At 50.9% G+C, this 57,671-nt stretch carries 51 protein-coding genes and 1 riboswitch (1 of these 52 only partly in view); of the genes, 30 read left to right on the top strand and 21 right to left on the bottom strand.

The features are described from left to right. The first annotated feature begins 81 nt into the window (after positions 1-81). From H8K29_RS07970 to H8K29_RS07960, 3 genes are all read left to right on the top strand, one after another. Positions 82-1,965 (top strand): ABC transporter ATP-binding protein/permease, encoded by a 1,884-nt coding sequence (locus tag H8K29_RS07970; RefSeq protein WP_186897120.1) that lies wholly within the window; start codon positions 82-84, stop codon positions 1,963-1,965. Next, positions 1,966-2,919: a LysR family transcriptional regulator gene (locus H8K29_RS07965; RefSeq protein WP_186897119.1), complete on the top strand. Its 954-nt coding sequence runs from the start codon at positions 1,966-1,968 to the stop codon at positions 2,917-2,919. It abuts the gene before it with no gap. A 204-nt stretch (positions 2,920-3,123) separates the two neighbouring features. Beyond that, positions 3,124-4,410 carry a Glu/Leu/Phe/Val dehydrogenase gene (locus H8K29_RS07960; protein ID WP_186882752.1) on the top strand — a complete coding sequence of 429 codons (1,287 nt, stop codon included), beginning with the start codon at positions 3,124-3,126 and terminating at the stop codon, positions 4,408-4,410. Here H8K29_RS07960 and H8K29_RS07955 read toward each other — a convergent pair. Continuing rightward, the gene (locus H8K29_RS07955; protein WP_186897118.1) at positions 4,355-4,642 is read right to left on the bottom strand and encodes a hypothetical protein; all 288 of its coding nucleotides are present in this window, start codon (positions 4,640-4,642) and stop codon (positions 4,355-4,357) included. The genes H8K29_RS07960 and H8K29_RS07955 overlap by 56 nt on opposite strands. Before the next feature lie 32 nt (positions 4,643-4,674). Between H8K29_RS07955 and H8K29_RS07950 the strand changes: the two genes are divergently transcribed. The 7 genes from H8K29_RS07950 to H8K29_RS07920 all read left to right on the top strand — a co-directional run bounded on the left by H8K29_RS07950 (position 4,675) and on the right by H8K29_RS07920 (position 11,293). Continuing rightward, positions 4,675-5,571 (top strand): amino acid ABC transporter substrate-binding protein, encoded by an 897-nt coding sequence (locus H8K29_RS07950; protein ID WP_186897117.1) that lies wholly within the window; start codon positions 4,675-4,677, stop codon positions 5,569-5,571. A 171-nt stretch (positions 5,572-5,742) separates the two neighbouring features. Next, positions 5,743-6,690 carry a transporter substrate-binding domain-containing protein gene (locus H8K29_RS07945; RefSeq protein WP_186897116.1) on the top strand — a complete coding sequence of 316 codons (948 nt, stop codon included), beginning with the start codon at positions 5,743-5,745 and terminating at the stop codon, positions 6,688-6,690. Between the two features lie 201 nt (positions 6,691-6,891). Beyond that, complete coding sequence (locus tag H8K29_RS07940; RefSeq protein WP_186882756.1) at positions 6,892-7,644, top strand: amino acid ABC transporter permease; 753 nt, start codon at positions 6,892-6,894, stop codon at positions 7,642-7,644. 2 nt (positions 7,645-7,646) lie between these two features. Beyond that, complete coding sequence (locus H8K29_RS07935; RefSeq protein ID WP_186897115.1) at positions 7,647-8,339, top strand: amino acid ABC transporter permease; 693 nt, start codon at positions 7,647-7,649, stop codon at positions 8,337-8,339. A 98-nt stretch (positions 8,340-8,437) separates the two neighbouring features. After that, on the top strand, positions 8,438-9,166 hold the full coding sequence (locus H8K29_RS07930; protein ID WP_186882758.1) for an amino acid ABC transporter ATP-binding protein: 729 nt from the start codon (positions 8,438-8,440) through the stop codon (positions 9,164-9,166). Positions 9,167-9,404: 238 nt separating this feature from the next. Beyond that, positions 9,405-10,469, top strand: a complete 1,065-nt coding sequence (gene pyrC / locus H8K29_RS07925; protein ID WP_186897114.1) for a dihydroorotase — start codon at positions 9,405-9,407, stop codon at positions 10,467-10,469. A gap of 5 nt (positions 10,470-10,474) precedes the next feature. After that, entirely contained in the window at positions 10,475-11,293 is an 819-nt protein-coding gene (locus tag H8K29_RS07920) for a DUF3025 domain-containing protein (protein WP_186897113.1), read from the top strand. 111 nt (positions 11,294-11,404) lie between these two features. Here the strand turns inward: H8K29_RS07920 and H8K29_RS07915 are convergent, their stop codons facing one another. The 5 genes from H8K29_RS07915 to H8K29_RS07895 form a co-directional block, all read right to left on the bottom strand. After that, positions 11,405-13,078 (bottom strand): methyl-accepting chemotaxis protein, encoded by a 1,674-nt coding sequence (locus tag H8K29_RS07915; protein ID WP_186897112.1) that lies wholly within the window; start codon positions 13,076-13,078, stop codon positions 11,405-11,407. A gap of 296 nt (positions 13,079-13,374) precedes the next feature. Further along, on the bottom strand, positions 13,375-13,617 hold the full coding sequence (locus H8K29_RS07910; protein WP_186897111.1) for a YdcH family protein: 243 nt from the start codon (positions 13,615-13,617) through the stop codon (positions 13,375-13,377). 125 nt (positions 13,618-13,742) lie between these two features. Then, positions 13,743-15,347, bottom strand: coding sequence for a methyl-accepting chemotaxis protein (locus H8K29_RS18125; RefSeq protein ID WP_186897110.1), 1,605 nt, complete (start codon positions 15,345-15,347; stop codon positions 13,743-13,745). Positions 15,348-15,691: 344 nt separating this feature from the next. Next, positions 15,692-16,135 (bottom strand): DUF2147 domain-containing protein, encoded by a 444-nt coding sequence (locus tag H8K29_RS07900; protein WP_186897109.1) that lies wholly within the window; start codon positions 16,133-16,135, stop codon positions 15,692-15,694. 169 nt (positions 16,136-16,304) lie between these two features. Then, positions 16,305-19,130, bottom strand: coding sequence for a valine--tRNA ligase (locus tag H8K29_RS07895; RefSeq protein ID WP_186897108.1), 2,826 nt, complete (start codon positions 19,128-19,130; stop codon positions 16,305-16,307). Between the two features lie 287 nt (positions 19,131-19,417). Between H8K29_RS07895 and H8K29_RS07890 the strand changes: the two genes are divergently transcribed. From H8K29_RS07890 to H8K29_RS07855, 8 genes are all read left to right on the top strand, one after another. Beyond that, positions 19,418-21,460 (top strand): GGDEF domain-containing protein, encoded by a 2,043-nt coding sequence (locus H8K29_RS07890; RefSeq protein ID WP_186897107.1) that lies wholly within the window; start codon positions 19,418-19,420, stop codon positions 21,458-21,460. Positions 21,461-21,586: 126 nt separating this feature from the next. Then, a riboswitch (TPP riboswitch) is annotated at positions 21,587-21,690 on the top strand. 85 nt (positions 21,691-21,775) lie between these two features. After that, on the top strand, positions 21,776-23,701 hold the full coding sequence (gene thiC, locus H8K29_RS07885; RefSeq protein WP_186897106.1) for a phosphomethylpyrimidine synthase ThiC: 1,926 nt from the start codon (positions 21,776-21,778) through the stop codon (positions 23,699-23,701). Between the two features lie 12 nt (positions 23,702-23,713). Next, positions 23,714-23,914, top strand: a complete 201-nt coding sequence (thiS, locus tag H8K29_RS07880; protein WP_186897105.1) for a sulfur carrier protein ThiS — start codon at positions 23,714-23,716, stop codon at positions 23,912-23,914. A gap of 62 nt (positions 23,915-23,976) precedes the next feature. Next, the gene (locus H8K29_RS07875) at positions 23,977-24,786 is read left to right on the top strand and encodes a thiazole synthase (RefSeq protein ID WP_186897104.1); all 810 of its coding nucleotides are present in this window, start codon (positions 23,977-23,979) and stop codon (positions 24,784-24,786) included. Further along, on the top strand, positions 24,786-25,574 hold the full coding sequence (locus H8K29_RS07870) for a hydroxymethylpyrimidine/phosphomethylpyrimidine kinase (protein WP_186897103.1): 789 nt from the start codon (positions 24,786-24,788) through the stop codon (positions 25,572-25,574). Before H8K29_RS07875 ends, H8K29_RS07870 begins: the two co-directional genes overlap by 1 nt. Positions 25,575-25,580: 6 nt before the next feature. Further along, complete coding sequence (thiE, locus tag H8K29_RS07865; RefSeq protein ID WP_186897102.1) at positions 25,581-26,204, top strand: thiamine phosphate synthase; 624 nt, start codon at positions 25,581-25,583, stop codon at positions 26,202-26,204. 267 nt (positions 26,205-26,471) lie between these two features. Beyond that, entirely contained in the window at positions 26,472-28,757 is a 2,286-nt protein-coding gene (locus H8K29_RS07860; RefSeq protein WP_186897101.1) for a UvrD-helicase domain-containing protein, read from the top strand. 137 nt (positions 28,758-28,894) lie between these two features. Beyond that, entirely contained in the window at positions 28,895-30,157 is a 1,263-nt protein-coding gene (locus tag H8K29_RS07855) for a putative Na+/H+ antiporter (RefSeq protein ID WP_186897100.1), read from the top strand. A 101-nt stretch (positions 30,158-30,258) separates the two neighbouring features. On the opposite strand, the gene coq7 is transcribed toward H8K29_RS07855, so the two are convergent. Next, entirely contained in the window at positions 30,259-30,888 is a 630-nt protein-coding gene (gene coq7, locus H8K29_RS07850) for a 2-polyprenyl-3-methyl-6-methoxy-1,4-benzoquinone monooxygenase (protein ID WP_186897173.1), read from the bottom strand. A gap of 349 nt (positions 30,889-31,237) precedes the next feature. Between coq7 and H8K29_RS07845 the strand changes: the two genes are divergently transcribed. Further along, positions 31,238-32,395 (top strand): porin, encoded by a 1,158-nt coding sequence (locus tag H8K29_RS07845; RefSeq protein ID WP_186897099.1) that lies wholly within the window; start codon positions 31,238-31,240, stop codon positions 32,393-32,395. A gap of 375 nt (positions 32,396-32,770) precedes the next feature. Continuing rightward, positions 32,771-33,871 carry a porin gene (locus H8K29_RS07840; protein ID WP_186882774.1) on the top strand — a complete coding sequence of 367 codons (1,101 nt, stop codon included), beginning with the start codon at positions 32,771-32,773 and terminating at the stop codon, positions 33,869-33,871. Positions 33,872-34,088: 217 nt separating this feature from the next. On the opposite strand, the gene ruvB is transcribed toward H8K29_RS07840, so the two are convergent. The 9 genes from ruvB to tyrS form a co-directional block, all read right to left on the bottom strand. Beyond that, positions 34,089-35,132, bottom strand: coding sequence for a Holliday junction branch migration DNA helicase RuvB (gene ruvB / locus H8K29_RS07835; RefSeq protein ID WP_186897098.1), 1,044 nt, complete (start codon positions 35,130-35,132; stop codon positions 34,089-34,091). 11 nt (positions 35,133-35,143) lie between these two features. Further along, positions 35,144-35,725 (bottom strand): Holliday junction branch migration protein RuvA, encoded by a 582-nt coding sequence (ruvA, locus tag H8K29_RS07830; protein WP_186897097.1) that lies wholly within the window; start codon positions 35,723-35,725, stop codon positions 35,144-35,146. A gap of 255 nt (positions 35,726-35,980) precedes the next feature. Then, the gene (gene ruvC, locus H8K29_RS07825; protein WP_186897096.1) at positions 35,981-36,523 is read right to left on the bottom strand and encodes a crossover junction endodeoxyribonuclease RuvC; all 543 of its coding nucleotides are present in this window, start codon (positions 36,521-36,523) and stop codon (positions 35,981-35,983) included. 35 nt (positions 36,524-36,558) lie between these two features. Next, positions 36,559-38,124, bottom strand: a complete 1,566-nt coding sequence (gene purH / locus H8K29_RS07820) for a bifunctional phosphoribosylaminoimidazolecarboxamide formyltransferase/IMP cyclohydrolase (protein ID WP_186882778.1) — start codon at positions 38,122-38,124, stop codon at positions 36,559-36,561. 51 nt (positions 38,125-38,175) lie between these two features. Then, the gene (locus tag H8K29_RS07815) at positions 38,176-38,409 is read right to left on the bottom strand and encodes a helix-turn-helix domain-containing protein (RefSeq protein WP_186882779.1); all 234 of its coding nucleotides are present in this window, start codon (positions 38,407-38,409) and stop codon (positions 38,176-38,178) included. A gap of 97 nt (positions 38,410-38,506) precedes the next feature. Then, complete coding sequence (gene dusB / locus H8K29_RS07810) at positions 38,507-39,517, bottom strand: tRNA dihydrouridine synthase DusB (protein ID WP_186897095.1); 1,011 nt, start codon at positions 39,515-39,517, stop codon at positions 38,507-38,509. A gap of 285 nt (positions 39,518-39,802) precedes the next feature. Continuing rightward, complete coding sequence (locus H8K29_RS07805) at positions 39,803-40,462, bottom strand: histidine phosphatase family protein (RefSeq protein WP_186897094.1); 660 nt, start codon at positions 40,460-40,462, stop codon at positions 39,803-39,805. A gap of 49 nt (positions 40,463-40,511) precedes the next feature. Continuing rightward, positions 40,512-40,961, bottom strand: a complete 450-nt coding sequence (dtd, locus tag H8K29_RS07800) for a D-aminoacyl-tRNA deacylase (protein WP_186897093.1) — start codon at positions 40,959-40,961, stop codon at positions 40,512-40,514. Further along, the gene (gene tyrS / locus H8K29_RS07795; protein ID WP_186897092.1) at positions 40,958-42,226 is read right to left on the bottom strand and encodes a tyrosine--tRNA ligase; all 1,269 of its coding nucleotides are present in this window, start codon (positions 42,224-42,226) and stop codon (positions 40,958-40,960) included. The genes dtd and tyrS overlap by 4 nt, the downstream gene beginning before the upstream one ends. 238 nt (positions 42,227-42,464) lie before the next feature. Here tyrS and H8K29_RS07790 point away from each other — a divergent pair, with 238 nt between their 5' ends. The 4 genes from H8K29_RS07790 (at position 42,465) to H8K29_RS07775 (ending at position 46,646) form a co-directional block, all read left to right on the top strand. Further along, on the top strand, positions 42,465-43,835 hold the full coding sequence (locus H8K29_RS07790) for a peptidoglycan DD-metalloendopeptidase family protein (protein ID WP_186882784.1): 1,371 nt from the start codon (positions 42,465-42,467) through the stop codon (positions 43,833-43,835). Between the two features lie 63 nt (positions 43,836-43,898). After that, a complete protein-coding gene (locus H8K29_RS07785) occupies positions 43,899-45,020 on the top strand; it encodes an anhydro-N-acetylmuramic acid kinase (RefSeq protein ID WP_186897091.1) in 1,122 nt (373 codons plus the stop codon). 58 nt (positions 45,021-45,078) lie between these two features. Then, a complete protein-coding gene (locus tag H8K29_RS07780; RefSeq protein ID WP_186897090.1) occupies positions 45,079-45,729 on the top strand; it encodes a DsbA family protein in 651 nt (216 codons plus the stop codon). After that, on the top strand, positions 45,726-46,646 hold the full coding sequence (locus H8K29_RS07775) for an aldo/keto reductase family oxidoreductase (protein WP_186897089.1): 921 nt from the start codon (positions 45,726-45,728) through the stop codon (positions 46,644-46,646). The genes H8K29_RS07780 and H8K29_RS07775 overlap by 4 nt, the downstream gene beginning before the upstream one ends. 109 nt (positions 46,647-46,755) lie before the next feature. On the opposite strand, the gene H8K29_RS07770 is transcribed toward H8K29_RS07775, so the two are convergent. Continuing rightward, on the bottom strand, positions 46,756-47,640 hold the full coding sequence (locus tag H8K29_RS07770; RefSeq protein WP_186897088.1) for a LysR substrate-binding domain-containing protein: 885 nt from the start codon (positions 47,638-47,640) through the stop codon (positions 46,756-46,758). 303 nt (positions 47,641-47,943) lie between these two features. Here H8K29_RS07770 and H8K29_RS07765 point away from each other — a divergent pair, with 303 nt between their 5' ends. Further along, positions 47,944-48,495, top strand: a complete 552-nt coding sequence (locus H8K29_RS07765; RefSeq protein ID WP_186897087.1) for a cob(I)yrinic acid a,c-diamide adenosyltransferase — start codon at positions 47,944-47,946, stop codon at positions 48,493-48,495. A gap of 26 nt (positions 48,496-48,521) precedes the next feature. Here the strand turns inward: H8K29_RS07765 and H8K29_RS07760 are convergent, their stop codons facing one another. Further along, on the bottom strand, positions 48,522-49,037 hold the full coding sequence (locus H8K29_RS07760) for a DciA family protein (protein ID WP_186897086.1): 516 nt from the start codon (positions 49,035-49,037) through the stop codon (positions 48,522-48,524). A 70-nt stretch (positions 49,038-49,107) separates the two neighbouring features. On the opposite strand from H8K29_RS07760, the gene H8K29_RS07755 reads away from it, so the two are divergent. From H8K29_RS07755 to H8K29_RS07745, 4 genes are all read left to right on the top strand, one after another. Next, positions 49,108-50,064, top strand: coding sequence for a M23 family metallopeptidase (locus H8K29_RS07755; RefSeq protein WP_186897085.1), 957 nt, complete (start codon positions 49,108-49,110; stop codon positions 50,062-50,064). A gap of 171 nt (positions 50,065-50,235) precedes the next feature. Then, entirely contained in the window at positions 50,236-52,998 is a 2,763-nt protein-coding gene (secA, locus tag H8K29_RS07750; protein WP_186897084.1) for a preprotein translocase subunit SecA, read from the top strand. Between the two features lie 37 nt (positions 52,999-53,035). Next, a complete protein-coding gene (locus H8K29_RS17925) occupies positions 53,036-53,158 on the top strand; it encodes a hypothetical protein (RefSeq protein WP_255423297.1) in 123 nt (40 codons plus the stop codon). Between the two features lie 560 nt (positions 53,159-53,718). Beyond that, a complete protein-coding gene (locus tag H8K29_RS07745) occupies positions 53,719-54,681 on the top strand; it encodes a DNA methyltransferase (protein ID WP_255423296.1) in 963 nt (320 codons plus the stop codon). Here the strand turns inward: H8K29_RS07745 and H8K29_RS07740 are convergent. From H8K29_RS07740 to H8K29_RS07730, 3 genes are all read right to left on the bottom strand, one after another. Next, positions 54,674-55,612 carry a hypothetical protein gene (locus H8K29_RS07740; RefSeq protein WP_186897082.1) on the bottom strand — a complete coding sequence of 313 codons (939 nt, stop codon included), beginning with the start codon at positions 55,610-55,612 and terminating at the stop codon, positions 54,674-54,676. The genes H8K29_RS07745 and H8K29_RS07740 overlap by 8 nt on opposite strands. Further along, the gene (locus tag H8K29_RS07735; protein WP_222611422.1) at positions 55,599-55,850 is read right to left on the bottom strand and encodes a helix-turn-helix domain-containing protein; all 252 of its coding nucleotides are present in this window, start codon (positions 55,848-55,850) and stop codon (positions 55,599-55,601) included. Before H8K29_RS07735 ends, H8K29_RS07740 begins: the two co-directional genes overlap by 14 nt. A 316-nt stretch (positions 55,851-56,166) precedes the next feature. Then, positions 56,167-56,694, bottom strand: coding sequence for a recombinase family protein (locus tag H8K29_RS07730; RefSeq protein ID WP_186897081.1), 528 nt, complete (start codon positions 56,692-56,694; stop codon positions 56,167-56,169). Between the two features lie 91 nt (positions 56,695-56,785). On the opposite strand from H8K29_RS07730, the gene H8K29_RS07725 reads away from it, so the two are divergent. Next, on the top strand, positions 56,786-57,671 hold the 5' portion of the coding sequence (locus H8K29_RS07725) for an acyl-CoA dehydrogenase family protein (protein ID WP_186897080.1). 323 nt of this gene lie beyond the right edge of the window; only the first 886 of its 1,209 coding nucleotides appear in the window; it begins with the start codon at positions 56,786-56,788; its stop codon lies off the right edge, out of view.

Raw genomic sequence — 57,671 nt, 5'->3', positions numbered from 1 at the left:
CGGATGGTGTTGCTCAGAATTCTTTGCGCAAATTGCAGGCATTGCCGACATGATAAACCACTTCAGGAAAAGACTCTTACGATGCGTCGCAGAGAAAATACAGGTAACAGTGCTTCCCACCTACCACCGACTGACCAGCCACGCGGCGATTTCTCGACCATTAAAACTTTGTTGCCCTATCTATGGGCTTACAAATGGCGGGTATTACTGGCGTTGACATTTCTGGTCGGCGCCAAGCTGGCGAATGTCGGTGTTCCGGTTGTATTGAAAAAACTGGTTGATAGCCTGACCGTAACGGCAAGCCATCCGGCAGCGCTGATGATATTACCGGTGAGTCTGCTGATAGCCTATGGCGCCTTGCGCTTATCAACCACTTTGTTCACCGAACTGCGCGAATTCATTTTTGCCAAAGTAACGCAAAGAGCCGTGCGCACGATAGCGTTGCGGGTGTTCCGACATTTACATGCTTTATCTTTGCGCTTTCATCTGAATCGCCAGACCGGCGGGGTCACCCGCGACATCGAACGCGGTACCCGTGCCGTCTCGTCGCTGGTGTCGTATGCCTTATTTAGTATCGTGCCGACCTTGCTGGAAATTTCGCTGGTACTGATTTATCTGAGTACGCACTACGACATCTGGTTCAGCGTGATCACTTTCGGCGCACTGGTGACGTATATTATTTTCACAATCACGGTGACGGAATGGCGTACGCATTTCCGCCGCACGATGAATGAGCTGGACTCGAAAGCGCATACCAAGGCGATCGATTCGCTGCTGAATTACGAAACGGTGAAATACTTCGGCAATGAGGAATATGAAGCGCAGCGCTACGATCAGGGATTGAAAAATTTTGAGACGGCAGCAGTCAAATCGCAGAGCAGTTTATCGTTGTTGAACACCGGGCAATCGCTGATTATTGCGAGTGCCATCACGTTGATTTTATGGCGTGCGACGCAGGGCGTGATCGATGGCACGATGAGTCTCGGCGATCTGGTGCTGGTGAATTCATTTATGTTGCAGTTGTATATGCCGCTGAATTTTCTGGGGGTGTTGTACCGTGAAATCAAGCAAAGTCTGGCCGACATTGAGAAACTGTTTTCGCTGCTTGATCAGAATCAGGATATTGCTGATTCCGCTGATGCAAAACCGCTGCTGATCACCGCGCAGAATGGTGCGGAGATTCGCTTTGCGCATGTGAATTTCAGTTATGAAAGCAATCGCCAGATTTTGTTTGATGTCGACTTTACGATCCCGGCCGGAACGACGACGGCGGTGGTGGGTCATAGCGGTTCTGGCAAGTCAACGCTGTCGCGGCTGTTGTTCCGTTTTTACGATATTCAGAGTGGTTGCATCAGCATTGCGGGACAAGATTTGCGTGGCGTAACGCAATCATCCGTACGCGCCGCGATAGGCATCGTGCCACAAGATACGGTGCTGTTTAACGACACGATAGAATACAACATCGCCTATGGCAAACCGGGGGCGACCAAAGATGAAATCATTGCCGTTGCCAGAGCCGCTTATATTCATGAATTTATCGAGACACTGCCCGATGGTTACAACACCATGGTGGGCGAGCGCGGTCTGAAATTATCTGGCGGTGAAAAGCAGCGTGTGGCGATCGCCCGCACTTTATTGAAAAATCCATCGATACTGATTTTCGACGAAGCGACGTCGGCGCTGGATTCACGCTCAGAGCAAATGATACAGGCGCAATTAAAAGAAATCGCGCGCAGTCGTACCAGCCTGGTGATCGCGCATCGCTTATCGACCATCGTTGATGCCGGACAGATTCTGGTGATGGACAAAGGCAGAATTATCGAGCGCGGTACGCATCAGGATTTGCTGGCGCAACAGGGCGCATATGCGCAGATGTGGGAGCGGCAGCAAAGCAGCGGTAATGATGTCAGCGAGGAAGACGGCAGCACGCCATCTGCGCAGTCTTTGTCGGCAGCGGGGGCGTAAATGGAAACCAAGTGGTTAGAAGATTTTGTCTCGCTTGCAGAGACCAACAGTTTCAGCCGTTCGGCAGAATTAAGACATGTCACTCAACCGGCTTTTTCACGGCGCATACAATCGCTGGAAGCGTGGCTGGGCAGTGATCTGATCGACCGCACTTCTTATCCGACACGTCTTACACACGCCGGTGAAGTGTTTTATGAACAGGCGCTGGCGATGCTGGGGCAGATCAATAATGCCCGTGCTTTATTGCGCGGCAAACGTCCGAGTACGCAAACCACGGTCGATTTTGCGGTACCGCACACCTTGTCGTTGACTTATGTTCCGCGCTGGCTGACCGGGCTGGAATCTGCGTTTGGCGAAATCAACAGTCGTCTGCTGGCGTTGAATGTGCACGATGCTGTCATGACGCTGGTCGAAGGTGGTTGTGACCTGCTGCTGTGCTATCACCATCCGCGTCAACCCTTGCTGCTGGATGCGAGCCAGTACGACATGATCAGCATGGGTACCGAGGCCTTGCGCGCCTACACCCGGTGCAATAAACAAGGTGTGCCCGAGTTTGAGTTTCCCGGCACCGATAATGCGCCATTACCATTTTTAGCCTATGCAAATAATGCGTATCTGGGGCGTATGGTTGATCTGATTCTGAATGATGGTCGTACCCCTTTGCATCTGGAAAAGTGCTACGAAACCGATATGGCCGAGGGCTTGAAAATGATGGCGCTGGAAGGGCGCGGTATCGCGTTTTTACCCGAATCCGCCGTAACCCGGGAAGTGAAGCAAAAGCTACTGGCGCGCGCAGACGGCGGCAGCGGTGCGTGGGAAGTAAACATGGAAATCCGTTTGTATCGCGAGCGCCCGTCGGTACAGCGCCCGGGAAAAATGATCGTGTCACGATTGTGGGAATACCTGGAAGAGTTGCAGAAAAAAGCGGATAGGAAGCAGAAAAAATCAGCCTGATCGAGGTCTGTCTGACGGCGCGCTGAATCCCGGTCAAAAAATCTCACTTGATGGTTATGCGTTTATTGCATAGATTGATGCAAACAAAGCATTGGCTGAATTTTGCCAGAGAAGACTACTATGCATCATCTTTCGGAAGGTGCTGAAAATCGGCATTCCGGAAAAGACAGATAAAATCAGATCAATATATCAGGAGGTCATACCATGTCCAGCCAACACCAGATTCCGTCCTATCTTACCCCGACAGAGACCGGTCCTTGGTCCGTTTACCTTGAGCAAATCGATCGCGTTACCCCTTACCTCGGCCATTTGTCGCGTTGGGTAGAAACGCTGAAACGCCCGAAACGTATCCTGATCGTTGATGTACCTATTGAACGTGACGATGGCACGATTTCTCATTTTGAAGGCTACCGTGTACAGCACAATACTTCACGCGGCCCAGGTAAAGGTGGCGTGCGTTTCCACCAGGATGTGACCTTGTCTGAAGTGATGGCCTTGTCGGCCTGGATGACGATCAAGAACTCGGCGGTGAATGTACCTTACGGTGGCGCCAAAGGCGGTATCCGCGTTGACCCGAAAACTTTATCCCGTGGCGAATTGATGCGGATGACGCGTCGTTATACCTCCGAAATCGGCATCATCATTGGCCCGGATAAAGATATTCCGGCACCAGACGTCAACACGAATGAGCAGACGATGGCTTGGATGATGGATACCTACTCGATGAACGAAGGTCGCACCGCGACTGGCGTTGTGACAGGTAAGCCTATTTCTCTTGGCGGCAGTCTTGGTCGTCGTGAAGCAACCGGACGCGGCGTGTTTGTGGTCGGTAGCGAAGCTGCTGCCAAACGTGGCCTGAGTGTGCCTGGCGCAAAAATCGCGGTACAGGGTTTCGGTAACGTGGGCGGTATTGCTGCACGTCTGTTTTCTGAAGCTGGCGCAAAAATCGTTGCGGTTCAGGATCACGGCGGCACGATTTTCCATTCTAACGGTCTGGATGTGAACAAACTTCTGGCACACGTTGCAGAAAAAGGCAGTGTTGCTGGATTCGACGGAGTTGAAGCAGTGCTGCCAAATGAAGAATTCTGGGCGGTGAATTGCGACATCATGATTCCGGCTGCGCTCGAACAGCAGATCACAGCAAAAAATGCGAATCAGATCCGTGCTTCCATCATTCTGGAAGGCGCGAACGGCCCGACAACACCTGAAGCCGATGATATTTTGCGCGACAAAGGCGTGTTGGTTGTACCAGACGTGATCGCCAATGCAGGTGGTGTGACTGTGTCGTACTTTGAATGGGTGCAGGATTTCTCCAGCTATTTCTGGACTGAAGATGAAATTAATCAGCGTCTGACACGCATCATGCGTGAAGCCTTCAGTTCTGTATGGCAGGTGACAGAAGATAAGAAAGTGTCCTTGCGTACAGCCGCCTTCATTATTGGTTGTTCGCGTGTATTGCAGGCACGTGAGGTACGCGGTCTGTATCCATAATCTTCACCCCGGCAAGACGATGCTGCTGATACTGAATCGTCTGCCATCGCCATAAGCTGGCGTTGTTTTTTCTTTTAATACCCATGTTTTTGTATTCTTTATCGGGATGCAGAAACATGGGTATTGTTTTTTTCAACAGCATTTCCGTGATTCTGTTGAAAATAATAAATTTATCCAAATTAAATTCTGCAAACAGATACATATTTAGTTTAAACAGGGAAAGATTTTTCATTACTATCCTGAGCATGATTAAAAGGAGTTTGTATGAAAGCCGTAACCCGCCGGATAAAGTTCTGGACCCTGTGTTGTATCGCCTCGGGCTTTTCTCCCGCAATTATGGCCGACACACTCAGCCACATTAAAGAAACCCAGACGGTGACGATCGCTCACCGTGAGGCATCCTTACCGTTCTCTTATCTCCCGGACTCAAAGTTACCGACAGGGTATGCCGTCGATATCTGTCTCAAATTTGTCGACGCCATCAAGAAAGAACTGAAAGCGCCGAATTTAAAAGTGCATTATTTACTGGTCACACCTAGCAGCCGTATTCCTGCAATTATTGAAGGCAAAGCAGATATGGAATGTGGCTCCACAACGAATAATGCAGAACGTCGTAAGCAAGTCAGTTTCACGATCCCCCATTTCTTTGCATCGACGCGCATGCTGGTGCGTGCGGATGCCGGGATTAAAAACTGGATCGATCTGAAAGATAAAAAAGTCGTGACGACCAAAGGCACGACGACCGTTAAGTTGTTACACGAGAGGGATAAGGCGCGTAGCCTGAATTTGCGTTTGCTGGAAGGGAATGACCATGCGGAATCGTTCAGCATGGTGGAAAAATTCCAGGCCGACGCATTCCCTATGGATGACGTATTACTTTACGGATTCCGCGCCAATAGCAAAGATCCGGAAAAATTTGCTGTTGTTGGCGACTCTTTATCGACCGAGCCGTATGCCGTCATGTTGCGTAAAGACGATCCTGCTTTCAAAGACTTGCTGGACCGTGAAATGGCACGGATGATGAATGACGGAGAGCTCACAAAGTTGTATGACAAGTGGTTTAAAAAGCCAATCCCGCCTAAAGGTGCTAACCTGAATATGCCGATGGGGGTTTTGTTGCGCGACACTATTCGTTTTCCTAACGATAAAGTGGGCGATTAATTGCTAAAAAGCTTAGACCATCCTGCATGCGTGACCGGATTGTTCACTATTTTTGTGTCGATACGTGTTTCTACTTATTAAAATGTCTGAAAATAAGAAACTGTCATGGAGCGGTTTTGATAAACTTCGTCGTAGCGGGATGATCTTTTTGGTTTAACTTTGGGAGATAGTATGAAATTATTAAAAGTTCTGGCGCTGATGCTCAGTGCAGGTGTGATCGCTGGTTCGGCGCAAGCGCAGGAAACCGGTACACTGAAAAAAATTAAAGATACCGGCACCATTACTCTGGGTGTGCGTGATTCCTCTATCCCATTTTCGTATCTTGACGATAAGCAATCATATCAAGGTTATTCGATTGATTTGTGCATGAAGATCGTCAGCGCGGTACAAAAGCAATTAGGTTTGAGCAGCCTCAATGTCAAACTCAATCCTGTGACGTCAGCGACCCGTATTCCGCTGATGGCGAACGGCACTATCGATCTTGAGTGCGGCTCGACAACGAATAACGTTGAGCGTCAAAAACAGGTGGCATTTGCACCAACGACTTTCGTTACCGCTAACCGTATCCTGGCGAAAAAATCCTCCAACATCAAATCGCTGGCTGATCTGAAAGGCAAAGCAGTTGTATCGACTTCCGGTACCGCCAATCTGAAACAATTGACGACACTGAACGCTGACCAGAATCTGGGCATCAACATTTTGCCGGCAAAAGATCATGCAGAAGCCTTCCTGATGGTGGAAACTGGCCGCGCTGTTGCGTTTGTGATGGATGATATTTTGCTGGCATCGCTGGCAGCTAATTCCAAAAATCCTGGCGAATACGAAATCAGCAAGGAAGCGTTGTCGGTAGAGCCATACGGCATCATGCTGCGTAAGGATGACGCTGCATTCAAGAAAGTGGTTGATACAGCGATCAGCAATGTTCTGACTTCCGGCGATGTGAATCGCATCTACCACAAGTGGTTCCTGCAACCGATTCCACCAAAAGGTGTTTCGCTGAACTGGCCAGTCTCCGAGCAACTCAAAGCGGTGATGGCAAAACCAACAGATTCTGGTGAACCATCTGCGTACGCTGCTGTACCGGAAGCACAAAAAGCAGTATTGAAAAAGAAAAAATAAATTTTAGTGGTTGAGATCGAAGTCATCTTGACGGGGGGTGTTACTCGCCTCCCGTTTTATTTTTGGCTCGTCGGTGAGCTGATCAAGGTGTTCCGGTATTGATGCCGCCCGGTGTCACTGGCCCGGCTGAAACCAGAGATCACCGCGGACGAAAATAAGTTTGGATAACAAGATGACGGGTGTTTGCTTTAGGGGAGTGAGATGAATTACAACTGGAACTGGAACATTTTTTGGGAGGCTGCGCCCGATGGCGGAGGCACCTATTTTGATTCTTTGCTTTCCGGCGTGCTGTGGACCTTAGCCACAGCAGCTCTGGCGTGGATTATCGCCCTGGTATTAGGCGCGATCATAGGTACGATACGTACTGCGCCAAATAAATGGGCGGCGAAACTGGCGAATGGCTACGTCGAATTATTCCGTAACATTCCGCTGCTGGTACAAATGTTTCTCTGGTATTTCGTGATGCCGGAACTGGTGCCGACGGCGATGGGAAACTGGCTTAAATCCATGCCGAATGCGCCCTTTATTACCGCCGTGCTGAGTCTTGGTTTCTTTACTTCGGCACGTGTTGCAGTACAGGTGTCAACTGGTATCAACGCTTTGCCGCGCGGCCAGCGTATGGCAGGTACGGCGTTAGGTCTGACCTTACCGCAGACGTATCGTTATGTGTTGTTGCCGATGGCGTTCCGCATCATCATTCCGTCACTCACGAATGAGTTGGCGGCGATCATTAAGAACAGCTCGGTCGCTTTGACGATAGGTCTGATGGAACTGACTGCCAGCGCCCGTTCCATGCAAGAATTTTCATTTCAGGTATTTGAGGCTTTTACTGCCGCCACTCTGATTTATCTGGTGGTATCGGTGATCGCACTGGTGCTGGCGAATGTTCTGGAAAAAATGCTCGCGGTTCCCGGCTTCATCACTTCGGGTTCTGCTAAGACAGGAGGGCATTAATCATGTTTTCTAATTTCGATTTTGATGTCATCCAGCGTTCTTACGAGTATCTTTTTAGAGATGGCATGACATTCACGCTCAAGCTGACCTTGATGGCGATGATCGGTGGTACGGTGCTCGGCACGGTACTGGCGATGATGCGCTTGTCCAGCAATAAGCTGATTTCACTGGTGGCGACGACCTACGTCAACATCATGCGTTCGATTCCGCTGGTGATGGTGATTTTCTGGTTTTACTTCCTGGTGCCGTACATCGGTGCCTGGCTGACCGGGGCGACCGAACCTATACAGGTTGGTGCGTTTTCATCGTGCCTGATTACCTTCGTGATGTTTGAAGCCGCGTATTACTGCGAAATCATGCGTTCCGGTATTCAGTCGATTCCGCGCGGGCAGATCTGGGCTGGTTATGCATTGGGTATGAACTATTGGCAAACCATGGGCCATATCGTATTGCCGCAGGCTTTCCGCAATATGATCCCGGTGTTACTGACGCAAACGATCGTGCTGTTCCAGGACGTTTCGCTGGTCTATGTGTTATCGATTACAGACTTCGTCGGTGCGGCATCGAAAGTAGCGCAACGCGATGGTCGTCTGGTTGAAATGTATTCATTTGTCGCTGTTGTGTATTTCATCATGTGTTTTGGCTTGTCCAGTCTGGTGAAAAAACTGCAGCAGAAAGTGGCGATTATTCGCTGAGGATTATTCGCTGAGAAATGCCGGAAAATGACGCGCTGCCAGGTTCTGTCGCCAGCGTATTTTCCGCTACTTCTCTCGTTGAGATATTGGAGATAAAAATGATCAAATTAAATAACGTCAGCAAATGGTATGGTCAGTTTCAGGTATTGACCGATTGCACAACCCAGGTCGCCAAAGGCGAGGTCGTGGTGGTTTGCGGCCCGTCTGGTTCAGGTAAATCGACACTGATTAAAACCGTCAATGGTCTGGAGCCGTTTCAGAAAGGCGAGATTACTGTGGATGGCGTTTCTGTCGGCGATCCGAAAACAGATTTGTCCAAACTGCGCGCACGCATCGGTATGGTGTTTCAGAATTTTGAGCTGTTTCCGCATCTGTCGATACGCCAGAATCTGACGCTTGGCCAGATGAAAGTACTGGGACGCACAGAAGACGAAGCCACTGAACGCGGTTTGAAATATCTGGATCGCGTCGGCCTGATTGCGCAGAAAGATAAATTCCCCGGCCAGCTTTCCGGTGGTCAGCAGCAACGTGTGGCGATTGCGCGCGCCTTGTCGATGGATCCGATTGCGATGTTATTCGATGAACCGACATCGGCGCTTGATCCTGAAATGATTAATGAAGTGCTCGACGTCATGGTCGGTCTGGCGCAAGACGGCATGACGATGATGGTCGTGACACATGAAATGGGTTTTGCAAAAAAAGTCGCGAACCGTATCGTGTTCATGGATAAAGGCGTGATTGTGGAAGATTGCGTGAAAGACGAATTCTTCACTAATGCGCGCTCTGACCGTGCCCGCGATTTCCTTGCGAAGATCATCACGCACTGATCACATCGTCGGCGCAGCGCTGCGCTGTCGTGTATTGATCGCGGTCTGAACAAAAAACGCATTCCCTCAAAGGAGTGCGTTTTTCATATACTCCCCCTCATTTTTATAGAAATTGCCCTGATGTCGGCATAAACAATGGGCGTCTAAAGATACTGGGGGGAGTATATTTTTGTGCTTTCTGCGCAACGCGCGGAAAGGTAGAATGGCGGCTAGACAGAATTTGCTACTGAAAGCCACCATGACCACTTCTCCTCTTCAAACGCCGACCCAGACGCTGACGATCACCCGCCCCGATGACTGGCACTTGCATCTGCGCGATGGCGATGCCTTAGCCAGTGTCTTGCCGCACACGGCAGCACAATTTGCGCGCGCAATTGTGATGCCGAATCTGAAACCACCGGTGACAACGACGGAGCAGGCCGCCGCCTATCGTCAGCGCATCCTCGCCGCGTTACCAGCCGGAATGCAGTTTGAGCCGCTGATGACTTTGTACCTGACGGACAATACGCCGCCGGACGAAATCCGCCGCGCCAAAGACAGCGGCTTTGTACATGCGGTGAAACTGTATCCTGCCGGTGCCACCACGAATTCTGATGCCGGCGTGACTGACCTGAAAAAATGCTACAAGACGCTGGAAGTCATGCAGGAAGTCGGGCTGCCGTTTCTGGTGCATGGTGAAGTGACGGATGCCGCGATTGATCTGTTTGACCGCGAAGCCGTCTTTATCGAGCGCGTCATGCAGCCGCTGCGCAAAGACATGCCGGAACTGCGCGTAGTGTTTGAACATATCACCACCAGCGAAGCCGCAGCGTATGTGGCCGAGGCTGCCGGCCCGGTTGCCGCGACGATTACCGCGCATCATCTGCTGTATAACCGGAATGAGATTTTCAAAGGCGGTATTCGTCCGCATTACTATTGTCTGCCTGTATTGAAACGTGAAACGCATCGCCAGGCGCTGCTGAAAGCGGCGACATCCGGCAGCCCCCGTTTCTTCCTCGGTACCGATTCGGCGCCGCATCCTAAAGGGCTGAAAGAACACGCGTGTGGCTGCGCCGGTTGCTACACCGCGCTGCATGCGATGGAGTTGTACACTGAGGCGTTTGATCAGGCTGGCGCTTTAGATAAGCTGGAAGCTTTTGCGAGTTTCAATGGTCCGGATTTTTATCGTCTGCCACGTAACAGCGGCACGATCACACTCCAGCGCGAAGACTGGACTTTACCCGCAGAATTACCATTTGCCGGCACCACCATCGTGCCCCTGAACAGCGGTGAAACCATCCATTGGAAAATGCAGGCGGATTAAGTCGCATGCCATCGCGTTTTTTTGATCAGATCGACTGGTCGCAAGCCTGGTTTGCAACGGTACGTCCGGCGGCAATGCAGTTAGTTGCCGCGCCGGAGTGGCGTCCTGCACTGAACCGCATGGCGCAGGAAATGCACCTGCAGAATCACCGTTCGCTGCCGACGCAATTCATTCCGCAGGAAGATTTACCGGAAGGCGTGGCGTACGAAGCGCATATCAGCGCGACAGGAAATGTGCCGACCCGCGAAAACCTGCATGATTTTTTTAATGCGCTGGTCTGGCTGACGTTTCCCCGGATTAAACGTCAGCTCAATGCCTTACAGGCGGCACAGATTGCTGAACTAGGGATAGGAAAATCACGTGGCCCTGCGCGTGATGCTGCAACGATTTTTGATGAAAATGCCGCCTTGCTGGTGGTGGAAAATTCCGCTGATGGCGATGCGCTGGTGGCGGCCTTGCGTCAGCATCAATGGAGCACGGCATTTATCGACTGCCGGGCACAGTTTGGTGTGCAAGCCGAAGTGCTGAGTTTTGGTCACGCCCTGATGGAAAAGCTGGTGCAACCGTATAAGGCGATTACGGCGCACAGCTGGCTGGTGCGCGTGGATGCGGATTATTTTTCTCTGAGTACGCCGGAGCGTTATGCCGTGATAGATCAGTTGGTCACGGCACAATTGCAAGCGCAGCCCCTAACGACAACGGGTTATACACCGTTGCCGGTGCTGGGTATTCCCGGATGGTGGCATGCACAGGATCTGGCGTTTTATCAGGACACTCAGGTATTTCGCCCGGCGCGGCAAAACAAAGCGGAACAGGCTGCATAAGTTGTGTCCGCTGTATCAGCTACATCAGCCACATAAGCACATAAGCCGCATTGTTTTGCCCGGCACGTTCAACGCGACAGAGCGTTAAAGGCCGGAGATGACATCACCGTTTCAGTAGGCTGCACTGATGCGCTGTTGCTTCTGTTTTTGCAGCACTGTGCTCATCTCGCCAGATACTGCGATTTTCTGCGATCTCACCGACACAGGCCGTACGTGCGTCTGAGTTCTCTGATCAGCGAGCTTAAACACACTGACCATTTGCGCCAGATTCTGTGCCTGATCCTGCAACGATACTGAGGCGGTGGCAGCTTCTTCCACCAGTGCAGAATTCTGCTGCGTCGTATCGTCCATTTGCGAGATCGCCTGATTCACCTGCGCGATACCGAGGCTTTGTTCCTGGCTGGCATTAGTGATGTCTTGCATAATCGCGGCCACTTGCCCGACGCTGTTGACAATATCGCGCATGGTTGCACCGGCCTGTTCGACCAGCTTGCTGCCCGTCTGCACCTGATCCAGCGAGTCACCGATCAGAACTTTGATTTCCTTTGCGGCTGCCGCGCTGCGCTGCGCCAGATTGCGCACTTCGGTCGCCACCACGGCAAAGCCACGCCCCTGTTCACCGGCGCGTGCGGCCTCGACTGCCGCATTCAATGCAAGGATATTGGTCTGAAATGCGATACCATCAATCACGCCGATAATTTCGGTAATCTTTGACGCTGAACTGTTAATACCATGCATAGTGCTGACCACTTCGCTGACGACAGCGCCACCTTTTGCCGCGACTTCTGATGCGGAAGCTGCGAACTGATTTGCCTGCCGCGCATTGTCTGCATTCTGACGTACCGTGGCGTTTAATTCTTCCATAGAGGCGGCAGTCTCTTCCAGTGCGCTGGCTTCTGCTTCGGTGCGTGCAGATAAATCCATGTTACCGGCGGCGATCTGGTTTGATGCCGAGGCGATGGTTTCGGTACCGGCTCTGACCTGACTGACAATCTCCGCCAGACTGTCGCGCATATTTTTCATCGCATACAGCAAGCTGCTGTGATCGCTGGATTCAATCTTGATATCGGTGGCCAGATTACCGGCAGCGATGTGGCGTGCGATATCTGCCGCATAAGAAGGCTCACCGCCCAGCTCACGCGTGATACTGCGGGACAGTAGCCAGGCGCAGATCACACCGCAGATCAATGCTGCCAGCGACAGCGCCAGAATCGCGTTTTTTGCGCTCTGATAATTATTCTGAACCGCGTTGGCAAGTTGATTCAGATGTCCGCGTTGTGCTTCCAGCAATTGCTGCACCAGCTCCTGATATTTCTTGGCTGCTGGCATAAACACCTGTTCGATAATCCGGTTTGCCTCATCTGCCTGACCGCTATTTTTTGCACGCAAAATATCTTCCCGTGCAGCGGTATAAATTTTCCTTTGTTCTGTAATTCCGGTGAACAAACGCTTCTCTTCATCTGTGACCAAAAGGGGCTCGATTTTGTCCCGCATTTCAGTCGCGCCCTTCATTGTGACAGACGCATCTTCAGAGAAGAAACCGGCAAGCGAGGGGTCACTGCTTTTTGCGATCGCCGCAGTACGGCGGACGCCAACCTGAATATAGCGATACCAGTCTGAAATCATGCGTTCTTTTGCCAGGGGCTGTTCCATCATTAGCTTAGTTTCTGAGGCGGTCAGTGCCAGTCGCCATTGCGCAAACCCGGTCGCAATAAATGCGAGCAACAGAATCATGAAAAAGCAAAGACCAAGCCGTGTGCTGATTTTTAAGTGATTGAGATTCATAGTAATAGACGTGCAGATACAGCCATTGTGAAAACAAATGGAGAGAATTAAAAATCAGAGTGTTGTCCGGGCGAAGAAAAAATATCCCGCAAAAAGCTACGGCAACGGGTAACGTTAAACAATACTGTTTGTACTTGTGTAACGTGAATTGTCATATCCGGCCGTCGCAGATATGAACAGCATTCAACAGGTAACGTGTGTAAGGACCGCTTATGACGGATAAGTAGTCTTATCCCACGTACTGTTGAATGCCAGCTCCGGCTAGTAGCAACTATCCGGAGGCACAGGCATCCTGATCAGGACGCTGTCTGCAGCAAATGGAATAACTGATCTTTCAGGCTGATACGGATTTTTTTCAGATTTTCTAGAGCTTCATCTGTCACGTGATCAACGTCATTTTCGGCACGATTGATCGCTTTGTCTGTTTCATCATATTCACCGAATAATTTTGCAAAGTGCGCGTTCTGCAATTTCAAGCTGTGAATTTTGTCTTTAAATTCAGGAAATTCCATTGCTAAAGGATGATGTTCTACTTGCATAAGTGCTCCAGTTAAAATAATAAAATGCCAGACAAGCTTTATGGTATCCGGTTCCTCTTTTTACATCGTGATATAGATCAATTCTCTCACAGTATGCGGGGCGTGCAAATGCGCTCAGGCGTTACTCAGTTCAGATGCAATGCAGGCTGGCCGGCAGCGAGCATTGTTCCGGCTCGGTGTGTGCCTGGCAGCTTGAAAATACTGACTGCCTGCGTCAGCGCCATTGCCTGTTCCTCCATGCTTTCCGCAGCGGCGGCAGCTTGTTCCACCAGTGCCGCATTTTGCTGCGTCATTTCATCCATCTGGGTAATCGCCAGGTTCACCTGCTCGATACCGGAACTTTGTTCCATACTGGCCGCCGTGATCTCGCTCATGATGTCCGCCACATGCTGCACGCTTTTGACAATTTCATCCATGGTTTTGCCTGCGTTATCGACCAGTGCACCGCCCTGATCCACCTTGCTGACTGAATCGTCGATCAGCAGCTTGATTTCTTTGGCTGCCGTAGCACTGCGCTGTGCCAGGTTACGGACTTCGGAGGCGACGACGGCAAAGCCGCGTCCCTGTTCGCCAGCGCGTGCCGCTTCTACTGCGGCGTTCAGCGCCAGAATGTTGGTCTGGAAGGCGATGCCGTCAATCACGCTGATGATGTCGACAATCTTTTTGGAACTGTCTTTAATCGATCCCATCGTTGCCACGACTTCCTGCACCACGGTGCCGCCTTTTACCGCGACTTGCGTGGCCGATACTACCAACTGATTCGCCTGGCGCGCATTATCCGCATTTTGCCTGACGGTGCTGGTCAGTTCTTCCATGGAACTGGCGGTTTCTTCCAGTGACCCGGCCTGCGATTCTGTGCGGCTAGACAGATCCGCATTGCCATGAGCAATTTCCTGCGAGGCGACGGTAATCGTTTCGGTTCCCTGCTTGATCTGGCTCACTGTTGCCAGCAGGTTGTTTTGCATTTGCAGCAGCGAACGCAGCAAATCACTCAGTTCATCGTGCCCTTCAGCTTTTATGCTGGTGCTGAGATCACTGTTGGCAATACGGTCGGCAAATGCGGCAGCATTCGTGATCGGTCCGATAATGCTGCGCGCAATCATCCATGCCGCAACGCCACCCAGTGCCAGGGTTAGCAAGCCGATGATCAGCATGCTGGCCAGCGATTTTCTGTAATTACTGTTGGAGCCATCGTAGGCGACTTGCATGGCTTCATGCTGTTGCTTTGCCAGTTCAGATAATTCGTTCATCCATTTTTCATGCGGCACGACGAATTCCGTTTGTAGCAAAGCAGAGGCATCGAAGTAATTTCCTTCTGCAACAAAATCACGGATTTTTTTTGAGATCGATAAGATCGCTGTTTTCTGATCCAGAGCCTGTTTCAGCGTTTTCTGACCAGCCGCATCGTCAATCAGCTTTTTCGCCAGCGTTTCAGATGTGTCGTATATTTCCAGTGTGCTGGCCAGTCGCTTTGATTCCTGCGCTGCTTCGGCAAGGTCACGCGGAGAACTCATTTTTCTGAGTACCAGCGCTAAGGCGCGGCCTTGTTCGCGCATTTCGGTGGCGGCATTCAGACTCGCGACTTTGGTCTGAAAGATGTAGTCGGTTGAACCTTGTAACTGGCTCAGTTTATACAGACCGAGAATCAGCAAGACCGTTGCAAACAGTAGCACGATACCAAAGCCCAGCATCAGGCGGGTGCGAATCTTGAGTTCGGTCAGGTAGCTCATGGTCAGTTTCTTTTCTTTAAAATAGTATCTGCCAGAATAGCGGCTACGGATTCTGAAGACCGCACCGCGCGATGGTGCTTCATCTTAGTGCAAAAATTTACCTGTGGAATTATTTTCTCAAAAAAACCACTGTTGATCGTCGTGATTTTTTGCAACAACGTGCGTACACAATTCTGTGTAAGTAAAGTTGGATTTTTTTCGTGATGTGTATGTAAATGTTTAATCTGCAATGCTGTATGTCGCATGCTTGAAATCGTACACATCTGAGCATTTATTTTTTTGCAAAATAAAAAAAGGAAGCGCTTGGCTTCCTTTTTTAATATCAAAATATGTGACCGGCAGGCTTATTGTTCCCGCAGCCAGACCTGTGTGCGGCCAAGAAATGGCGTACCGATGTAACCGCGGACATTGAGTTTTTTATTGTTATCAGCGAGCGTCAGTTTGCTGCTGTATAACTTACCATTGCCCGGATCAAGAATTTTTCCGCCATTGTATTCGTCACCGTCTTTTTTCAGACCAAACAAAATAGTCATGCCGATAATCGGCTGATCTTTATTTGTGCCTTCGCATTTGTCGCATTTAGGATTTTTATCTGCATCGGCTTCGAGAAACAATTTTTCGATTTTTCCTTGCAGTTCACCACCGGTTTCAGTGATGCGGATCAGCGCTTTTGGTTTTCCGGTTTTATCGTCGATATTTTTCCAGAGACCGACAGCGGCTTCTTCTGCATGCGCGAAAGAGGAAAACAAGAGGGAAAGAAATGTAGCCAGAAGTGCAGTTTTTTTCATAGTCTCACCAAATAAGTTTATTTTTTTTTGCGGTTTTCATCTGTAGTTACGTACATGAAAACCGCTTTCCTGAGCGCTGATTGTACGTGGCGAAACTTGCGCCACGCACAATATTTTTAGAGCAACTACTTTAATTTACCTCACTGCCTTACTGACTAAACACGCTGTTTCAAGCTACTGGCAATTTACCGAATTGCTCGCGCAGTTTGACCAGTGTCGCAGAGAAATTCGCCATTCTTTCTTTCTCTTGGGCGACCACCGCAGCTGGTGCGCGCGCGACAAAACTTTCATTGCCGAGCTTGGCTTCTGCTTTGCCGATTTCTGTTTCCAGACGCGTGATTTCTTTACTCAGACGCTCGCGTTCGGCAGCAACGTCGATCTCGACTTTCAGCATCAGTTTTGATTCGCCAACGATAGAGACTGGCGCCGGTGATTCAGGCAAGGCGTCCAGCACCTGCACTTCAGACAGCTTGGCTAACGCCTGCAGATACGGTGCAAATGATTGCAGACGCGCCTTGTCTTCTGCATTTGCTGCCTGCAACAACAGAGGCACGCGCAGTGCTGGCGACAATTGCATTTCACCGCGCAGATTGCGGCAAGCGTCGGTCATGGCTTTCAGCGCATGCATCCAGGCTTCGGCTGTCTCGTCGATATTCGCTGCCACGGCAAGCGGATATGGCTGCACCATGATGGAGTCGCCTGCTGGATTTAAAGTCTTACCAGCCAGCGGTGCAACGGTTTGCCACAGCGCTTCGGTGACGAAAGGAATCACAGGGTGTGCCAGACGCAGCGTGACTTCGAGTACGCGCAGCAACGTGCGGCGGGTGGCGCGTTGTTGCGCTTCCGTGCCTTGCTGTACCTGTACTTTAGAAACTTCCAGATACCAGTCACAGTATTCATCCCAGACGAATTTATAAATAGCGGAAGCGATATTGTCGAAACGATAGTCGGCAAAACCTTTTTCGATTTCTGCTTCTGCGCGTTGCAGTGTCGAGATGATCCATTTGTCGGCTTGCGAATAATCGAGATCGGCATCGGTCACATCTGCACCGAAACCGCAATCTTTACCTTCGGTATTCATCAGTACGAAGCGGGTTGCATTCCACAGCTTGTTGCAGAAATTGCGATAACCTTCGCAGCGCCCCAGATCGAAGTTGATATTGCGACCGAGTGAAGCATAGCTCGCCATCGTGAAGCGCAATGCATCTGTGCCGTACGCCGGAATGCCATCGGCAAATTCTTTGCGGGTCGCTTTTTCAATTGCCGTTGCCTGTTTAGGATTCATCAGGCCAACCGTGCGTTTGGCGACCAGATCATCGACTTTGATGCCATCGATCAGATCAATCGGATCGAGTGTGTTGCCTTTCGATTTGGACATTTTCTGACCGCTGGAATCGCGCACCAGACCATGCACATACACGGTGTTGAACGGTACCTTGCCAGTGAAGTGGGTGGTCATCATGACCATGCGTGCCACCCAGAAGAAAATAATATCGAAGCCAGTCACTAACACCGACGAAGGAAGGAAGTGTTTGATGTCCGGAGTTTCTTCCGGCCAGCCCATGGTTGAGAACGGTACCAGCGCAGAAGAGAACCAGGTATCGAGCACGTCGTCATCGCGCTTCAGTGCACCGGTATAGCCAGCTGCCGCGGCTTTTGCTGTTGCCTCTGCTTCATTGCGGGCGACGAAAATTTCACCATTGTCGCCATACCATGCCGGAATCTGATGACCCCACCACAATTGACGCGAGATACACCAGTCCTGAATGTTATTGAGCCATTGGTTGTAGGTATTGGTCCAGTTTTCGGGCACGAATTTGATTTCGCCGGAAGCGACTTTTTCGAGCGCGACTTCAGCGATCGATTTGCCCGGGAAATGCGTGCCTTCCGGTGCAGGTTTGCTCATCGCCATGAACCACTGATCGGTCAGCATCGGTTCAATCACCACATTCGTACGGTCACCACGTGGCACCATCAGTTTGTGTGGTTTAACGGATTCGAGTAAGCCTTGTGCATCCAGATCGGCCACGATTTGTTTGCGTGCCACAAATCTATCCATGCCCTGATACACCGTCGGCGCGTTTTCATTGATCTTTGCATCCAGTGTCAGGATGCTGATTTTGTCGAGATTGTGACGTTGACCAACGGCGTAATCGTTGAAGTCATGCGCTGGTGTGATCTTCACACAACCGGTACCGAATTCTTTATCGACATAGCTGTCGGCAATTACCGGAATTTCACGGTCGGTCAGCGGCAGTTTCAACATCTTGCCGACCAGATGGAGATAGCGTTCGTCGGTAGGATCAACCGCCACGGCTACGTCACCTAACAAGGTTTCAGGGCGTGTCGTCGCCACCGTCAGATGACCGGAACCATCCGCAAACGGATAGCGGATATGCCACATCGAGCCGTCTTCTTCTTCCGATACGACTTCCAGATCCGAGACTGCTGTGCCCAGCACCGGGTCCCAGTTCACCAGGCGTTTGCCGCGATAGATCAGACCTTGCTCGACCAGACGCACGAATACTTCGGTGACCGATTTCGAGCGCTCGGCATCCATCGTGAAATATTCACGATCCCAATCGGCGGACGCGCCCATGCGACGCATCTGGCCGGTGATCGTGGAGCCGGATTTTTCTTTCCATTCCCAGACTTTTTCGAGGAATTTTTCACGGCCAAGATCATGGCGTGAAATTTTTTGCGCATCGAGCTGACGCTCCACGACGATTTGTGTCGCGATACCGGCGTGATCGGTGCCGGGTATCCATGCCGTGTTGTAACCGCGCATACGATAGTAACGCGTCAGACCATCCATGATGGTCTGGTTAAATGCGTGCCCCATATGCAGCGTGCCGGTCACGTTCGGCGGCGGCAACTGGATAGAAAATGAGGGTTTGCCATCGTCCATGCTGGCCGCGAAATAACCGCGTTTCTCCCACTCGGAGCGCCATTGTTGTTCGATTTCTGCGGGTTCGAAAGACTTCGCTAATTCCATGATTGTCTGAAAGTTGAGTGTGCTAAACCTTTGATTATAAATGACAGTGCTGTCTGATATCGCGCTATTACATAATTCTGCCCGGCTTTTTGCTGCTTAGTCCTGTCAATTGTCGTAGAAGTTTTGCTACCTGTTTTTTAATCGCTCCCGCATTTGTTCCAAAAATGTTATTTTTTGGCGATAAAGTGTTAGGATAGATTTTCCTGCCTTTTACTTTTCGTTGCTTATAAATACCGATGGCGAACCTCAGAACGTGGACTTTTATATCTCTGTGTGTCTGTGGTGCGTTGACCCTTTCGCTATCGGCGTCTCCTGCAAAAGCAGACGAAAAGGCCGATCTTGAACATATCAACAATATCCGGAAATTATCTGATACCGATAATACCGAAGCCTTAAAACAACTTGAGTTCCTGAAACAAAAACAGTTCGCCAAATCGACACCCAAGGTGCGTCTGGAGGCGCTCAAGGTCATCGTCAGCCTGTATTACGATGCGGGACGGATACAGTCCGCGCTTGACAGCGTTGCTGAATTAAAAACACTGGCAGGATCTGAACATGATCAGGATGGTGTGGCAATCGCCCGCATCATGGAAAGTTACGCACTGATTGATGACGGCAAACCCGATGATGCGATAAAGAACTTATTACAGATCCGATCTTCTTTGCATGCATCCGCCAGCGCGGAGGTTCGTATGCGTTTGCACAGTGCGTTTGGCTCGGCGTATTACATTACCGGTAATTTTGCGGCGTCATTGCAGCATTTTCTCGAAGCATTACGGCTCACCGATGAGCTGACCACACGCAAAATCGAAAACCGCATGTACAAACTGGACGCCATTGCCAAGTTGTACTCCGTCATGAAAGACCCTGAAAAAGCGCTGGTGACGATAGATGAAGCTTTTTCTTTGTCGCCTTTGTCGCGCTCACCCAAAACGGCGGCATCGCTGAACATCAGCCAGGGAATTGCCTTATCGGCGCTGCACAGAAATAAGGAGGCGGCCGAAGCGTATAAGCGCGCCCTGAAACTGGCCAACGAGGCGGGATTAGTCGCCATGGCGGTGACTAGCCTGATTAATATCAGCGATTATTACCTGATCATGAATCAGTACCGTCAGGCGGAAAATTATGCAAGGCAGGCACTCAAAGAAGCTGAGACCCTGAAGGACAAGCAATCGATCACCATCGCCCGTGTGAATCTGGGGTTTGCGCTGGCAGGTCAGGGAAAGATTTCCCAAGGCGTTGAGTTGATTAATGACGTAGTGAAGTACTTTCTCGACTCGGATCAGAAGCCGGATGCCGAGGCTGTACTAGCCGAGCAGGCCGCGATGTATGAGCGCGCCGCTATGTACAAAGAGGCTTTACAAACCGTGCGTCAGCAGCAAGAACTCAGCAACGAACTATTTCGCTCAGACCGGGCCAAGGCCGTTGCCGCATTACAGGAACAGTTTCATTCCGAGCAAAAGCAGAAGCAGATTGAATTACTGGCGAAAGAAAATGACCTGAAGGACGCGGACATCCGCAATCATCGCTTGCAGCAAATCGTTACGCTGCTGGGGGCAATTGTGACTGTACTGGTGGTGGCATTTTTGTTCCTGTTATATCGCCGGGTAAAGCGGATTAATCTGCAATTGCGTGAAGCTAATTCACAGCTGGAATTTCATGCCATACGCGATCCACTCACCGGGCTTTACAACCGCCGTTCTTTCCTCGACATGATGAAGGCAAGAATGGCGCAGGCCGAGGCGGAGCGGCGTGATGTGCAGGAACATAATCCGGATTGTCTGATCTTGCTGGATATCGATTATTTCAAACAGATTAATGATGGATTGGGGCACGCCGTTGGGGACGCGGTGTTGATGGAAGTAGCGCACCGGTTGCGGAAAGTGGTACGGGACACCGATATGGTGCTGCGTTGGGGCGGCGAAGAATTTCTGGTGTTTTCACCGAAATCGTCGCCATCCCAGAGCGCCGGTTTGGTTGAACGTCTGCTGCAAGCGGTTGGGGCTGAGCCTATCGCCGTCGGTGACAAGGAAATACAAGTGACGGTAACTGCGGGCTTCATTGCCTTGCCATTTTCTGACGTACCAGAGTCGGCATTTGGCTGGGAAAAAGTATTGCAGATTGCCGATATGGCGTTGTACCTGGGGAAGGCGCATGGTCGTAACCGTGCTTACGGTATTTCGCGTTTGTTGGTCCCGCCTGAGATCGCGTTGCCGGTGCTGGAAACGGATATCTCCACGGCGATTGCGAATGGCATGGTAGAGTTGATCGAAGTGTCGGGGCCACCCAGGCTGGATTTATCATTCGCTAAAACGTCAGAGCCGCATTGATACTGACATTGGTTTTTCTGATTTTCATCATGCAATCGTAAAATTGACACTCTGATTAAATCCGCTATAAACCCGCTATAATGGCGGTCTTCCGGGCAAAGACAGAAGCACTGTTTTTGCCCGGATAAAAAATGCTAGGGGTCCTGTCCGCACTTGTGCGACGACGGGTGAGAAATACCCTCGAACCTGATCTGGATAATGCCAGCGAAGGGAAGCTGCTAAAGACTGCCAACGTCGTTACCGCGACAACTGCGCACCTCTTTACAAACTCCTTTGCTGGCTCCATGCCTATATGCAAAGCGCAAAGGAGCCAAAATGAATGCCAACCCACAATTTCTGTCCGCCACCGCGACAGTTGATGAAGCCGCGATACAGCCGCTGCCGAATTCCCGCAAAATCTATGTACAGGGCAGTCGCCCCGATATCCGCGTGCCCATGCGCGAAATCAGCCAGTCGGATACGCCCGCCATGTTCGGTTCGGAAAAAAATCCGCCGATTTATGTCTACGATACATCGGGTCCGTACACCGATCCGGACGTCAAAATCGATATCCGCTCAGGCTTAGTTTCTGTACGTGGCAATTGGATTGCAGAAAGAAACGATACCGAAGAGCTGGCTGGCCCGACTTCCGAATATGGCATAGCGCGGCTGAATGATACCAAACTGGCTGAACTGCGCTTCAACCTGAAACGCAAACCACGTCGCGCGCTGGCAGGAAAAAATGTGACGCAGATGCACTATGCGCGGCAAGGCATCATCACGCCGGAAATGGAATACATCGCCATCCGCGAAAATCTGCAACGCAAAGAATATCTGGAACAATTAAAAGCGTCCGGCCCTATGGGTAACAAGCTGGCAGATCTGATGGGACGCCAGCATCCGGGGCAGTCTTTTGGTGCAGCCGCATTTTCCAATCCTTCGAATGAGATCACGCCGGAATTCGTGCGCTCAGAAGTTGCACGCGGCCGCGCGATTATTCCGGCGAACATCAATCATCCTGAAGTCGAACCGATGATCATCGGTCGTAATTTTCTGGTGAAAATTAACGCGAATATCGGCAACTCCGCAGTGACTTCATCGATTGGTGAAGAAGTCGAAAAAATGACCTGGGCGATACGCTGGGGCGGCGACAACGTGATGGATCTGTCGACTGGAAAACACATCCATGAAACCCGCGAATGGATCATCCGCAATTCACCCGTTCCTATCGGTACCGTGCCGATTTATCAGGCTTTAGAAAAAGTGAATGGCAAGGCCGAAGACCTGACCTGGGAAATTTTTCGCGACACGCTGATTGAGCAAGCAGAGCAGGGCGTCGATTACTTCACGATCCACGCCGGTGTGCGTTTGCAATATGTGCCGCTGACGGCGAAGCGGATGACCGGCATCGTTTCGCGTGGCGGTTCCATCATGGCGAAATGGTGCCTGGCGCATCATAAAGAAAGCTTCCTGTACGAGCATTTCGAAGACATCTGCGAGATCATGAAAGCCTACGACGTTTCCTTCTCTTTAGGTGATGGTTTGCGTCCGGGGTCGATTTACGATGCCAACGATGAAGCGCAACTCGGTGAATTGAAAACGCTGGGCGAATTGACGCAGATAGCGTGGAAACATGATGTACAGGTGATGATAGAAGGGCCTGGTCATGTGCCCATGCACCTGATTAAAGAAAACATGGACCTGCAACTAGAGCAGTGCCACGAAGCGCCGTTCTACACACTGGGACCATTGACGACCGATATTGCACCGGGTTACGACCACATCACTTCCGGCATCGGTGCGGCGCAAATCGGTTGGTATGGCACGGCCATGCTGTGCTACGTGACACCGAAAGAGCATCTGGGTTTGCCGAATAAAGTCGACGTCAAAGACGGCATCATCACTTACAAAATTGCCGCGCATGCCGCTGATCTCGCGAAAGGCCATCCGGGTGCGCAAATCCGCGATAACGCCTTGTCGAAAGCTCGTTTTGAATTCCGCTGGGAAGATCAGTTCAACATCGGTCTTGACCCTGATAAGGCGCGTGAATTCCACGATGAAACCTTGCCTAAAGATTCTGCCAAAGTCGCGCATTTCTGCTCGATGTGCGGGCCGCATTTCTGTTCGATGAAAATCACGCAGGAAGTGCGTGATTACGCCGCGAATCAGGGTATCAGCGAAATCGATGCGCTGAAAAAAGGCATGGAAGTGAAGGCAGTGGAATTCATCCAATCCGGCGCTGAAATTTATAAAAAACAGTAAGCGGTGACGATGATGGAAATTCAGTTAAATGGCGCGCCGCATCAGCTCAGGTCAGCACAATTGCTGGCTGATTTAATTGCCGAGCTGAGCCTGATGGACAAAGCGATTGCGGTGGCGGTGAACCGCCAGATTATTCCGCGTTCATGCTGGGCAGATCATGCATTGCAGGCGAATGACAAAGTGGATGTGGTGCGCGCCATTGGTGGCGGCTGACGGCTGAAAAATAACTCAGACAGTGGTTACTGTCTGACGGAAAAACAGAAAAGGATTTGAACATGCAAACAGAAATAAATAAAGAAATCGATGCAGACAGCGACCTGACGATAGCCGGTAAAACTTACCGTTCACGCTTACTGGTTGGCAGCGGTAAATACAAAGATCTGGAACAGACCAGGCTGGCAACCGAAGCCGCAGGCGCGGAAATTATTACGGTTGCAATTCGTCGCGTGAACATCGGCCAGGACCCGAATGCGCCTAGCTTGCTGGATGCGGTGCCGCCATCCAAATACACAATCTTGCCGAATTCAGCCGGATGCTATAACGCAGCAGATGCGGTCTACACCTTGCAGCTTGGGCGCGAATTATTGGGTGGTCACAAGCTGTGCAAACTCGAAGTGCTGGGCGATGAAAAGACCTTGTTTCCGAATATGCCGGAAACCCTGAAAGCCGCGAAAACGCTGGTGCAGGATGGCTTTGATGTGATGGTGTATTGCAGCGATGATCCGATACAGGCGCGTATGCTGGAAGACATAGGCTGTGTCGCGGTGATGCCGCTGGCGTCACTCATTGGTTCCGGCATGGGCATACTGAATCCGTGGAATCTGTCGCTGATTATCGAACAGGCCAAAGTGCCAGTGCTGGTTGATGCGGGTGTTGGTACCGCGTCGGATGCAGCGATTGCGATGGAGCTGGGTTGCGATGGCGTGTTGATGAATACCGCGATTGCCGGTGCTAAAGACCCTGTTCGGATGGCGCGGGCAATGGGGCTGGCAGTCGAGGCGGGGCGCGAAGCATTTTTAGCAGGACGTATGCCGCGCAAGTTTGCTGCGTCGCCATCTTCGCCGATGGCCGGGCGCATCGTCTGATGGTAACGCCTATCCCGCAGCGCCCATGTGTGCTGGTGTTTGCCGGACACGACCCCAGCGGTGGCGCTGGCATACAGGCGGATATCGAAGCGATCGCCGCGCAGGGCGCGCATGCCTTGCCGGTCATTACTGCATTAACTGTGCAAGACAATGATCATGTCTATGCACTGGAGGTGGTGCCGCACAGTCTGATACTCCGGCAAGCACAGTGCTTACTCGACAAAATACCGGTGGCTGCGATTAAAGTCGGTATCGCTGGCAATGCAGAAAATGCGCGTGCCATCGCGGCGCTGATACAGCAGTTGCGGATAAAAAATCCGCGCCTGCCGGTGGTGGTCGATACCGTGCTGGGCAGCGGTCACGGTGATCGTTTATCGGCGGATGATGCGGTCGCTGCGATACAGCCTTTGCTGAAAGTCGCGACGTTGCTGACGCCGAATCTGCCGGAGTTGCAAAGGCTGGTGCCGCACGCTGCCCAACCTTCATCGCAGGTAACAATATTGATGCAAATGACGGTAGCCGATGTCCTGCTGAAAGGCGGGCATGCAGCGGCGGCGCTGGTCGATAATTTTTGGTATTCACGTGCGGGCGGCGAACAGCGCTGGCAATGGCCACGCTTAACGGGAGAATTTCACGGCAGCGGTTGCACGCTGGCGTCTGCGATTGTCGCTCAGCTGGCGCTGGGGCATTCCATGCAACACGCTTTGCATCAGGCGCAAATCTACACACAACAAAGTCTGCAGCGTGCTTACGCAATCGCAGACGGGCAATTTATTCCGGGCAGATAAATTCAAATGACAAAGACATATACATTGCGTGGTTTATATATCGTGACCCCGGACTGGGACGATACAGCGCAGTTACTCGCCGTCACCGAACAGGCTTTGCTGGGCGGCGCGGCGCTTGTTCAGTATCGACACAAAACGGCAGACATGGAATTGCGGCGGCAACAGGCGACGGCTTTGCTGGCGTTGTGCCGACGCCATCACAAGCCGCTGATCATCAACGACCATCTGGATTTGTGCATGGAAATTAATGCCGATGGTTTGCATGTCGGCGGCACCGATATCTCTGTGGCTGAAGCGCGGGCGCAGATCGGTGCCGATAAAATCCTTGGTGCCTCGTGCTATGGCGATATGCAGCTGGCCCGTAGCGCAGTTGAGAGTGGCGCTAGCTACGTTGCGTTCGGTGGATTTTATCCGTCACGGATCAAACAATATGCGGTCACTACGTCAGCCGATATCGTGACCACAGCGGGTAAAGAATTCGATCTGCCGCGGGTCGTGATTGGCGGCATGACGCTGCAAAACTGCCAGCCGCTGATTGCGAATGGCGCGGAAATGGTGGCGGCCATCAGCAGCGTGTATATGGCAGAAAATCCGCGTCAGGCCGCTGCCGGTTTTTGTGGCTTGTTTTGAGCACATTTTGGGTATAAATATACTCCCCGGGAGTATATTTTAAAGCCCTTTGTTTATAAGGAGATGAAGCAGGTTTTCTTATTTTTGAGGGGGAGTATGCAGAATTCCCGATATTGTTAAGGTATTTTCTGCAGATTTTTTGCTGTAGTGCGGGGCGCTGGTAACACGCAATCTTATGCGTTTTCCGGGCATGCTATTACACGCCGGTTTGCCGGATATTCTGCAGATCGGCACAGCAGCACAGGGTCTGTCCCGTATAATCGGGGTATGCAAAATTTACTTCACAATCTCAATCCAGAACAGCTTGCCGCTGTGACCTTGCCGGCGCAGTCGGCGCTGATTTTAGCGGGTGCCGGTTCCGGTAAAACCCGCGTGCTGACGACTCGCATTGCGTGGCTGATACAAACCGGCCAGGTTTCCCCGCAGGGTGTGCTGGCGGTGACATTTACCAATAAGGCAGCCAAGGAATTGCTGACGCGGCTGTCGGCGATGTTGCCGATCAATACCCGCGGCATGTGGATAGGTACTTTTCATGGTCTGTGCAATCGCCTGTTGCGCGCGCATCACCGTGATGCCGGCTTGCCACAGACGTTTCAGATTCTCGATTCCGGCGATCAGTTGTCGTTCATCAAGCGCTTGCTGAAAGCGAATAATATCGACGACGAAAAATTCCCACCTAAGACTCTGATGTATTTCATCAACAGCGCCAAAGATCAGGGTTTGCGCGCGGCGCAGGTGGATGCCTACGATGATTTCAATCGCAAGCTGGTGGGACTGTACGATCTGTATGACGCCCAGTGTCAGCGTGAAGGCGTGGTCGATTTTGCCGAGTTGTTATTGCGCACGTATGAATTACTCAGTCGCAATCAGCCTTTGCGCGAACACTATCAGGCTCGCTTCAAACATATACTGGTCGATGAGTTTCAGGATACCAATGATCTGCAATACAAATGGCTGAAACTCATGGCGGGTGCCGGTAGCAACCGTGGCGCGGCCGTCTTTGCGGTCGGCGATGATGACCAGAGTATTTATGCTTTCCGTGGTGCGAATGTCGGCAATATGTCGGCATTTGAACGCGAGTTTGAAGTGCAGAATCTGATCAAGCTGGAACAGAATTACCGCTCGCATGGCCATATTCTGGATAGCGCAAATATCCTGATTGCGAATAACAGCAAACGCCTCGGGAAAAATCTGCGCACCGATGCCGGGCATGGCGAACCTGTGCGCGTGATGGAAGCCAGCAGCGATATACAGGAGGCGAACTGGATCATAGAAGAAGCAAAAAATCTGATCCGCGAAGGTTTGCCGCGCAGCGAAATCGCTATTCTGTATCGCTCGAATGCGCAGTCGCGCGTGATCGAACATGCCTTGTTCAGCGCGAATATTCCGTATCGTGTGTATGGCGGCCAGCGCTTTTTTGAACGCGCTGAAATCAAACATGCGATTGCGTATCTGCAGTTGATGGATAACCTGCACAATGATTCCGCCTTTTTGCGGGTGGTGAATTTCCCAACCCGTGGCATTGGTGCGCGCTCTCTGGAGCAGTTGCAGGATGCCGCTAAACAGCATGCCTGTTCACTGTATGCGGCGGTACCGTATGTCGGTGGCAAAGCGGGCTCATCGCTGGCGGCTTTCATTAAGCTGATCGAAGGTGCGCGCTTTGAAACCCAGTATCTGCCTTTGCCAGAGATGGTGCAGATCGTGATCGAACTCAGCACGCTGAAGACGCATTACCAGACAGAAAAAGAAGGCGCAGACCGCATAGAAAACTTGGATCAGCTGGTGAATGCCGCGAGTCTGTTTGTGTCGGAAGAAGGCTTTGGCAAAGATGCCCCGGCGCTGACCGGCCCGGCATCTGCCAACACTGTTTTGCTGGAGAACGGCGACGGCAATGTCATCATCGATGCGGATGCGGCCTTACCTACGGTCATGTCGCCGTTATCAGCTTTTCTGTCACATGCCTCGCTGGAAGCGGGTGACAATCAGGCACAGGCCGGGCAGGATGCGATGCAGTTGATGACGGTGCATTCTGCCAAAGGCTTGGAATTTGATGCGGTATTTATCACCGGTCTGGAAGAAGGCTTGTTCCCGCACGAGAACAGCGCGCAGGAAGAAAGCGGCGTGGAAGAAGAGCGGCGTCTGATGTATGTGGCGATTACCCGTGCGCGGCAACGCTTGTATCTGAGTTTCTCGCAAACCCGCATGCTGCATGGGCAGACACGCTACAACATGCGCTCGCGCTTTCTGGAAGAGTTGCCCGAAGAATCCTTGAAATGGCTGTCGCCAAAAATTCAGCCGCAATGGTTTGGCAATATAAAATCGGCATGGGATGATGCACCTTCCGCAGGCGCGAATCGGATTGCACAGAATTTCAATCAGGTCGCGGATGCGAATGCATGGCGTATCGGTCAGGGCGTCGCGCATCCTAAGTTTGGTGAAGGGGTGATCGTGAATATCGAAGGCAGCGGCACGAATGCGCGTGCGCATATCAATTTCGGTAAGTTCGGAATGAAACTGCTGGATCTGAGTATCGCCAAACTGGAAAAAATTTGATTTTGTGATCGAATCAAGCTCGCTGGATGGGTTTAACCGGTCAGCGCAGTTTATTCTGCAACGTGCTGGTGCCTGCGTTGATTGTGTGCGCGGCTGTGGTGTGTTGATCTGCTTAAATTAATGGAAAAGGACGCAGAATGACGACTGATATGTTGATTCAGTATGTGGCGGCGGCGATCTTCGGCATCGCTGTGCTGCATACTTTTTCCACCAAATTTTTTATTTCGCTGGCACACAAAAGTCGGCATCATGCCGGTCTCTGGCATTTGCTGGGAGAAGTCGAAGTCGTCTTCGGCTTCTGGGCTTTTGTGCTGGTCGCCGTGATGGCTTTACTGATGAATCAGAAAGACGCGATTCATTATCTTGAAGCGCAGAATTTTACTGAGCCTTTATTCGTATTTGTGATTCTGGTGGTGGCCGGTACCCGGCCAGTGTTGTGGGCAGTGCAGGCTTTTGTTTCTCGTATCGCGCGCGCGCTGCCGTTAAATACTCAGCTCGCTTCGTATTTTCTGTGTCTGTCTTTGGTGCCCTTGCTTGGTTCATTTATTACTGAACCGGCAGCGATGACATTGGCAGCGCTGATGTTACGCGAGCGCTTTTATTCGCAAGCGATTTCCGAGCGGATGAAGTACATGACGCTGGGCGTTTTATTCGTCAACATTTCTATCGGTGGCGTACTCACTTCGTTTGCGGCACCGCCGGTGTTGATGGTTGCAGAGAAATGGGGTTGGAACAGTGCGTTCATGCTGCAGATGTTCGGCTGGAAGGCCGCTGGTGCCGTCGTATTAAATGCCTTGTTGTTGAGCCTGTTCTTCCGTAAAGAACTGACGGCACTGAAAGCGCCGGAACCGACAACAGCGGATGCGCCTGTGCCTTTTTCTGTCGTGGCAATTCATTTTATTTTTCTCGCGGCCACGGTCTGGTTTGCACATTATCCGGTTGTATTTCTGGGACTGTTTTTATTTTTCCTCGGGTTCACCGAAGCGTACAAACAGTATCAGGACAGGCTGATGTTGAGAGAAGGTTTGCTGGTCGCATTTTTTCTGGCTGGCCTGGTGGTTCTTGGCGGCAAACAGGCGTGGTGGCTGCAACCGTTGCTGGCAGGCATGGATAACGCTGTCTTGTTTTTCGGCGCGGTCGCATTAACGGCGGTGACGGACAATGCCGCGCTGACTTATCTTGGGTCGCTGGTCGTTGGTTTGCCGGATGCGGCCAAATATGCGCTGGTATCTGGCGCTGTCACGGGTGGTGGTTTGACGGTGATTGCGAATGCGCCGAATCCTGCCGGATTTGCGATTTTAAAAGACTCGTTTAATGAGAAAGCGATCAGCCCGCTGGGTCTGATCGCCGCTGCAGCATTACCGACTGGTATCGCCGCTTTGTTTTTACATTTTGTGTAAGCCTCAGGCGCTGCTGGCTGGATAGCTGCAAATGCTCTGCGGCAACAGCGCTTGAGCCCACCTCAAAATGTGCTGTTGCGGTAGGGCGGTGGTATCTGCTGTCAGATATAGTAAGCCGTTGATGTCATCACTTTGGCCATCAGTTTCATCACCATTTTGATTGGCTGCGGCGTTTCACTTGCCCCCAACGCTTGTGCTGCGGCACCATGTGCAACTTCGTCAACGCGCATCTGTTCGACAATCGCACGCGACCTTTCGTCATGTGCAGGCAGCGACTTCAGGTGTCCGGCCAGATGGGCTTCAACCTGCCGCTCGGTTTCAACGACAAATCCCAGGCTTGCTGCATCGCCACATTTTGCCGCGATGACGCCGCAAGTGTAGGCGCCTGCATACCAAAGCGGATTCATGAAACTGGTATGGGAGTTCAGTTCTTTCAGGCGGCTTGCCGTCCACGCCAGATGATCTTCTTCTTCGATGCAGGAATGTTGCAACTGGCGGGTCACTTCTTCTGTATGCGAAAACGCACTTTGGGCATCATACAGCGCCTGCGCACAGATTTCCCCGACATGATTGACCCGCATCAGACCGGCGCTGTGTTTTTTTTCCTGCTCACACAGCGCGTCTTCAGTAGTGACGGTCGCGGCGGGGTAAGGGCGCGAGCTTTTCGCCTGAGCCGAAACGGTGCGCAGCGCGCGATCAAAGCTGAGGACGATACGATCTATATTTGGCAGAGACATGGTTTCGATGCGGTAAAAGTTAAGGCGCTATTGTAAAACAACAGCCCCGGGGGCTGGCTTTAAGCTGGCGCAAGGCATGCGCAGATTTACAGGTGCCTCACGGGTACCTAAAAGTGACTACCGGTGTGCTGAATGCGACTGTTGTCGCCGCGCCACATTTAATTTGCTTAAACACGGTCGTTCGCAAATTCTCTTTGCCCAAATCCACGTAGTTTGGTTCAATCGTTCCTAGATTGTTTATCAATCAGTTTGGAAGAACTTGCAACACAATCAAAAAAAGCGGCCTAACTAAGAGCCGCAGACATCAAGTCAAATCACACTATAAAATCTGGAGACAATTTCAATGAAAAAATCACTCATCGCTTTTGCTGTACTGGGCGCGTTCGCATCTGCGGCATCCGCACAATCTAATGTGACCGTCTACGGTATCGTCGATGCCGCTGTTATGTACACCAATAATCAAGCGGGCGGCACCAATAAAGCCGTTATGGAAGCTGGTCAGCTGTTGACATCTCGCTGGGGTATTAAAGGCAGCGAAGATCTGGGCGGCGGTCTGAAAGCTAACTTTAATCTGGAAGGCACCCTGGCGAATGATACAGGCGCAGCAGGTGCCGGTTTTGGCGGCAGCAACCTGACGCAAAATTTCAGCCAGGCCGGTAACAATACTTCCCTGTTTGACCGCCTTTCCTGGGTTGGTTTATCAGGTGCGTTTGGTGCTGTCACGATGGGTCGTAACAATATTCTGGGTGTGGATTCCGTTGGTCTGGCTGATCCTATGAGTCTGGCACATGCAGGTACAAATCCTAACGTAGCGTTGGTGGGCTTGAACTCTGGTGCATTCTTCGGCGGTTTCGGTACAAATCAGGGCGGTACAGCTCTGCGTCAAAATAACTCGGTTAAGTATGTTTCCCCTTTCATTTCTGGCTTCGCTGGCGCAGCGATGTACGGCTTTGGTGAAAAAGCAGGCGAAATTTCTTCCAGTTCTTATGCTGGTCTGGCAGGTATCTTCACAGATGGCACGAATGGCGCCGCATTGTCTTTCGCGAAATTGAAAGATCCTACAGGAAATGTTTCTCTGAGTGGTTGGGCTGGTGGCATTAAATACAAAGTTGTACCATCGACTATGTTGCGCTTTACCTACGGTCACAACACAATTGAAGGCAATCTGGGTGCTCCGGTTGCAGTGACATCGCCAAACAATAATCGCAAGATTACCGTTATTGGTCTGGGTGCTGACTATGCGGTTTCTGATCAGTTGACTCTGACTGGCGCTTACTACAATACAAAACGTTCGGGCGATTTCGATGGTAAGGCTGATCAGTACATCGGTCTGGCTAAGTATGCATTCAGCAAACGCACTACTGCTTACGCATCGCTGACATATGCTAAAGCGGGCTCTTCAGCTTTGAAAGACACGACATTGGCACTGGGTATCATCGGTACTGATGGCGTTCAAAATAAAGCGACTCGTGCAGCATTTGGTATCTTGCACGCATTCTGATATGTAGTTTCATCAGTTAGTGCAATTAAAAAGCCAGCGAATCGCTGGCTTTTTTCTTTGAACAACGAAAATTATTAATGATGTTGTATTGATGTTTTTGTGATTTTTAATGTTTTTTCGTCATTTTAATTTTAAAAAACTCATATTCAGATACTCGAAATTTGTCTTTCCCAACTTTCTTATCCTCCAGAGCAATATCGATTATCCATTATGGTCTGTTGTGGAATTGAGACATCAATTTCGCTTATTTACCCTCGAACGTCGATTTAACTTGGCTGTTCTTCTTCAAATTTGGTCAAATACGACTGTTGATATTAGCAGTTCATATATTTTGACGTTTCATTTTTAGTATCACTTGCCAGCAAGTTGAAATGAATGATCGAAACTCAACGTAATTGTCTTAAACCCTTTGGAGAAATAAAAATGAAAAAATCACTTATCGCATTGTCAGTATTGGCAGCAGTTGCAGGTACGGCTCAGGCACAGTCTTCCGTAACCGTTTACGGCGTACTGGATATGGCTCTTCAGAATGAAAATAACGGTGCCTTTTCTAAAGGTGGTAAAGGTGCGATTACGTCATTGGACAGTGGCGTGCAATCTGGCTCCCGTCTGGGTTTCAAAGGTAGTGAAGATCTGGGTAACGGCTTGAAAGCAAATTTCAAATTGGAAATGGGTATTCAGGCTGATACCGGTGCGTCTGCTCAAGGCGGACTGGCATTTGGTCGTGCAGCATGGGTGGGCTTGTCCGGTGACTTTGGCGCGATTCAACTGGGTCGTCAAAACAAACCAATGTTCGATGCTGTAGACTCTATCGATCCATTCGGCACAGGCATTATCGGTGGTAGCGCAACAGACAGCACAAGTGCAACAGGCTTGGGTAATCTGTTTTTTGCAACAAATCCACGTTCCACCAACACAGCAAACTATACAACCAACAACCTGAGTGGTTTTACTGGTTCTCTGGCTTATACATTTGGCGAACAAGCTGGTGATAACAGCAAAAACCGTGGTATCGGTGCATCTGGGTCTTACGCAGCAGGACCGTTGCTCGCAACAGTGGCATATCACACAGAAGATGTCTCTGCTGCTGCAAAGCCAACGAATGCTGTTAAGCATATTTTCGCTGGTGCAACTTATGACTTCACAGTTGTGAAAGCAGCGCTTGCTTATGGTAAAGTGAAATCAGATGATAACTCTGTTGCCTACAAACTTTGGAATCTTGGTGCGACTTTCCCGGTCAGCGCAGCAGGTACTATCATCGCTGGTGTAACACGCGTTTCTAGTGATGTAGTCAGTACTGATCGCAATAGCACACAACTGGCTTTAGGTTATACACACTCTCTGTCTAAACGTACTAATGTTTACACATCTTTTTCTCGGTTGTCTAATGATGCAAACGTAAATGCAGGTGGCTTAGCATCTGGGCTGGGACGTACAGAGCGTATGGTTAACGTTGGTATCCGTCACGCATTCTAATCTTCAGCAGGCGTGAGCTTGCTGTCTTAGAAAATAAAAAAGCACCTTTGGGTGCTTTTTTATTTTGTGTATGGAATTCGGGCAATCGACAATTTGTTTGACTCACTTTTGATGAACGAAAGAGGCCAATTATTTGCTTATCGTGATCATTGGGTGTCCTTGCGTCAGTATTTGAAGTGATTTTGTATTTACGCCGGAAGCAATCGATTTCTGGCTGTCACTCATTCTCTGGCGGTACAAGATTAAAATGTTCGTAAGCCAAAGTGGTGGCAATTCTCCCGCGAGGAGTACGTTGCAGGTAACCTTGTTGTATCAGATAGGGTTCCAGCACATCTTCAATGGTGTCACGTTCCTCACCGATTGCCGCCGCGACATTGTCCAGCCCGACGGGGCCGCCACCGAATTTAAACAGGATGGCTTCAAGTAGCTTTCTGTCCATCAGATCGAAGCCAACGGTATCCACATCCAGCATTTTCAGCGCGGCATCGGCAATATCTTTGGTGATCTCGCCATTGCCTTTCACCTCGGCATAGTCACGTACCCGCCGCAGCAGGCGATTGGCAATACGCGGTGTGCCACGCGCGCGATTAGCGATTTCTCGCGCGCCAGCTTCGTGTATCGGTGCATTCAGGAGGGAGGCCGAACGTGTGACGATACGCGTCAGTTGTTCCGGCGTATAAAATTCCAGACGGGCGACGATACCAAAGCGATCACGCAAAGGATTCGTCAGCATGCCCGCCCGCGTTGTTGCACCGACCAGCGTGAACGGTTGCAGATCCAGTTTAACCGAGCGTGCAGCGGGGCCTTCGCCTATCATGATGTCGATCTGATAGTCTTCCAGCGCAGGATATAAAATCTCTTCAACGACGGGAGACAAACGGTGAATTTCATCGATAAACAGCACATCGTTTGCTTCCAGATTCGTCAGTAGTGCGGCCAGATCGCCTGCACGCTCCAGAACCGGCCCCGAAGTCTGACGCAGGTTGACTCCCATTTCACGGGCAATAATGTGTGCCAGCGTGGTTTTACCTAAGCCCGGAGGGCCGAACAGCAGGGTGTGATCGAGTGCTTCTCCGCGCTGGCGCGCAGCCGTGATGAAAATTTCCAGCTGATCACGGATTTTTTCCTGCCCAACATATTCGTCGAGTTGTTTTGGCCGTAATGCGCGTTCAATCGCTTCTTCGTTAACGGACACCGGTGTTGCCGCAATGATGCGCTGTTCGCTGAAATTGATCGAAAGATTATCTGTCTGTATGCTCATGATGTAATTTTTCAGCCTTTAGACAGTGATTTCAGGGCGAGTTTGATGCCTTCCGATACGCCTGTATCTTTTGGTACGGATTTCATCGCCAGCATTGCTTCTTTATCGGAATAACCCAGAGCTAACAAGGCATTCAGAATGTCGGCGCTATGATCACCTGCCGCGGCCGCCATGCCGGACGTAAATAAATCGGCACCGAGTTTACCTTTGAGTTCCAGTAACAGGCGCTCGGCAGTTTTTTTGCCTATTCCCGGAATGCGGGTTAAGCGACCGACTTCCTGCATCGTAATTGCCTGCGACAGATCTGCCACAGACATTCCCGAAAGGATAGACAATGCCGTGCGCGCACCGACGCCGCTGATTTTAACCAGTTGACGGAAGGTCGCACGTTCTTCTGCTGTGCCAAAACCAAACAGCACATGTGCATCTTCGCGTATGGCCAGATGTGTCAGCAAAACCACTTTTTCGCCTAGCGGTGGCAGGTTATAAAACGTGCTCATCGGCACATCGACTTCGTAGCCTACACCCTGACAATCGATCAATAATTGAGGGGGATTTTTCTCTAGCAGAGTGCCTGCGATGCGACCTATCATGAGACTGCTTTCATACTGTATGAATAAGCAGTGATAGTAAACGATTCTCTCCGGCTTGACGAGAGTGTGTCAGCGAAATTCCACGACTTAGGACTGGTGTTGCTTTCCTGAGCTGCAGCGGAAAATAAAAAGAAGATGTGTCGTCGTGTTTACAAGGGTCTTCAGGCAAAAAGGCTCGCTGGGGCGCATCAACATTGAGGGATGCTAAGTTTCGACGAGTGTCAGACATAGAATTTGATCTTACAGGATGTGCATTTACCCTATCAGTCTGCCTGCTTTCACACGTAGACCTTTTTTTGCCAGTTCGGGCGCAATGGCACTCAAGGTTGCCAGGGCTTCACCACTATGGGCGTGGCAAATCGCAACCCCGAGCGCATCAGCGGCATCCGCACTTGGTGTGCCGGATAGCATTAACAGACGTTGCACCATATCCTGCACCTGCTCCTTGCTGGCACGCCCCTGGCCGACAACCCCTTGCTTGACCTGCAGCGCCGTGTATTCGGCGACCATCAGATCAGCGGCGACTAATGCGCAGATGGCTGCGCCACGCGCCTGTCCCAGCAATAAGGTGGATTGTGGATTGACGTTGACGAAGACTTTCTCTATCGCCGCACAATCAGGCTGATAAGTGCGGACAATTTCAGAAACGCCGGAAAGGATAGTTTTCAGCCGCTCAGGTAAAGAACCTTCGACCGTTTTGATGGTGCCAGATGCTACGTAAGTGAGCTTCTGTCCCTGCTTATGAATAACCCCGAATCCAGTTGTCCGCAATCCGGGGTCGATACCTAAAATCTTCATGTGTGCCTTGCCCCGCAAAAGAGCAAGGCGAATGATTAATGACGGAAATGACGTGTGCCAGTATAGACCATCACCACACCGCGTTCATCTGCGGCATCAATGACTTCCTGATCGCGCATAGAGCCACCCGGATGAATCACACAAGTCGCGCCTGCATCGACCACTACATCCAGACCGTCACGGAACGGGAAGAATGCATCTGACGCTACAGCAGAACCTATCAGCGACAGCCCAGCATTTTGTGCTTTGATCGAAGCGATACGCGCAGAATCAATACGGCTCATCTGACCGGCGCCGACACCTAGCGTCATACCGTTGCCACAGAATACGATCGCATTCGATTTAACGTATTTCGCGACACGCCATGCAAACATCATGTCGGCCATTTGTTGTGGTGTCGGTTGAAGTTTGGAGACGACGCGCAATTCTTCCTGCAAAACGTTTTTCGCATCCGGTGCCTGTACCAGCAAGCCGCCACCTACGCGTTTGACGTCGTATTGATTGACTTCGTTGCCCAAGGCAATTTCCAACAAACGTACGTTTTGTTTGGCTGCAAAAATCGCTTTTGCTTCTGCTGTGAACGATGGTGCGATCAGTACTTCAACGAATTGTTTAGCGACGATTTCTGCTGCTTTGCCATCGAGTTCACGGTTGAATGCAATGATGCCGCCAAAGGCTGATGTCGGATCGGTTTGTAATGCTTTGCTGTATGCGTCAAATGGTGTCGGGGCTACCGCTACGCCGCAAGGATTCGCATGCTTAACGATGACGCAAGCGGATTCTTTGAACGACTTAACGCATTCCCAGGCTGCGTCGGAGTCAGCGATGTTGTTGTACGACAGTTCTTTGCCTTGCAATTGTTTGTAGTTGGCGAGTGCGCCATCCACTGTTTTCAAATCACGATAGAAAGCTGCCGACTGATGCGGGTTTTCGCCATAACGCATTTCCTGCACTTTGTCGAAATGCAGATTCAGTGTCTGCGGATAAGCGCTGCGTGTCGTGTGTGCTTTATCTTCACCGAGGCTGGTCAGATAGTTAGTGATAGCACCGTCATATTGTGCGGTATGCGCAAAGACTTTTTTTGCCAGCGTGAACTTGGTGTCATAGCTGACGACATTGTTATTCGCCTTCATTTCGGCGAGAACCACGGTGTAGTCGCTGGGGTCAACAATCACGGTCACGTCTTTGTGATTTTTTGCCGATGAGCGCAGCATCGTCGGGCCACCGATATCAATGTTCTCAATCGCATCTTCGAGTGAGCATTCTGCTTTGGCGACCGTTTGCTGGAAAGGGTAGAGATTCACAACGACCATATCTATCGTCGGAATGCCATGCTGTTCAAGCGCTGCAACATGCTCAGGAAAATCGCGGCGCGCCAGAATGCCGCCGTGTACTTTCGGGTGCAGTGTTTTCACACGTCCGTCGAGCATTTCAGGAAAGCCCGTGTAGTCCGCTACTTCGGTTACAGCTAAACCATTATCGGCCAATAATTTAGCGGTGCCGCCGGTGGAGAGCAACTTGACACCGAGTGCAGACAATTCACGTGCAAATTCGAGCACACCGGTCTTGTCGGAGACGGAGATAAGAGCTTGTTTGATCATGATGAAGATAAGTGAGTAAGGAAATCGGTGTCAGGCGCTGGCGGCAAATAATTACAGCAAACCGTGCTGCTGCAATTTCTTGCGCAAGGTATTGCGGTTAATGCCGAGCATGTCTGCTGCTTGTGACTGGTTGCTGGAGGCGCGTATCATCACCATTTCCAGCATAGGTTTTTCTACTGCTAATACAACCATGTCGTAAATATTGGAGGCGGGTTGTTCGCCGAGATCGCGGAAATATTTTTCCAGATTTTTATGGACGGCGTCCTGAATGCTATCTTTGCTCATGCTGTTTTTGTCACTGTTCGGTTATGCCGGTCGGCGCTTTCATTTCAATGCTGAAGGCGCTGATGTTATGCGGTCGGATTACAAATATCGGTTTGTTTTACGCCGCCATTTTTTCTTCAAAGGGGCGGTATTGTAACCGTTCCCCCGCCATGCGATCAAAAAAATGACTGACGGCATCAAGTTGTTCATCGCACGACGTTAGTAAATTCATTTGCTGCCGGAATTCCTCGCCGTTGACGAGATCCTGCACGTACCAGCCTATGTGTTTGCGCGCAGTCCTGACACCAAGATACTCACCGTAAAACTCATAATGTGCTTTCAGATGGTTATCCATCAGGTGCCTGACTTCGCTGATCAGTGGCGGTGGTAAGTGTTCGCCAGTTGCTAGGAAATGTTCGATTTCGCGAAAGATCCAGGGCCGCCCTTGTGCTGCACGCCCTATCATGATCGCATCTGCACCGGTAACTTCTAACACGTATTTTGCTTTTTCCGGCGTGGTGATATCGCCATTGGCAACCACTGGAATAGTCACCGCCGCTTTGACGGCGGCAATGGTGTCGTATTCGGCATCGCCTTTGTAGCCATCAGCACGGGTACGGCCATGCAAGGTCAGCATTTGTATGCCAGCAGATTCCGCCATACGTGCAATCGTCAGCGCGTTTTTGTTTGCTCTGTCCCAGCCGGTACGGAATTTCAGCGTGACAGGCACATCGACGGCACCGACCACGGCATCGAGAATGTCGCCAACCAGAGCTTCGTTTTGCAGCAACGCCGAGCCACACCACGCATTGCATACTTTCTTGACCGGGCAACCCATGTTGATGTCGATGATCTGCGCGCCCTTATCCACATTATGTTTTGCGCAATCCGCAAGCATTTTGGGATCTGCGCCTGCGATCTGTACTGCCTTGGGTTCCATCTCTCCGGCATGGTTAGTGCGTCGGGTCGATTTTTCGGTTTCCCATAATTTCGGATTCGATGCCGCCATTTCCGAAACGGCATAACCTGCACCAAGTTCTTTGCATAACTGACGGAAAGGTCTGTCGGTGACCCCAGCCATGGGAGCCACAAAAATATTGTTACGCAAGACGTAGGAACCAATTTGCACGATGAGGTGGGAGGGAATTTGAAGAAGCGCTATTTTACCTGAAACCTGCCTAAATAATTAGCAAATACGCTGTTTTCTGAAGGAATATTTATTTCAATCAGGTCGCGATTTTGATAGCTTTAGACTTGCTTTTCTAAATTTCGACAGCCAGTCGGTACTGGCTTGTCGTCATGTTTTGTTTGGTTGAAGTTTGGCTGAAAATTGCGCAGCATGTGTGTGCTTGATGTAGAGCGGATGCGGTGCTTGCATCAGCGCTATCAATGGAGATAAGCGATATGAACGACGTCAGGATGCTTTATCGTTTTGATTAATTTCATCCATGGCGTCAGTATCGAGATGGGCAATGTCTCCCCACTGGATCAGTTGCAAAGCATTGTCTTTGTACTCAAAGCGGTTAATGCTTGCGTTGTAAATCGTCACCTCACGTGGAGCATTCAACGGCAATCCTTTGGCTGCACGATACGCGCATTCGAGTACACCACCGTGGGCGACCAGGGCGATTTTTTTCCCTTCGAATTGTTTTGCGTAGTGCTCAATGTGCTCGATGATACGTTGATGAAACTGACGTGTTGTCTCACCTTTATTTTCCCCTGGAGGAAATTCTGCGTCAGGATCATGCGATTTCCACGCCGCATAGGCTTCCGGAAAAACATGTGGAATCTCGCTGTACAGTTGTCCTTCAAAGCCGCCATAGCAACGTTCGCGTAAGCCAGCATCGATGCGGGTACTGATGCCTTGCAAGCGCGCGATTTCACCGGCAGTCTGCACTGCCCGTTGTAAATCACTGGAAATGATGGCATCCAGTTTTTCATTTTGCAGCGACCACGCCAGCGCCTTTGCCTGCTGCGTTCCTTGTGCATTCAATGGAATATCAAGGTGGCCCTGCAAGCGTTTAATAGCATTCCAGGCTGTTTCACCGTGGCGGATAAGGAGAATTTCAGTCATCTGATTTGTGGATAGTTGCAGGCACGTCGAAACGGCTAAGGCGATGTCGTTACGCTGATTTTTTTGTTTCCAACCAAAATGTGACAGGACCGTCGTTGGTCAGCGACACTTTCATGTCGGCACCAAAACGGCCAGTCTCGACGGTGCTGTGTTTGCTTTTTGCTTGCCGGACAAAATAGTCGAACAATTGGCGCGCGACATCAGGCGGTGCAGCAGGCGTGAACGAAGGGCGGGTGCCGGCGTTGGTATTGGCCGCCAGCGTGAATTGCGGTACCAGCAATAAGCCGCCCTGCGTATCTGTAATGCTGAGGTTCATTTTTCCAGCATCATCACTGAATACGCGGTAGGTCAGCAGCTTATTGAGTAAGGCATCCGCCTCGGTTTCACTGTCGCCGCGTTCTGCGCAGACCAATACCATTAAGCCCGCTGTGATCGCGCCGGTGGTTTCACCATCGACGACGACACTGGCATGGCTGACGCGTTGCAATAGTGCGATCATGCTGACAAAGTCACGCGGGCAAATTTTCGTTTGCCGACTTGTAATACAAATGTCCCGGCTTCGACCTTCAGACCTTTGTCACTGAGAACGGTGCCGTCAATACGTACGCCGCCTTGCTCAATCATACGCAAAGCTTCAGAGGTCGATGCACACAGATTTGCCTGTTTCAATAACTGCGCGATGCCGACTGGCGCACCGCTCAGGCTGACTTCCGGCACGTCGTCCGGTATGCCACCTTTCGAGCGGTTAACGAAATCGGACAGTGCATCTTCACCGGCTTGTTTATTATGGAAGCGGGCAACGATTTCCTGCGCCAGCGCAACCTTGATATCGCGTGGATTCTGGCCGTCAGCAACGGCTTTTTTATAGACTGCAATTTGCTCAATAGAGCAGAACGAAAGCAGGTCGTAATACTTCCACATCATCTCGTCTGAAATACTCATGATCTTGGCGAACATGTTATTTGCCGGTTCCGTGATGGCGATGTAGTTATTTTTTGATTTCGACATCTTTTCAACGCCGTCCAGACCTTCCAGCAGTGGCATGGTCAGAATACATTGTTGCTCTTGTCCGTAATCTTTTTGCAGTTCGCGTCCGACCAGTAAATTGAATTTCTGATCTGTGCCACCGAGTTCGAGGTCAGCATGTAATGCGACGGAATCATAGCCCTGCATCAGCGGATACAGAAACTCGTGTACCGAAATCGGTGTGCCTGCTTTGAAACGTTTGGTAAAGTCATCACGCTCCATCATACGAGCCACAGTATATTTTGATGACAACTGAATCATGCCGCGTGCACCCAGCGGATCACACCATTCTGAGTTGTAACGGATTTCAGTTTTTGCCGGATCTAATACCAGGCTCGCTTGCCGGAAGTAAGTTTTGGCGTTTTCCTCGATCTGCTCACGGGTCAGCGGCGGGCGGGTGATATTGCGTCCGGAAGGATCGCCGATCATCGACGTGAAGTCACCAATCAGAAAGATAACCTGATGGCCTAAATCTTGCAGTTGCCGCAATTTATTCAGAACGACAGTATGACCAAGGTGCAAATCTGGTGCAGTCGGATCCAGCCCCAGTTTGATACGTAAAGGTTTGCCGGTTTGTTCGCTGCGGGCGAGTTTTTGCGCAAATTCGCTTTCGATGAGCAATTCGTCAACGCCACGTTTTGTGACCGCGAGGGCGTGTTGTACGGCATCGGATAGTGGCAAGGCTTTGGCTGGCGTGATGATGCTGGAACTGGAGGTGGAATTTTGTGCAGAAGTCATAGGTATTTAAACGAGATTTTTTGTAACATCGCTGGTCAGGGTTCTCATTCTGAATCAATAATCAGCGTTTTGCCAGATTCTGGGTGTCGGTTTAATTTTGCTGGGATCAAGTTTTCTTGCTTTATAATCCAGCCTTGGTTTGTCGCCGATCATATTCTTCGAGCATGTTTTGCTTAGAATATTATTGCTGCAGCGACCCCCGAATTTTCGATAAAAACAGTCAATTTTAACTTATTGCATGCGACCATCAGATAAATTACTTCGTGTGGCTACCGGCAGCTCCAGACTGTTGTTAGGTTCCACCCGCGTTTCCCGTATTGTTTCCGTCACTGCTTTATTCTTCGCTGTCTGTGCTGTAGGTGCGACGGCCGTTGCGCCTCTGGCACCGGATGCGGCAGATTTGCCGGTTAAAAAAATTACCAAAGAATTGCCTTTACCCAGCCTTGATGAACAAGTCGCTGCATTGGCCAATGCTGATCAGCAGTATGTTCGCGAAGAGATAGTCCGTCGTGGCGACACGCTTAGTGGCTTATTGTTGCGCCTGGGCGTGGATGACGCCGACGCGAATACTTTCATTAAAACCGATAATGTGGCGCGCAGCTTATTACAGTTGCGTACCGATAAGTCCGTTCGCGTCAAAACGAATGAAGACGGCGAGCTGGAATGGTTGCAGACGACAGTCGTGGATGGTACAGATAAGCCCGCCCGGAATATCGAAGTCAAACGCGATGCTTCGGGGCATTTCGTGGCAACCGACGCGCCTGCTGCACTGGAGCGTCGCGTTGAAATGACCTCCGGCAATATCGTTTCCTCGCTGTTTGCAGCGACGGATGAGGCGAACATTGCTGATAATGTGGCGTCGCAGATTGTCAGTATGTTTGAAACGAACATTGATTTTCGCAAGCTGCAACGCGGAGACCAGTTTAATGTGGTCTATGAAAGTTTCTGGCAAAACGGCCAACTTGTGAAAACTGGCCGGGTACTCGCAGGTGAATTCACTAATGCCGGAAAAACTTACCAATCTGTGTGGTTTGATGAAGCCGGTGGTCAGGGTGGTTATTACACTTTCGACGGTAAGTCTCTCAAAAAATCTTTCCTCAAATCTCCGTTGGAATTTACCCGTATCTCTTCGGGATTCTCGATGCGCGTACACCCGATTTCAGGTCAGTGGAAAGCGCATAAAGGCGTCGATTTTGCTGCTGTGACAGGAACGCCGATTCGTGCGACTGCTGATGGTATTGTGGATTCTGTTGGACCAAGCAATGGTTACGGTAATCTGGTGGTGGTGAAACATCATTCCAATTACAGCACAGCCTATGCGCACATGAGCCGTTTCGCGGCTGGCATACATAAAGGCAGCCGTGTTAGTCAGGGTGAAGTCATCGGCTATGTCGGCTCAACTGGCTGGGCAACTGGCCCTCATCTGCATTATGAGTTCCGTGTGAATAATGAGGCACGCGATCCTATGGGCATCAGTTTGCCAGAGGCTCCACCATTGGCAGGAAACGATATGCCGCGTTTCAAAGTAGTTGCTGCTGAAATGCACCACCGCTTCAATTTGCTGCGTCCTGAACGTTTAGCGGAAACGATGAAACTGGCATCCCGTTAAAGCGATAAGCTCAATACAGGCCGAACATTGCGTTCGGCCTTTTTCATTTTTAGTGATGTGCATATGCAGAATACTTCTTTGTATATTGGTTTAATGTCTGGCACCAGCCTTGACGGTGTGGATGGGGTGCTCGTGCGCCTGCCTGAAACACCGGGAACGCCTGTGGAGTTACTTGCCAGCGCTTACCTTCCGTTTTCAACAGAGATACGACAGCAGGCAATGATGTTGCAGAGTACTTGCAATGATGAACTGCATCAGGAAGCCTTGCTGGCCAACGCGCTGGCGCGAGCCTATGCTGAGTGCGTTCATCTTTTGTCTGAGCAATATCCTCTTCAGGATGTCCGGGCAATCGGTGTACATGGACAAACGATACGGCACCGGCCTGAGCTGGGTTATACCCGTCAAACGAACAACCCCTCTTTACTGGCCGAATTAACCGGCATTGATGTGATTGCTGATTTCCGCAGTCGTGATATCGCTGCTGGCGGACAAGGCGCACCGTTGGTGCCGGTATTTCATCACGCCGTATTTGCGGCCGACAATGAATGCAGAGTCGTCGCCAATATCGGCGGCATCAGCAATATCAGTATTCTTGGCGCGGATGGCAGCACGACTGGTTTTGATACCGGGCCGGGCAATGTGCTGATGGATTACTGGATACATCAGCATCACGCAAAAAACTATGATGCCGACGGTGCCTGGGCATCGCAAGGCGAAGTGAATTCAGCATTGCTTCAGAAACTCGTGGCTGAGCCTTATTTGCATCTTGCTCCGCCCAAAAGCACCGGACGTGATCTGTTTCATCCCGCATGGTTGCAGCAGCAATTACAGGGATTTGATACCGTACCCGCTGCCGACGTACAGGCGACATTGTGCGCTTACACCGCGATGAGTCTGGCGCAGGCGATTTGTACTTACGGCGGACAGCAGGCAAAGACCGTATATGTGTGCGGCGGCGGTGCGTTTAACCGTCGTCTGATGCTGATGTTGCAGACTTTTTTGTTTGAGGCCGGATCGTCTGCGCTGGTGTGCAGCACGGATGCGCTCGGTGTCGCACCGGAGCAAGTAGAAGCGATGGCTTTTGCCTGGCTGGCGCAACAATTCTGTCTGCGCCGTCCCGGTAATCTGCCGGTAGTCACTGGCGCCAAAGGCCCGCGTATTCTTGGTGCGCTGTATCCAGCATAAATTGCGTACACTCTGACCCCTATTTGATTTTTTTTCTCGCTATGAAAAGAGATATCGCATGATTCAACTGATCTACGTCGCTGACCCTATGTGTTCATGGTGCTATGGTTTTGGTCCGGAGTTGCAAGCCTTGCTGGAACTGATGCCGGAGGCGAATCTGGATATCGTCGTCGGTGGCTTGCGCGCCTATAACCAGGAGATCATGGGTGAGGAACAACGACAAACCATACGCGGTCACTGGATGCATGTCGCCGAAGCCACCGGTCTGCCGTTTGCCGCAACAGGGATGACGCAAGAGGGATTTAAATACGATACTGAGCCTGCATGCCGTGCAGTTGTGGCGACCAAAATGCTGGCGGATCACCTTGCACCAGTACAGTTGTTATCGGTCTTTCGCGCTATTCAACATGCGTTTTATGCCGAAGGCAAAGACGTAACCGATTTACATATTCTTTCGGATGTTGCGGTCAATGCCCTGAATGGAATGGACGGTGAAGATAGTTTTGATGCGTCCAGTTTTTATGAAACACTCGTGTCACCGATGTGCATGGCGGACACGCGGCAGGAATTTGAGCAATGCCAGCGCTGGGGAATACGCGGCTTCCCCGCACTGTTATTGGTTCACGACAATGCCTTGCACATGATTGCATCCGGCTTTACGAAAACAGCGGAATTAGTTTCCGCGATTCAGGAAATACAAAAAATATGAATACCTCATTGATTTCCCCACGTATTCAGATTGCCCCCGGTGGTCCGGAATTTTCCCGTATCGTTCTTGGTCTGTGGCGACTGGCGAGTTGGCAAAAAACACCGCAAGAACGGGTCAGCTTTTTGCAAGAGGCGCTGGAACTCGGTATTACAACCATAGATCAGGCGGATATTTATGGCGATTACCAGAGTGAACGCCTGCTCGGAGAGGCGTTGCATATAGCGCCTGAATTAAAAAAAGAATTTCAGTTCGTGAGTAAGTGCGGTATCAAACTGGTGTCGCAGCATCGCCCTGAACATCATCTTCAGCACTACGATACCAGTCGCCAGCACATCATTGCTTCTGCCGAAAATTCTTTGCGGGCAATGCAGATTGATCGTCTGGATCTGCTGTTGATTCATCGTCCCGATCCTTTGATGGATGCCGATGAAATGGCTGAGGCATTTCATCATTTACAGCAAAGTGGCAAGGTCGCACATTTCGGCGTGTCGAATTTTACGTCGTCGCAATTTGATTTACTGGCATCACGTTTTCCATTGGTCACAAATCAGGTCGAACTCTCGCTGTTGCATCTGTCGCCTTTGCATGACGGCACACTGGATTTGTGCCAACGATTGCGCATTGCGCCGATGATCTGGTCGGCATTGGGTGGTGGTGCTTTATTATCGGATGCCACAGCAAATGCCGATGTGCAGCGTGTCCGCGTCGCTTTGGGTCAGGTGGCCGCAGAACTTCAAGTGCCTCCGGCAACGGTTGCGATTGCCTGGGTCTTACAACATCCTTCTAAGCCGATGGTGCTGACTGGATCTGGGCGTAAGTCGGCATTGCGTGAAGCTGTTCTTGCATGTAGCCAGATATTGAGCCGTGAGCAATGGTTTTCTCTCTGGTGTGCCGCAGCCGGAAAAGGAGTTGACTGATCTTGGCCAACGCCCTGTCTGCAAGGGATGCAGCCTTGATAAAGATTTTATTTCCGACTGTGCCGGATCAACTGGTAACGTGGTAGCGCCAGGTCGGCGCTGCCCGCATTTAATCCTTAAAGACAGACTGCATCCATTCGATGAACAGTGCTACTTCCGGTCTCAGGCTTGGCTGTGCTTCGTGTACCAGATGGTAGGCGTGCGGCGGCGTTGCCAGTTGTGTGTCAAACAGGCGAATGACTTCTCCGTTGTCTATCATTTCCTGCGCAAAGTGCTGGCGTGTTAAACCTACACCATGACCATGTTTAATCGCTTCGAGTAATAAGCCCAGATCATCAACGCGTAATCCATGCGTTGGTTCTGCCCAGTCTAAACCGGCGACTTCAAACCAGGGTTGCCATGGTTCCAGTGCCGAGCGTAGCAAACAGGCATGGTGTAAATCAGCCGGTGTGCTGATCTTTGGAATCGTCTTTAGATAAGCCGGGCTGGCAACCGCAAAGCTTGGTTCGATGAACAGTTTTTTAGTGACGAGATTAGGATATTCTCCCGCGCCGAATCTGACCTCGACATCACTTTCTGACAAGCTGAGATCGTATAAGGGAACAAACAGATAGACTTCCACTTCGATGTCAGGATGTTTGCTGGTGAATTCTGCCAGACGTGGCATGAACATGTAACGGGCAAACGTTGGCGGCACTGTGACTTTGACGCGCATCTGATTTTGCGTTGCTTTGTTGGGCAACGGAAAATCAGACAAAGTGCGCAACACATTCCGCACCACGTCAAGATAGCGACGACCGAATTCAGTCAGTGTGACGCTGCGGCCTTCTCTGACAAACACACGTTCGCACAAATGTTCTTCGAGTAAACGTATGCGGTGGGAAAGCGCGGAAGGGGTGATGCACAGCTCTTCTGCTGCGACGGCAAATGATCCAAAGCGGGCGGCCGCTTCAAAAGCGGAAAGAGCGTGAACCGGAGGTAATCTTGTAGCCATTCTGTATCCTGATTATTCTTCATCCCATGCGCTCAGTGGCGCACATGCATGCAGTGTGTCTCGTTTATTGGCATAGCGAAGGCGGCGCGAATAGCCGCTAATCCACCATTATGACGCGCATTTCTGACAGCAGCCTTATAAGCCTCTCAGCATTGCAGTTATTAAGTACACCCGGATCTGGCCTACGATAACGCTGGTTTTTTATTTTATGCTGGTAAGCAGCATATTCGATGGTGTCTATTATGATGCGTTCCCGACGTTTTTGGCTTATGCTCTGCGACTTCAGTCCGAATTATATGAGCTATGGGTAACCGACTTTCAAAAATTGCGACACGTACCGGCGATGCTGGTACCACTGGTCTGGGTGACGGTAGTCGTGTTGATAAAGACGCGTTGCGGGTGCACGCGATGGGCGACGTGGATGAACTGAATTCACATATTGGCGTCTTGTTGTGTGAAAACTTATCGCCGCAGTTGCGGCATGAGCTGATCTCTATTCAGCATGATTTATTTGATATGGGCGGCGAGTTGTGTATTCCCGGCTATAGCCTGATTACTGAAACGCAGGTCGCACGTCTGGATGCTTTGCTGGAAAAATATAATGCCGATTTGCCGCCGTTGCGGGATTTTGTTCTGCCCGGGGGAAACCGGCCAGCAGCGCTGGCACATGTGTGCCGCACCGTTTGCCGGCGCGCTGAACGGGCGATTGTGAGTGTCGGGAAAAATGAAGCCATCAATGATCATCCGCGTCAGTATATGAATCGTCTGTCTGATTTGCTGTTCGTTTTGTCGCGGGTTTTGAATCGGGTTGATGGCGGCAGCGATGTTCTGTGGGAAAAAGAACGCGAGCGCTGATTGCTGCTGCACCGTGATGCTCAGTGTTATTTTTTTGGTTGTTGATGGCGCTCTAGCAGCCGTGACAATGCCGCAAGCAGATCCGTGTTCTGGGATGTGTTTTCCAGATTCTGTTCCAGGGTACTGAATGCCTGCAGTGCTTTGCCTGAGAGTGCCAGTTGTTTCACAGGCGGGGCTTTTTCTACGACCCGCTTGACTTGTACTTTGATGCGGACTGCGTTAATCTGCCAGCCCCGCTCTTGCAAGCTGCACAGCAATTTCGGGCATTGTTGTTTCAGTTTGGTTGCTAATGCCGCATTCGGCGCAGACAGCGTCAGCAGACCATCTGCCAGTTGCATGACTTCACAGGTATCAAATATCGGCGGCAAAATCGCACCGCAATCTTTTTGCAGCGACAAATGACGTTGTATCGTAGGTAGCAGCGGCGAAATTTTATCGTTGCTACGCAAAAAATCGCCAGCGCCAGTGGCACCCATAACCGGGCGTCCGCGCTTGATATTGATTCGGTACGGAGGTCGCGATGGTGTGAATGGTGTTGACATGGGCAGCACATTACCACAAACCGGGCGGCGTTACAGCCGCATTCCACAGAGTTTTTAAGGGGTAGTATTGATGCAAATTATATTAATGCACTCCCGCTTTACCCAAGCGAAATCGGTGACTTTGTCGTCACATCATGTCGTGCTGGCGATACTGGGTTTTATGCTCATCACGATTATTTGCGGTGCGCTGATGGCGGCACTCACATTCCGGTTGGCGAGTGCCGATTTACCTTTCTTGCGAAATATCCTGCCGGCCAGCGCCGCTCTGCCAAACGATCCGAATGCGAAAGACCGCTATGTCAAAGAAAACCTGGCGGCAATGGCGGTCAAGCTGGGCGAAATGCAGGCGCAATTGATACGGCTCGATGCCTTGGGCGAGCGTGTGCAAGGTCTGGCAGGCGTTAAACCAGAGGAGTTTAATTTCAAGGAGCTGCCAGCGCGCGGCGGTCCGGAAATTTCCAGCGCACCTTCACATGAACTGAATATGGAAGAGTTTCAGGCAGCGCTGGACGCGTTAGAAAAGGATGTTGAACATCGCTCCGACTATATGAATGTCGTCGAAACGAAGCTGATGGGTTTCAAGATACAGTCAAAAATGTTGCCGACGATACAGCCTGTGAATGTTGCGTATAACGCTTCAGGATTTGGCTGGCGCCTTGATCCGTTCACCGGGCGCAGCGCATTCCATGAAGGCATCGATTTTTCAGCGCCGACCGGAACGCCGATTCAGGCTGCCGCTGGGGGCGTGGTGATTGCCGCTGAGTATCATCCGCAATTTGGCAATATGCTGGAAATTGATCACGGCGGTGAGCTGATCACCCGTTATGCGCATACCTCCAAAATTTATGTGAAGCTCGGCGATATCGTCAAGCGCGGGCAGCATATTGCCGATATAGGCTCGACTGGCCGCTCAACCGGCGCTCATCTGCATTTCGAGGTGCGGGTCAAGGATGTACCGCAAAATCCGCATAAATTCCTGTCCGCCGGAGCCAATCAGGCCAGTCTTTCCGCTTTGAATCAAAAATAAGCTTGAGTTTGTCCAAATAGCCACCAACTCGTACCAATGCGTCAAGGTTTAGGCAGTGATTTGCTGGTCAAGCCGTTCCCGCGTGGTAAAATCGTGAGTTATCCCATATTGTTGCTGTGCAAGCAAGTTTTTGCTGCGGCTTTTTTCAGAATTTAACTTTTCGTTCATAGCATGTCATTCCTGACCAAGATATTCGGCAGCCGCAATCAGCGGCTTTTGAAGCAATACCAAAAGACGGTGCGTGAGATCAACGCATTGGAACCTCAGCTGGAAACTCTGTCAGACGAGGCTTTACAAGCCAAGACTGCTGAATTTAAAGCCCGTGTCGCGAAAGGTGAAACCTTAGACAGTTTGCTGGTAGAAGCATTTGCGGTGTGCCGCGAAGCCAGTAAGCGCGTCCTGAAAATGCGCCATTTCGATGTGCAGATGATAGGCGGTATGGTTCTGCACTACGGCAAAATTGCAGAGATGGGTACCGGCGAAGGTAAAACCCTGATGGGAACCCTGCCGATTTATCTGAATGCTTTGTCTGGCAAGGGCGTGCATGTGGTGACGGTGAATGATTACCTCGCGCAGCGCGATGCCGAATGGATGGGGCAACTCTATGGCTGGCTGGGATTGACGACCGGTATCAATCTGTCGCAACTGGATCACGATGCTAAGCAGGGCGCGTACGCCTCCGATATCACCTACGGCACGAATAACGAATTCGGTTTCGATTACCTGCGCGACAACATGGTGTTTGAAGCGAAAGAGCGCGTACAACGCGGCTTGAATTTCGCCGTTGTCGATGAGGTCGATTCGATTCTGATCGATGAAGCGCGGACACCGCTGATTATTTCCGGTCAGGCTGAAAATCACACCGAACTGTATTACAAGATTAATGAAGTGCCGAAACTGCTGACTTTGCAGATCGGCGAAGAAACGCCGGATGGCAAAGGCCAGATCGAAGTTCCGGGCGACTACACAAAAGATGAAAAAGCGCATCAGGTCTTGCTGACCGAAGCCGGTCACGACAAGGCAGAAAAAATTCTGACGCAGATGGGCTTGTTGCCGGAAGGCGCATCGCTGTATGACGCGGCGCATATCAGCCTGATCCATCATCTGTACGCAGCTTTGCGCGCACATGCCTTGTATTTCAAAGACCAGCACTATGTGGTGTTGGATGATGAAATCGTTATCGTTGATGAATTCACCGGCCGTATGATGACAGGCCGTCGCTGGTCTGATGGTTTGCATCAGGCAGTCGAAGCGAAAGAAGGCGTGAAGATTCAGAATGAGAATCAGACGCTGGCTTCGATCACTTTCCAGAATTACTTCCGCATGTACACCCGACTGTCAGGTATGACAGGTACGGCCGATACCGAAGCGTATGAATTCCAGGAAATTTACGGTCTGGAAACCGTTGTGATTCCGCCGAATCGTCCTTCGCAACGTAAAGATCGACAGGATCAGGTGTATAAATCCGCCGAAGAAAAATACGGCGCGATGTTGAAAGACATACAGGATTGCTACGAACGTGGTCAGCCTGTGCTGGTCGGTACCACATCGATTGAAAATTCCGAATTGTTATCCGACATTCTGACCAAGGCCAAATTGCCGCACAACGTGCTGAATGCGAAACAGCATGCACGTGAAGCGGAAATCGTGGCGCAGGCGGGTCGCCCGAAAGCGATCACGATTGCGACGAACATGGCGGGTCGCGGTACGGATATCGTGCTCGGCGGTAACGTCGCCAAGCAGGTGCAGCTGATCGAAGCGAATCCGGCATTGTCGGATGCTGAGAAACAGGCGCAGTCGCAACAATTGCGCGACGAGTGGAAATCACTCAATGAGCAGGTGGTGAATGCCGGTGGTTTGCATATCGTCGGTACCGAGCGTCACGAATCACGCCGTGTTGATAATCAGTTGCGCGGTCGTTCCGGTCGTCAGGGCGATCCTGGTTCCAGCCGTTTCTATCTGTCGCTGGACGATCAGTTGCTGCGTATTTTCGCCGGTGACCGCGTGCGCGCAATCATGGAACGCCTGAAAATGCCGGAAGGCGAACCGATTGAAGCGGGCATCGTTTCGCGCTCGATAGAATCTGCCCAACGTAAAGTGGAAGCTCGCAATTTCGACGTGCGTAAGCAATTGCTGGAATACGATGACGTTGCTAATGATCAGCGTAAAGTGATTTACCAGCAGCGGAATGAATTGCTGGAAGCGCACGACATGACGGAACTGATGTCGTCGTTGCGTCACGGTATGTTTGCCGATGTGGTGCACATGTATGTGCCGCCGGGTTCGGTCGAAGAGCAGTGGGATATTCCAGGTCTGGAAGCGGCACTGTCGTCTGAATGGGCATTGGATCTGCCGCTGGCCAGCATGGTGGAAAAAGAACCTAATCTGACCGGCGAAGATATTCTTGAACGCGTGCAGCAAGCCGTGAACGCAAGCTACGAAGAAAAAATCGCGATCGTCGGTAAAGAATCTTTCGCTGGCTTCGAGCGCAGCGTCATGTTGCAAAGCATAGACAGCCACTGGCGTGAACACCTGGCTGCACTCGATCATCTGCGTCAGGGTATCCATCTGCGCGGTTACGCACAGAAAAATCCTAAGCAAGAATACAAGCGCGAAGCGTTTGAATTGTTCTCGCAAATGCTGGATCTGATCAAAAATGACGTGGTTCGCACTGTGGTGACTGTCCGTATCCAGTCGCGTGAAGAAATCGAAGCGGCGGAAGAACAAATGGCGCAATCCCAAGTCGGCAACGTGCATTACCAACATGCTGACTTTGATGAAAACGCATCACCGGAAGAAATGCTGGCACCATCTGCAGCGACGAATAACGGTGGCCAGCAGGAAATCACGTATGCATTGAAGGTCGGCCGGAATGATCCTTGCCCTTGCGGCAGCGGTAAAAAATACAAGCAATGCCACGGCAAGCTGGCGTGATGCAAGTCTGACTTTAGTGTCATGCATTGAAAAAGGGATGAAGAAATTCATCCCTTTTTTATGGGCATTTTCTTGCACGATCAACATCGTGCGGTTTGTCGCCGCAGCGGCTGCGTTTGTCTTGGTCATTGTGGCGGCATCCGTGCCTGCACTGACATAGCTGGTAATCTGGTCTGCAACGGCTTTTTTGCTCTCAAATGCATTAAAAATACTCCCCCCTAGTATCTTAAAAGCCCCAATGTTTATGCTGAGGTTAAGCCGATTTCTATAAAAACAGGGGGGAGTATGCGTTTTAACCGCTTCTTTTATGAAGAATCGCGCTGATGTCATCCAGATAATCGCCTGACTTTGCAATGATGGACTGGACGTAAGAAACAGTGTTTATACGGGTTCTAGGCTGTTCGTGTGCAAACGGTGTGCACTCACTTGTTGCAAGTTAGCTCGATAGGGCAGAGGTGCACGTGATTGCTTCGAGCGGACGGTTGGCTCTGTAATCGAGTGCACGGACGACGTACCGCTAGTAAAGGTTGTTCTCTTTCATATCTGCTTGCCTCTTAGATAGACAGGCTTTAGGTCCCGGTGTAAAATCCCAAAATAGGATTTTTTGAGCGACCTTCCATGGATCAGCGAGTTACAAAAAAGCCCCGCACTAGTACCGTTGGGCGGGCGAAAGCACTTACGACTTCAGCTCTCCCCACTCAGCCGCCCTTCGATGACGGGATGGTTACATTGTCATGCGGAAATAGTCTGGATTGCTATGAAAGCTGGGACACGCCAACTGTCATTGTTTCTGACGGTGCCTATGGCATCTTGGGGTTCGAAGGCGACACGTCCAGCCACCTTGACATTGCAAACTGGTACGAGCCTCACATCCAAGCATGGAGCAAGCAAGCGACCGCGCAAACCACTCTTTGGTTTTGGAACTCGGAAATTGGATGGGCAGCAACACACGCCACTCTTGAAAAACATGGGTGGCGGTATGTGAACGCCAACATCTGGAATAAGGGCAGGGGGCATGTGGCTGGGAACGTGAATACGGCTAAGATCCGTCGCTTTCCTGTCGTATCTGAAGTCTGTGTTCAATACGTTTTCGAGGCCCGAATCGATAACCAGACGCTACAGCATTGGCTATACAAGGAATGGAAGCGTACAGGTTTGACGCTTCGATCGGCCAACGAGGCTTGCGGTGTTAAAGATGCGGCAGTAAGAAAGTACCTTGATCAGGGTCATCTTTGGTACTTCCCGCCGCCTGACGTTTTTGCAAAGATGGCGGCCTACGCCAACGAACATGGGAAACCTGAGGGGCGCCCATACTTTTCGCAAGATGGCAAGCGTCCTATGGTGGCAGAAGACTGGGCCAAGATGCGATCAAAGTTTTATTGCCCTCACGGATGGATGAACGTATGGGATCGCCCGCCTCTTAAAGGGGCAGAGCGGTTGAAGGTTTCAGAAAAAAACAGCAAGGTGGCGCATCTGAACCAAAAACCGCTCGACCTGTTGAAGTTAATCATCGAAGCCTCCTCACAGCCCAATGATGTCATTTGGGAGCCGTTCGGCGGCTTATTCTCTGCTAGTTTGGCGGCCAAACAACTTCAACGACGTGCCTTCTCGGCAGAGTTGGACCCTGATTACTTTCAATTGGCATTGACGCGCTTCCAAACTCTGCCAGACCTATTTACTTAAGTAGAGCCTTTTCCGCATCAATGTCGACTATCCCGAATTTCTCGGCGAGTGCTGCTTTGATCGCGGACACGTTGCCGCTTGCTAGTAGAGTGTTCCATTGCCCAATTGTCATGCCGTGGTACTCCATGGCATAAACAGACTTCGCAAACTCTTCAACGTTATGATGGCCCACTCGATCTAGTTTGGCAAAGTTTGTGTCAAGGCGATAGTTGAACTTCCCCATCATTGTTTTAAGCTTTTGTTGATACTCTGGCGAGGGCGAATAGTTCTTGCCATCGTCACCCCAAGACGCCAGCATTTTCTGTGCCTCCTTCAGGTTTGCAGCTTCAATAGCGGGATCATCGTTTGGTTGCCACTTATAGCCTGCCGTATTCGTCTGCTGAAGGTTTTTAGCGCGTTTCTTGGTGTCCTGAGGTTCAAGCACAAGATAATCTGGTGGTTTGTGATATTTACCGTCTCGTGTCTTCGCAACAGTGGCCCCGGATACCACTGCTACACTGATAATTTTTGGCTTCCCGAAAATTAGGAATTCGGGCAACCACGCGATCAATGCCACGTATGTTCGGTCGTCTAAGAAATGGTTTTGGCTATCCTTAAATCGCCCAGTAATCTCGGTAGCAAGTGGAAACCATGCCTTGATCTCAAAACCGGGGGTCGGCTTTACCTCCCCGTCGAGAATAATGTCGGGAAAGCCAGGGTCTTGACGTTTCCAGTTCCCAAGAGACTTGAACTCCGCTTGCTCGTTTAGAAGTTCGCAAGTGTTGATCTCAATCATATTGCCGAGCAAAGGCGACAGCTTCGAGATCACTTTGGCAAGGTTGACTGCAGCGTCAGGTGATACTGGCTTAGTAACCGTTAGGACGTCAAAGATATGGCCTGGAAATTGGTTGAGGTGTTCGCTTGCGGCTTGAATGACTTCACTTGTTTTCATGAATTGCACCGAGGAGTGATTGGAAAAGTGCTGTGGGCTCTACACCAAGGGCTTCGCAAACCAACAGAAACTCGACCACATCTAGACGGCGTTCACCACTCTCGTACTTAGATACAAAAGATTGGGGTTTACCAAGGCGGTTGGCAAGTTCGGCTTGCGTTAACCCTTGGTGCTCGCGTGTGTCAGCCATAACCTGACGAAACACAACATAGGCGGGAGAATGCAGAGACTTGATCATCTGCAAAGTATGAATCCTCTTTTGGGATATCCCATTTTGGGATTATTTTATTAGATTCGGCTGCAGGGTTGACAGAATCTTTAGATTGTTTGTTACTGCACACCTGCAGAATGGACGAGTCTTCGGTCTAAAAAAACTGCAAAAAAATATTGGCAAGTTGGTATCAACCGAACTACTCAGACTTGAATCCAAAAAGTATTTGGAAGGTGTGCGTGGCGCTGGTGGGAGGGGTGCAAACTGAAAGTTCGGGAGGTCGGAGGCGTGGCTTAACGCTGGGCCAGCAAGGGATATGTCGGCGCTGCTGCTGGCAAAATATCTAAAGGGCCGCTCGCTGGCGCTGGTGACTGTGAACCCCTGCCGCGTCTATTTGGGTCTTGTTCGCCTTGGCGATGCGGTAGATGCTGGCGACAGCGATTTCGCAGGTTTTCGCTATATCTTCCTTCGTCAGCCCCTTGTGGTACAGCTTCAACACTTGAGCGGCCTTCGCCTGTGCCGTAGGAACACGGCCAGTGTACTTACCTTCTTCCTTGGCTGCTGCGATACCTACCTTCTGCCGCTCGAGCATGTTTTCGCGCTTGAACTGAGCGATGGAAGCAAACATGTTGAAGGTGAGGCGTCCTGCTCGAGTGCTGGTATCTGTGTTCATATCGAGAATCTGGATCGTTGCACCTTCCTTGGCTACGGCGGCTTCGATTTTGACCATGTGAACCATCGGGCGAGCTACGCGGGACAGGCTGGTGAACACAAGAACGTCACCTTTTTCTAGCTTGGTCAGCACCTTTGCGAACTCTACTCGCTCAGCCATCATTACGCTGCTGATCTGTTCTTGGTAGATTGCCGCCATGCAGCATCAGAAGGCAGTGCCAGTCAGCGCTGGTTTATTGCATACTGCGGGTTCTGCTTTCTAATTTTTGTTCACTAATCCGGGTCTTGTGATGAATCTGAATCTGAGTGTTGCCGACGGCATGTTCCGTGATGAAGTACAGGCGTTTTTGGCGCGTGCTTTACCGGCAGATATCCGCGATAAAGTCTTGAATGGCTGGAAGCTGGAGCGTGACGACTATGTACGCTGGCAAAAGATTTTATTCGCGCAAGGCTGGGGTGGCAGTTCCTGGCCGCAGCAGTTTGGCGGCACCGGCTGGACTGCGGTACAAAAATATCTGTTTGAAGAAGCCTGTGCCGCAGCCGGTGCGCCACGCCTGCCGCCGTTCGGCATCAAGATGGTGGCGCCGGTGTTGATGGCGTTTGGCTCGCCGCAGCAGCAACAACGCTATCTGCCCAAAATTTTATCGGCGGATGAGTGGTGGTGTCAGGGCTATTCGGAGCCGGGTGCGGGCTCCGATCTGGCGGCAGTCAAAACCAGTGCCGTCAGAATGCGCGATGCCGACGGCGAATATTATCTCGTCAACGGGCAGAAAACCTGGACCACGCTGGCGCAGTATGCCGACTGGATTTTCTGCCTGGTACGTACCGATAAAGAGGTCAAACCGCAGCGCGGCATTTCTTTCCTGCTGATCGATATGAAGTCGCCGGGCATTACGGTGCGCCCGATTATCACGATGGATGGCGCGCATGAAATTAACGAAGTCTGGTTTGATCAGGTTCGGGTGCCGGCAGAAAATCTGGTTGGTCAGGAAAATCAGGGCTGGACCTATGCCAAGTTTTTACTGGGCCATGAGCGCACGAATATCGCCGGAATAGGCATAGCCAAACGTGAGTTGGGACGCCTGAAAAAGCTGGCGCTACGTACATTTAAAAATGGCCAGCCTTTGCTTGCAGACCCGCAGTTTGCGGAGCGCGTGGCGCAGGTGGAAATTGATC

Origin of the sequence: Undibacterium sp. CY21W (genome assembly GCF_014284265.1) — a bacterium.
GTDB classification, from domain to species: Bacteria; Pseudomonadota; Gammaproteobacteria; order Burkholderiales; family Burkholderiaceae_D; genus Undibacterium; species Undibacterium aquatile.
The sequence above is the reverse complement of the archived record's forward strand: the minus strand, read 5'-3'. Positions and strand labels throughout refer to the sequence as shown.

Excerpts from the sequence above, each read along its gene's own strand:
- H8K29_RS07910 (WP_186897111.1), bottom strand. The coding sequence starts at position 13,617 with ATGCAAGTAGAACATCATCCTTTAGCAATGGAATTTCCTGAATTTAAA.
- H8K29_RS07860 (WP_186897101.1), top strand. The coding sequence starts at position 26,472 with ATGCAAAATTTACTTCACAATCTCAATCCAGAACAGCTTGCCGCTGTG.
- H8K29_RS07755 (WP_186897085.1), top strand. The coding sequence starts at position 49,108 with ATGCAAATTATATTAATGCACTCCCGCTTTACCCAAGCGAAATCGGTG.
- H8K29_RS07840 (WP_186882774.1), top strand. The coding sequence starts at position 32,771 with ATGATCGAAACTCAACGTAATTGTCTTAAACCCTTTGGAGAAATAAAA.
- H8K29_RS07775 (WP_186897089.1), top strand. The coding sequence starts at position 45,726 with ATGAATACCTCATTGATTTCCCCACGTATTCAGATTGCCCCCGGTGGT.
- ruvA (WP_186897097.1), bottom strand. The coding sequence starts at position 35,725 with ATGATAGGTCGCATCGCAGGCACTCTGCTAGAGAAAAATCCCCCTCAA.
- H8K29_RS07960 (WP_186882752.1), top strand. The coding sequence starts at position 3,124 with ATGTCCAGCCAACACCAGATTCCGTCCTATCTTACCCCGACAGAGACC.
- H8K29_RS07735 (WP_222611422.1), bottom strand. The coding sequence starts at position 55,850 with ATGATCAAGTCTCTGCATTCTCCCGCCTATGTTGTGTTTCGTCAGGTT.
- thiE (WP_186897102.1), top strand. The coding sequence starts at position 25,581 with ATGACAAAGACATATACATTGCGTGGTTTATATATCGTGACCCCGGAC.
- H8K29_RS07855 (WP_186897100.1), top strand. The coding sequence starts at position 28,895 with ATGACGACTGATATGTTGATTCAGTATGTGGCGGCGGCGATCTTCGGC.
- pyrC (WP_186897114.1), top strand. The coding sequence starts at position 9,405 with ATGACCACTTCTCCTCTTCAAACGCCGACCCAGACGCTGACGATCACC.
- H8K29_RS07915 (WP_186897112.1), bottom strand. The coding sequence starts at position 13,078 with ATGAATCTCAATCACTTAAAAATCAGCACACGGCTTGGTCTTTGCTTT.
- H8K29_RS07740 (WP_186897082.1), bottom strand. The coding sequence starts at position 55,612 with ATGAAAACAAGTGAAGTCATTCAAGCCGCAAGCGAACACCTCAACCAA.
- H8K29_RS07900 (WP_186897109.1), bottom strand. The coding sequence starts at position 16,135 with ATGAAAAAAACTGCACTTCTGGCTACATTTCTTTCCCTCTTGTTTTCC.
- H8K29_RS07930 (WP_186882758.1), top strand. The coding sequence starts at position 8,438 with ATGATCAAATTAAATAACGTCAGCAAATGGTATGGTCAGTTTCAGGTA.
- H8K29_RS17925 (WP_255423297.1), top strand. The coding sequence starts at position 53,036 with ATGAAGAAATTCATCCCTTTTTTATGGGCATTTTCTTGCACGATCAAC.
- H8K29_RS07790 (WP_186882784.1), top strand. The coding sequence starts at position 42,465 with ATGCGACCATCAGATAAATTACTTCGTGTGGCTACCGGCAGCTCCAGA.
- H8K29_RS18125 (WP_186897110.1), bottom strand. The coding sequence starts at position 15,347 with ATGAGCTACCTGACCGAACTCAAGATTCGCACCCGCCTGATGCTGGGC.
- thiS (WP_186897105.1), top strand. The coding sequence starts at position 23,714 with ATGGAAATTCAGTTAAATGGCGCGCCGCATCAGCTCAGGTCAGCACAA.
- H8K29_RS07765 (WP_186897087.1), top strand. The coding sequence starts at position 47,944 with ATGGGTAACCGACTTTCAAAAATTGCGACACGTACCGGCGATGCTGGT.
- H8K29_RS07805 (WP_186897094.1), bottom strand. The coding sequence starts at position 40,462 with ATGACTGAAATTCTCCTTATCCGCCACGGTGAAACAGCCTGGAATGCT.
- H8K29_RS07780 (WP_186897090.1), top strand. The coding sequence starts at position 45,079 with ATGATTCAACTGATCTACGTCGCTGACCCTATGTGTTCATGGTGCTAT.
- H8K29_RS07815 (WP_186882779.1), bottom strand. The coding sequence starts at position 38,409 with ATGAGCAAAGATAGCATTCAGGACGCCGTCCATAAAAATCTGGAAAAA.
- H8K29_RS07770 (WP_186897088.1), bottom strand. The coding sequence starts at position 47,640 with ATGGCTACAAGATTACCTCCGGTTCACGCTCTTTCCGCTTTTGAAGCG.
- H8K29_RS07950 (WP_186897117.1), top strand. The coding sequence starts at position 4,675 with ATGAAAGCCGTAACCCGCCGGATAAAGTTCTGGACCCTGTGTTGTATC.
- H8K29_RS07760 (WP_186897086.1), bottom strand. The coding sequence starts at position 49,037 with ATGTCAACACCATTCACACCATCGCGACCTCCGTACCGAATCAATATC.
- H8K29_RS07785 (WP_186897091.1), top strand. The coding sequence starts at position 43,899 with ATGCAGAATACTTCTTTGTATATTGGTTTAATGTCTGGCACCAGCCTT.
- H8K29_RS07745 (WP_255423296.1), top strand. The coding sequence starts at position 53,719 with ATGGTTACATTGTCATGCGGAAATAGTCTGGATTGCTATGAAAGCTGG.
- H8K29_RS07730 (WP_186897081.1), bottom strand. The coding sequence starts at position 56,694 with ATGGCGGCAATCTACCAAGAACAGATCAGCAGCGTAATGATGGCTGAG.
- ruvB (WP_186897098.1), bottom strand. The coding sequence starts at position 35,132 with ATGAGCATACAGACAGATAATCTTTCGATCAATTTCAGCGAACAGCGC.
- H8K29_RS07970 (WP_186897120.1), top strand. The coding sequence starts at position 82 with ATGCGTCGCAGAGAAAATACAGGTAACAGTGCTTCCCACCTACCACCG.
- dtd (WP_186897093.1), bottom strand. The coding sequence starts at position 40,961 with ATGATCGCACTATTGCAACGCGTCAGCCATGCCAGTGTCGTCGTCGAT.
- H8K29_RS07945 (WP_186897116.1), top strand. The coding sequence starts at position 5,743 with ATGAAATTATTAAAAGTTCTGGCGCTGATGCTCAGTGCAGGTGTGATC.
- secA (WP_186897084.1), top strand. The coding sequence starts at position 50,236 with ATGTCATTCCTGACCAAGATATTCGGCAGCCGCAATCAGCGGCTTTTG.
- H8K29_RS07895 (WP_186897108.1), bottom strand. The coding sequence starts at position 19,130 with ATGGAATTAGCGAAGTCTTTCGAACCCGCAGAAATCGAACAACAATGG.
- purH (WP_186882778.1), bottom strand. The coding sequence starts at position 38,124 with ATGATCAAACAAGCTCTTATCTCCGTCTCCGACAAGACCGGTGTGCTC.
- H8K29_RS07940 (WP_186882756.1), top strand. The coding sequence starts at position 6,892 with ATGAATTACAACTGGAACTGGAACATTTTTTGGGAGGCTGCGCCCGAT.
- tyrS (WP_186897092.1), bottom strand. The coding sequence starts at position 42,226 with ATGACTTCTGCACAAAATTCCACCTCCAGTTCCAGCATCATCACGCCA.
- H8K29_RS07845 (WP_186897099.1), top strand. The coding sequence starts at position 31,238 with ATGAAAAAATCACTCATCGCTTTTGCTGTACTGGGCGCGTTCGCATCT.
- H8K29_RS07965 (WP_186897119.1), top strand. The coding sequence starts at position 1,966 with ATGGAAACCAAGTGGTTAGAAGATTTTGTCTCGCTTGCAGAGACCAAC.
- H8K29_RS07875 (WP_186897104.1), top strand. The coding sequence starts at position 23,977 with ATGCAAACAGAAATAAATAAAGAAATCGATGCAGACAGCGACCTGACG.
- thiC (WP_186897106.1), top strand. The coding sequence starts at position 21,776 with ATGAATGCCAACCCACAATTTCTGTCCGCCACCGCGACAGTTGATGAA.
- H8K29_RS07920 (WP_186897113.1), top strand. The coding sequence starts at position 10,475 with ATGCCATCGCGTTTTTTTGATCAGATCGACTGGTCGCAAGCCTGGTTT.
- H8K29_RS07935 (WP_186897115.1), top strand. The coding sequence starts at position 7,647 with ATGTTTTCTAATTTCGATTTTGATGTCATCCAGCGTTCTTACGAGTAT.
- H8K29_RS07955 (WP_186897118.1), bottom strand. The coding sequence starts at position 4,642 with ATGAAAAATCTTTCCCTGTTTAAACTAAATATGTATCTGTTTGCAGAA.
- H8K29_RS07870 (WP_186897103.1), top strand. The coding sequence starts at position 24,786 with ATGGTAACGCCTATCCCGCAGCGCCCATGTGTGCTGGTGTTTGCCGGA.
- ruvC (WP_186897096.1), bottom strand. The coding sequence starts at position 36,523 with ATGAAGATTTTAGGTATCGACCCCGGATTGCGGACAACTGGATTCGGG.